We start from the raw sequence: 57671 nt of genomic DNA, 5'->3' as shown, positions 1-57671 counted from the left end.
TGAACGCCGGACTGGTCACCGCGCTGCAGAGCGGCGCCCTGGCCGGCGCTGAGGGCCGCCCGGACCACGTCCCGCACCACGTCCTTCAACTCGTCCCGGGTGCGGACCCCGTGAAGGAGCTGATCCGCCGCATACCCGAACTGGCCGAACTGGCAGGCCCCGACGATCCGGACGCCGTACGACAAGCGGTCACGGCCTGGACCCGCCGCGAGTCCAAGGCCGTCAAATCCAAGGCCGTCAAATCCGAGGCAGTCAAATCCGAGGCAGTCAAATCCGAGGCCGTCGATGTTTCACGTGAAACATGGCGACCCTCAGAGCACGATCCAGCCGCCCGTCCGGTCCTCATCGTCGACCAGTTCGAGGAGACCTTCACCCTCTGCGCCGACGAGGCGGACCGGCGTATCTTCGTCCAGTTCCTGCACGCGGCCAGCACCCCCGCCGCCGGCGAACGGGCCCCCGCCCTGGTCGTCCTCGGTATCCGTGCCGACTTCTACGAGCAGTGCCTCGGCTACCCGGAGCTGGCCGACGCGCTCCAGCATCGGCACATGGTGCTCGGCCCGCTGACCACCGCCGAGCTGCGTGAGGCGGTGACCGCTCCCGCCAAGGCCGTGGGCCTGGAGCTGGAACCCGGTCTCGCCGAGCTGATCGTCCGGGAGGTGAGCGCGGACGGCCCGCGGGGCGCCCATGACGCCGGTGTGCTCCCGCTCCTCTCCCACGCCCTGCTCGCCACCTGGCAGCGCCGCAAGGCGGGCCGGCTGACGCTGGCCGGCTACCGGGCCGCCGGCGGCATCCAGGGCGCCGTCGCCGCGACCGCGGAACGCGCCTGGTCCAGCCTGGACCCGGCCGCCCGCACCGCCGCCCGGCTGCTCCTGCTCCGCCTGGTGCGGCTCGGCGAGGACACCCAGGCGACCCGCAGACGCGGCACCCGGCGCCAGCTGGCCGCGGAGTCCACCGACCCGAACAAGACGGAGGAGTCACTCGAAGCCCTGGTCCGGGCCCGGCTGGTGACTCTCGACGCCGACACCGTGGAGATCACCCACGAGGCGTTGCTGCACGCCTGGCCCCGGCTGCGCGAGTGGCTCGACGAGGACCGCAACGGCAATCTGCTGCGGCAGCGCCTGGAGGAGGACGGCCGGGCCTGGGAGGAGTCGAGTCACGACTCCTCCCTGCTCTACCGCGGTTCACGGCTCGAACAGGCCCACACCTGGGCGAAGTCGGCCGGCGACACCTACCTGACCCGCAGCGCGGTGGAGTTCCTGGCGGCCTCGGTACGGCTGCGCCGGCGCACGGTGTGGCTCAGCCGGGCCGCCGTGTCGGCGCTGGTCGTGCTCGCGGTACTGGCCGCCGGTTCCGCCGTGATCGCCCGGCAGCAGCGGGACGACGCGGTGTTCGAGCAGGTGGTCGCGGAGGCCGACCGCTTCCAGTACTCGGACCCCTCGCTGTCCGCCCAGCTCGACCTGGTCGCCCACGACCTGCGCCCGGACGACGAGGGCGCCAACAACCGCCTGATATCCATCGTCAACGCCCCGCTGGCCACCCCGCTGCTCGGCCACACCGGCGCCGTCTACCTCACCACCTTCAGCCCCGACGGCAAGGTCCTGGCCACCGCCGCCTACGACCGCACGGTCCGGCTGTGGGACGTGAGCGACCCGACCCGGCCGAAGGCCCTCGGCAAGCCCCTGCTCGGCCACACGAGCTGGGTCTCCAGCGCGGTCTTCAGCCCGGACGGCAAGACCCTGGCCAGCGCCGGGGACGACGGCACCGTACGGCTGTGGGACGTCTCCGACCCGAAGCACCCCACCTCCCTGGGTTCCCCGCTGGCCGGCCGCGACGGCACCGTCTACCTGGTCGCCTTCAGCCCGGACGGCCGTACCCTGGCCACCGCCGACGAGGACCACACCGTCCGCCTGTGGGACGTGCACGACCCTCGTCACCCCGCCTCACTGGGCACCCTCACCGGCCACACCGAGGCCGTACGCTCCATCGCGTTCAGCCCCGACGGCCGCACCCTGGCGGCCGGCAGCGACGACAACGCGATCCTCCTGTACGACGTCTCCGACCCGCGGCGCCCCGAGCGCGTCGGCACCCCGCTGACCGGGCACACCGCGACCGTGCACTCGGTGGCCTTCAGCCCGGACGGCCGCACCCTCGCCAGCGGCAGCAAGGACGACACCGTACGGCTGTGGGACGTCTCGGACCGGACACACCCCAAGGCCCTCGGTGCGCCGCTCACCGGCCATACCGGGCCCGTCTGGTCGGTGGCCTTCAGCCCCGACGGTTCCATGCTCGCCGCGGGCAGCGCGGACTCCACGGCCAGCCTGTGGAACGTGGACAACCCGGCCTTCCCCTCCCAGGTGGGCGAGCCGCTCGCGGGCAGCAGCGGTGAGATGTACGCCGTCGGCTGGAGCCCCGACGGGCGGACCCTCGCCACCGGCAGCGGTGACGGCAAGGTGCGGCTGTGGTCGATCCCGGGTTCGGACATGATCGGCGCGGCGGGGGCGTTCAGCCCGGACGGACGCGTCCTGGCCACCGGCGGCGGGGACAGCAGGATGCGGCTGTTCGACATCACGAACCCGGCCCGGCCCACCGCGCTCGGCGAACCGTTCACGACCGGGTCGCGGGACCTGCGCTCGATGGTGTTCACCCGGGACGGCCGCACCCTGATCATCCTGACCAGCGAGGACAACCTCAGCTGGGTGCAGCTGTGGAACGTCTCCGACCCCGCGCACCCCGCCCAGTACGGTGCGCCGGTCCGGTTGAACACCCGGTACGCGGGCTCCGAGGCGCTGGCGCTGAGCCCCGACGGGCGCACCGTGGCCGCCGACTACGACGACCGCACGGTCCAGCTCCTGGACATCAGCGACCCGGCGCACCCCAAGCGCCTCGGCGAGCTCCTCAAGGGCCACACCGGTTACGTCAACGCGCTCGTCTTCAGCCCCGACGGCAGGACCCTGGCCAGCGGCAGCGCGGACGGCACCGTCCGCCTCTGGAACGTCTCCGACCGGACCCGTGCCAGGCTCCTGGGCAGCCCCCTCAAGGGCCACCTGGGCCCCGTCAACACCCTCGCCTACAGCCCGGACGGGCGCACCCTGGCCAGCGGCAGCGACGACGACACGGTCCGCCTCTGGAACGTCTCCGACCCCGGCCGCGCGACCCGCCTCGGCTCGGCCCTCACCGGCCACACCGAGGCGGTCGTCTCCCTGACCTTCAGCCGGGACGGCAGGACCCTGGCCAGCGGCGGCAACGACAACACGGTCCGCCTCTGGAACGTGTCGTCCCCGTCCTCGGCCCACCCCATCGGGCAGTCCATGAGTCCCAACGCCAAGACGGGCAACTTCCTCTCCTTCAGCCCGCGGAGCAACATGCTGGGCGTCTCCAGCGGCGCCGACACGGTCCGGCTGTGGAGCCTGGACGTCGACCAGGCGGTCACCCGTATCTGCGCGGTCACCCGCGACGTCCTGACGCCCGCCAAGTGGCGCGAGTACCTCCCCCGCCTCACCTACGACCCACCCTGCGACACCTGACCACCTTTGAGTGATCCCGATCACAACTGCTCATGACGGCCGAGAAGTTGACTCCCACCGCACAGGCCGCCTTGTTAGGCTGGTCGCAGCCCGGTCGCTGGTGCATCCCCCGTCGCCAGCGATCGGGCCTTTTCATGCCCTGACCGGCTCCGGAAACGCCGAAGGCCCCCGATCCATCCGGACCGGGGGCCTTCGTGCTGGTGGGGCTAACAGGATTTGAACCTGTGGCCTCATCCTTATCAGGGATGCGCTCTAACCAACTGAGCTATAGCCCCGCCGCGCTCTGCGGTGTGTGTCCCGCGCGCTGACTCCTGAAGATTAGCGCACGACCGGGGCAGTCCCAAAATCGGTTGTCGGGGGAGCGTCAGGAGAGGTTTGAACTCCGGTTACTCGTCCTCGGCCAAGGTCAGCTCGATGCCGCCGACGAAGCCCGCGGAGAGGTTGTAGATGAACGCGCCGAGGGTCGCCAGCGCCGTCGCGAGGACGACGTCGATGACCGCGATGATCGCCGTGAACGTCAGGACGTGCGGGAGGGAGAGGAACGACTGGAGGTCGAAGCCGTTCGACTCGTTCGAGCCGGTCGCCTCCGAGATCGTGCCGCCGACCGTCGAGAACACGCCCATCGCGTCCAGGACCATCCACAGCACCGCCGCCGCCACGATCGAGCAGATGCCCAGCGCGATGGAGAGCAGGAAGCTGACCTTCATCACCGACCAGGGGTCGGCCTTGGCGACCCGCAGCCGGGCCTTGCGGGTGCGCGGGGCGGTGCGCGTACCGGCGCCGGGGCGCGGCCGTCGTACGGCCCCCGCGGGCGCCTGTGCGGGCTGTGCGGGCTGCGCCGCCGGGTAGGCCTGCGGCGGGTGGTAGGGACCGGCGGGCTGCTCGGTACGCCGCTCCCCGGGCAGCGGGGACGTGCCCTGCTGCTGCGGCTGGGCGGGCGCCGGCCGGTCGCCCGGCGCGGCCTGCCCTCGGGTGTCGGTCACGGATCCCCCCTGCGATCCCTGGGCGTCCGGCGCGGGCGCCTTGGCGGGCGCCTTGATCGCCTTGAGCTGGGTCGTGTGCGTGTCCGCCTGCTGCGGCGCACCGCCCCCGTCGGACGCGGCGGAGCCACGGCCGCCGCCGTCCGCCTCCGTACCCGTCGAGGTACCGGCCGATCCGGCGCCCGTGGCTCCGCTCACGATGACTCTCTCCTCGTGCCTACTCGGCCGAGGGCGCCTCACCCTCGTCCGTACCGCTGGTCTCGACACCCTCGGCGGTCTCGTCCACGGCGTCCTCGCCGTCGACTTCCTCCGCCTCGCTGCCGGCCTCGGCGTTACGTGCGATGCCGACGACGGCATCGCGCTTGCCCAGGTTGATCAGTTGGACGCCCATGGTGTCACGGCCCGTCTCCCTGACCCCGCTGACTCGCGTGCGAATCACACCGCCGGACAGGGTGATGGCGAGGATCTCGTCGTTCTCCTCGACGATCAGCGCGCCGACCAGCGAACCACGGTCCTCCACGATCTTGGCGGCCTTGATGCCGAGGCCGCCGCGGCCCTGGACGCGGTACTCGTCGACACGGGTCCGCTTCGCGTACCCCCCGTCGGTGGCAGTGAACACGAACGTACCGGGTCGAACAACATTCATCGACAGAAGTTCATCGTCCGCGCGGAAACTCATGCCCTTGACACCCGAGGTGGCCCGGCCCATGGGGCGCAGCGTGTCGTCGGAGGCGGTGAACCGGATCGACTGTGCCTTCTTGCTGATCAGAAGCAGATCATCGTCCGCCGAAACCAGCTCCGCACCGATCAGTTCGTCGTCGGAACCGTCCTCGCGCTCCCGCAGGTTGATCGCGATGACGCCGCCGGAGCGGGGCGAATCGTAATCCTTCAGAGGCGTCTTCTTGACCAGACCGGCCTTGGTGGCCAGCACCAGGTAGTCCGCCGCGTCGTAGTCCCGGATCGCGAGGATCTCGGCGATCGCCTCGTCCGGCTGGAAGGCCAGCAGGTTCGCCACGTGCTGACCGCGCGCGTCCCGGCCGGCGTCCGGCAGCTCGTACGCCTTCGCCCGGTACACCCGGCCCTTGTTCGTGAAGAACAGCAGCCAGTGGTGCGTGGTCGAGACGAAGAAGTGGTCGACGATGTCGTCTTCCTTGAGCTTCGTACCGCGCACGCCCTTGCCGCCGCGCTTCTGCGCCCGGTAGTCGACGGTCTTGGTCCGCTTGACGTAGCCGCCGCGCGAGACGGTGACGACGATGTCCTCCTCGGCGATCAGGTCCTCGATGGACATGTCACCGTCGTAGGGCACCAGCATGGTCTTGCGGTCGTCGCCGAACTTCTCCACGATCGCGGCGAGCTCGGCGCTGACGATGCCGCGCTGCCGGACCGGCGAGGCGAGGATCTCGTTGTACTCGGTGATCTTCGCCTGGAGTTCGTCGTGCTCCTGGATGATCTTCTGGCGCTCCAGGGCGGCCAGTCGCCGCAGCTGCATCTCGAGGATGGCGTTGGCCTGGATCTCGTCGATCTCCAGGAGGTCCATCAGGCCCGTGCGCGCGATCTCGACCGTGTCACTGGCCCGGATCAGCGCGATGACCTCGTCGATCGCGTCCAGCGCCTTCAGCAGGCCGCGCAGGATGTGCGCCCGCTCCTCGGCCTTGCGCAGCCGGAAGCGCGTCCGGCGGACGATGACCTCGATCTGGTGCGTCACCCAGTGCCGGATGAACGCGTCGAGCGAGAGGGTGCGCGGGACGCCGTCGACCAGGGCCAGCATGTTGGCGCCGAAGTTCGACTGCAGGTCCGTGTGCTTGTAGAGGTTGTTCAGGACGACCTTGGCGACCGCGTCCCGCTTCAACACGATGACCAGCCGCTGGCCGGTGCGCGAGGAGGTCTCGTCGCGGACGTCGGCGATGCCGCCGACCTTGCCGTCCTTCACCAGGTCGGCGATCTTCTGCGCGAGGTTGTCGGGGTTGGTCTGGTACGGCAGCTCCGTGACCACCAGGCACTGGCGGTTCTGGATCTCCTCGACCTCGACGACCGCGCGCATGGTGATCGAGCCGCGCCCCGTGCGGTAGGCCTCCTCGATGCCCTTGCGGCCGACGACCAGGGCGCCGGTCGGGAAGTCGGGGCCCTTGATGCGCTCGATCAGCGCGTCCAGGAGCTCCTCGTGCGAGGCGTCCGGGTTCTCCAGGTACCACTGGGCACCGGAGGCCACCTCGCGCAGGTTGTGCGGCGGGATGTTGGTCGCCATGCCGACCGCGATACCGGCGGAGCCGTTGATCAGCAGGTTCGGGAAGCGGGCCGGCAGGACGGTCGGCTCCTGGGAGCGGCCGTCGTAGTTGTCCGTGAAGTCGACGGTCTCCTCGTCGATGTCGCGGACCATCTCCATCGACAGCGGCGCCAGCTTGCACTCGGTGTACCGCATGGCGGCCGCCGGGTCATTGCCCGGGGAGCCGAAGTTGCCGTTGGAGTCCACCAGCGGCATCCGCATCGACCACGGCTGGGCGAGGCGCACCAGGGCGTCGTAGATGGAGGAGTCGCCGTGCGGGTGGTAGTTGCCCATGACGTCGCCGACGACACGGGCGCACTTGTAGAAGCCGCGCTCGGGGCGGTAGCCGCCGTCGTACATCGCGTACAGGACGCGGCGGTGCACGGGCTTGAGGCCGTCGCGGACGTCGGGCAGCGCACGGGACACGATGACGGACATCGCGTAGTCGAGGTACGAGCGCTGCATCTCCGTCTCGAGCCCGACGGGCTCGACGCGCATCACGAGTTCGCCGCCCTGTTCAGGGGTGGCGGGAGTGTTCTCGTCGGTCATGGCTGGTCAAGATCCTTCCTGGTGCGGTCAGCTGAGACCGACTCAGATGTCGAGGAAGCGGACGTCCTTGGCGTTGCGCTGGATGAACGCGCGACGGGCCTCGACGTCCTCGCCCATCAGGACCGAGAACAGGTCGTCGGCCTGGGCCGCGTCGTCCAGGGTGACCTGGCCGAGGACCCGGTGCTCCTGGTCCATCGTGGTGATGCGCAGTTCCTCGGCGTTCATCTCGCCGAGACCCTTGAAGCGCTGGATCGAGTCCTCGCGGACCCGCTTGCCGCGCTGGCGCCCCATCTCGATGAGCGCGTCGCGCTCGCGGTCCGAGTACGCGTACTCCGTGTCGTCCCGGCCCCACTTGATCTTGTAGAGCGGCGGGCGGGAGAGGTACACGTGCCCGGCCTCGACCAGCGGCCGCATGAAGCGGAACAGGAAGGTCAGCAGCAGGGTGGAGATGTGCTGGCCGTCGACGTCGGCGTCCGCCATCAGGATGATCTTGTGATAGCGGAGCTTCTCGATGTCGAAGTCCTCGTGCACACCCGTGCCGAAGGCGGAGATCAGCGCCTGGATCTCCTGGTTCTGCAGGATCTTGTCGATCCGCGCCTTCTCGACGTTGAGGATCTTGCCGCGGATCGGGAGGATCGCCTGGTACTGCGGGTTGCGGCCGGACTTGGCCGAGCCGCCGGCGGAGTCACCCTCGACGATGAAGATCTCGCACTTGGTGGGGTCGTTCGACTGGCAGTCGGAGAGCTTGCCCGGCAGGGACGCCGACTCAAGGAGACCCTTGCGCCGGGTCAGATCCCGGGCCTTGCGGGCCGCCACGCGCGCGGTGGCCGCCTGGATGCCCTTGCGGATGATGTCCGCGGCCTCGACCGGGTTGCGGTCCAGCCAGTCGTTCAGGTGCTCGTAGACCGCCTTCTGCACGAAGGTCTTGGCCTCCGTGTTGCCCAGCTTGGTCTTCGTCTGGCCCTCGAACTGCGGCTCGCTCAGCTTGACCGAGATGATCGCGGTCAGACCCTCGCGGATGTCGTCACCGGTGAGGTTGTCGTCCTTCTCGCGGAGCAGCTTCTTGTCGCGCGCGTACTTGTTGATCAGCGAGGTGAGCGCCGCGCGGAAGCCCTCCTCGTGGGTGCCGCCCTCGTGCGTGTGGATGATGTTGGCGAACGAGTACACACCCTCGCTGTAGCCGCTGTTCCACTGCATGGCGACCTCGAGGGACAGGCTCTTGTCCTTGTCCTCGGCCTCCAGGTCGATCACCGTCGGGTGCACCACGTCGCCCTTGCGGGAGTTGAGGTACTTCACGAAGTCGACGATGCCGCCCTCGTAGTGGTACGTGACGGTCTTGACCTCGGCCTTCTCGTCGGCGCCGGCCTCGTCCGCCCCGGCCACCGCCTTCGCCGACTCGCGCTCGTCGGTGAGCTTGATCGTCAGGCCCTTGTTGAGGAACGCCATCTCCTGGAAGCGCCGCGACAGCGTCTCGAAGGAGTACTCGGTGGTCTCGAAGATGTCCGGGTCCGCCCAGAACGTGACCGAGGTACCGGTCTCGTCGGTCTCCTCGTGCTTGGCCAGCGGAGCCGTCGGAACGCCCAGCTTGTAGTCCTGCGTCCAGCGGGCGCCGTCGGTCCTCACCTCGACCGAGACCCGGGACGACAGCGCGTTCACGACGGAGACGCCGACACCGTGCAGACCGCCGGAGACCGCGTAGCCCCCGCCGCCGAACTTGCCGCCCGCGTGCAGCACGGTCAGAACGACCTCGACGGCCGGCTTGCCCTCGGAGGGCACGATGCCGACGGGGATGCCACGGCCGTTGTCGACGACACGCACGCCGCCGTCGGCCAGGATCGTCACGTCGATGGTGTCCGCGTGGCCCGCCAGAGCCTCGTCGACGGAGTTGTCCACGACCTCGTACACAAGGTGGTGCAGACCGCGCTCGCCGGTGGAGCCGATGTACATACCGGGTCGCTTGCGGACCGCGTCCAGCCCTTCGAGGACGGTGATGGCGCTGGCGTCGTAAGAGGCGGTGACCTCACCGTTCGCGCCGGCGTCGGTGGACGGGATGTTCTCGTTGGGGTTGCCGGAATCGGCCACGAAGCGCCCTTTCTGGCACAGCACGAGCCAGGCTCGTCGGCGGGTTGCCGGAGCGGCTGCGGCATGTTGCGTTGGTAAGCCTTGATCAGCGTTGCTCAGCTTTTCCCGGGCGGTCCCCACGTTCGGGGCGGGATTGTCTTCCAGTCTACCGGTAGCGCCGACAGTGATGGGGGTTTGCCGGTACCTGAGTCCGCATGTGCCGCCCTGAACCGGCCTCCGCCGACTCCCGATATGTGGATGGGGGCTCCAAGAGGCTCACGGAGGCACTCAGCGCTTCCGGCTGTCAACCCTTGGCTACTCCGGGGTCAGGTCGCGATTCGCAACCGCGTGCGGTGGTACGCAGACCAGCCGGGGCGGCCGTACGACGGCTCCGCACCCGGCTCATGGCGTGACGTAAGTCACCCGTAGGTATCGCCGGGGCCGGTGCTCCCGGGGGCGCGCAACGGGCCGTAGCGCCGGGGCGGACCGCCCGGATTGAGCACCTTGATCATGCGTACGGAGCCGTGCCCCAGGTCCGCGTTCAGGCGGGCGACCAGCGCGGGGGCCAGATGGCGCAGCTGGGTCGCCCAGGCCGTCGAGTCGCACTGCACGACCAGCACGCGCTCGTCCTCGTCGTAGCGCTGCGGCACACAGTGGTTGGCCAGATCCTCGCCGACGATCTCCGGCCAGCGGCCCATCACCCCGCCCACGGCGGCCGGTGTCTCCCAGCCGCGCTCGGTGATCAGCCGGTTGATCGCGGAACCCAGCGCCATGGGATCGCGGCCGTCGGCGCGCGCGCCGGAGCGCAGGCCGCCGCGCCGCGCCTGCTTCTTCTGCTGCGCCGCGTCGCCACGCGCGCGTGCCGCCTCCTTGGCCGCCCTGAGCGCCACGCGCGCGAGGTCGACACCGGAGGGCTCGTCCTTGGGCGCGGGTCCGTCGGTCGTCATGCGCGCTCCACCGTCCCGTCGGCCACCGCGTACCGCGCACCGGCCAGGACGTGCGGTACGTCGTCGTCCACCGCGGCGGTGACCAGCACCTGCTCCCCGGGCGCGACCAGCTCCGCCAGCCGCTCCCGGCGCCGGGCGTCCAGCTCGGCGAACACGTCGTCGAGCACCAGCACCGGCTCGTTCCCCTCGGCGCGCAGCAGGTCGTACGAGGCGAGGCGCAGCGCCAGCGCGTACGACCAGGACTCGCCGTGCGAGGCGTACCCCTTCGCGGGCAGCTGCCCCAGCTTGAGCAGCAGGTCGTCGCGGTGCGGGCCGACCAGTGTCACGCCCCGCTCGATCTCCTGCTTGCGGGCGTCCGCCAGGGCCGCCATCAGCTGGGTGTACAGGTCCTCGCGCGTCTGGGCCTCACCGGGCGCCGACGGCTTGTACTCCAGCGCGACGGGTCCGCCGCCCGGCGCCAGCTGCTCGTACGCCTTGTCCGCGAGGGGCTGGATCGCGGCGACCAGGTCCAGCCGCTGGGCGAGCAGCTCGGCGCCCACGCGCGCGAGGTGCTGGTCCCACACGTCGAGGGTGGACAGGTCCATGGAGCGGCCGCCGTGCCGCCGGGCCAGGGCCGCGGTCTTCAGCAGGGTGTTCCGCTGCTTCAGCACCCGCTCGTAGTCGGACCGCACGCCGGCCATCCGTGGCGACCGCGCGGTGATGAGCTCGTCCAGGAAGCGGCGCCGCTCGCCGGGATCGCCCTTCACCAGGGCGAGGTCCTCGGGCGCGAACAGCACGGTCCGTACGATCCCCAGCACGTCACGCGGTCTGACCTGCGAGGACCTGTTGATGCGGGCGCGGTTGGCCTTGCCGGGGGTGAGCTCGAGCTCGATCAGCTGCTGCCGGTCGCCCTGCCGGACCTGCGCCCGGATGACCGCCCGGTCGGCGCCCATACGGACCAGCGGGGCGTCGGTCGCCACCCGGTGGCTGCCGAGGGTGGCGAGATAGCCGACGGCCTCGACGAGGTTGGTCTTGCCCTGGCCGTTGGGGCCGACGAAGGCGGTGACGCCCGGGTCGAGCGGGACCTCGACCCGGGCGTAGGAGCGGAAGTCGGCCAGCGACAGATGCGTGACGTGCATGGGTGTTTCGCCGACCTCCCCGTGACCTGCTACTTCGTCGTTCTTTTTGCTTTTGCTCTGCTACTTCGCCTCGACGGCGTGGCCGCCGAACTGGTTGCGCAGCGCGGCGATCATCTTCATCTGCGGCGAGTCCTCCTGCCGGGAGGCGAACCGCGCGAACAGCGAGGCGGTGATCGCGGGCAGCGGCACCGCGTTGTCTATCGCGGCCTCCACAGTCCACCGGCCCTCGCCCGAGTCCTGTGCACAACCCTTCAGCCTGTCCAGGTGCTCGTCCCCGTCTAGGGCGTTCACCGCGAGGTCGAGCAGCCAGGAACGGATGACCGTCCCTTCCTGCCAGGAGCGGAAGACCTCGCGCACGTCCGTGACGGAATCGACCTTCTCAAGGAGCTCCCAGCCCTCAGCGTAGGCCTGCATCATCGCGTACTCGATGCCGTTGTGGACCATCTTCGCGAAGTGGCCCGCGCCGACCTTGCCGGCGTGCACCGAACCGAAGTCGCCCTCGGGCTTCAGCGCGTCGAAGACCGGCCGGACCTTCTCGACGTGCTCGGCGTCGCCGCCGTACATCAGCGCGTAGCCGTTCTCCAGGCCCCAGACGCCGCCGGAGACCCCGCAGTCGACGAAGCCGATGCCCTTGGCGGCCAGCTCCTCGGCGTGCCGCTCGTCGTCCGTCCAGCGGGAGTTGCCGCCGTCGACGACCACGTCGCCGGGCTCCAGGAGCTCGGCCAGCTCGTCGATCGTGGACTGGGTCGGCGCCCCGGCCGGGACCATCACCCACACCACGCGCGGCCCGCTGAGCTTGCCCACAAGCTCTTCCAGGCTGTGGACGTCGGCGAGGTCCGGGTTGCGGTCGTATCCGACGACGGTGTGGCCGGCGCGGCGGATCCGCTCGCGCATGTTGCCGCCCATCTTGCCGAGGCCGACGAGACCGAGCTCCATCAGTTGGTTCCTTAGGTTGCGGTGTGGCAGGAGAGGCACGTTCGTGCCCGCGTCCGAGCCTAATCGCGACCCTTTGTGCACAGTTGTGGGCATAGCCGCTCACCTGGGGAAACCCACCGGCCCCCGGCATCGGGCCCCGGTGCCGGATACCCACAGGGGACACCCGGCACCGTGCACAGCTATGGACAGCTGCGGACCGCCGTGGATGGACTCAGCCGCTCAGCCGCACCGGCATGATCAGGTACTTGTACGCCTCGTCCGCCTCGGCATCCACCGCGGGCTTGCCGCTCAGCAGCGCCGGCTTGGTGGACGTCGTGAACGACAGCTGGGCCACCGGCGAGTCGATCGCGCTCAGGCCGTCCAGCAGGAACGTCGGGTTGAAGGCGATCGAGATGTCGTCGCCCTCCAGCTGCGCGTCGACCCTTTCCACAGCCTGTGCGTCGTCGCTGGAACCGGCCTCCAGGATCAGCACGCCCTGCTCGAAGCTGAGCCGCACCGGGGTGTTCCGCTCGGCGACCAGGGCCACACGCTTGACGGCCTCCACGAAGGGGGCGGTCTCGATCACCGCGACGGAGTTGAACTCGGTCGGGAAGAGCGTGCGGTACTTCGGCAGGTCGCCTTCGAGCAGCCGCGTGGTCGTCCGCCGGCCCGCGCCCTCGAAACCGATGAGCCCCTCGCCCGCGCCGGAGCCGGAGAGGGCCAGGATGACGCTGTCGCCGCTCGTGAGGGCCTTGGCGGTGTCCAGGAGCGTCTTGGCGGGCACCAGGGCGACGGCGGAGGCCTCCGGGTTCTCCGGCTTCCACAGGAACTCGCGGACCGCGAAGCGGTAGCGGTCGGTGGAGGCCAGGGTGACCGTGTCGCCCTCGATCTCGATGCGCACACCGGTCAGCACCGGCAGCGTGTCGTCACGCCCGGCGGCGATGGCCACCTGGGACACGGCGGAGGCGAAGACCTCGCCGGGGACCGTGCCCGTCGCGTTCGGCATCTGCGGCAGGGACGGGTACTCCTCCACCGGCAGGGTGTGCAGCGTGAACCGGGACGATCCACAGACCACCGTCGCCCGTACACCGTCTGTGGAAATCTCCACCGGCCGGTTGGGGAGCGCGCGGCAGATGTCGGCGAGCAGCCGGCCGGAGACCAGGACCGTGCCCTCCTCCTCGACCTCGGTCTCGACGCTGACCCGCGCGGAGACCTCGTAGTCGAAGCTGGACAGGCTCAGCTGGCCGTCCTCGGCCTTCAGGAGCAGGCCGGCGAGGACCGGCGCCGGCGGACGGGCCGGGAGGCTGCGTGCCGCCCAGGCGACTGCCTCCGCGAGTACGTCGCGTTCCACCCGGATCTTCACCGTAAGCCCGCCTCCTGCTGTTGCCGGGGCTTCTCGCCCTGCTGCGTCTTCGTCGTCTGTCTCGGTGTCGTCGGCCCCGGGGTGGGGAAGAACACCGGGGACCAGTCTGACGCACCGCACTGACAGCTGGTGCCTCTCGGGGTCAAGTCGTGACGAGGCGCGGTCAGGGGCCGGAGAGCAAGTTGTGCACAGGGCCCTCTTCGAAACGGATTCCCAGCTCTCTCTAGTTGTCAGTAGTAGTAGGGGCTGTGGATACCGTGGATAACCTCGTTTGCCCAGCTCAGGGCGGAGATTTTGTCCACTGCCCCTGTGGGTGGCACCGGTGGACAACTGGGTGTCGCTGTGGAGAACAGAAAGTTCTGCACACGCCATGCACAGCCCGAGGGGAGTTCTCCCCAACACCGTCCCCAGCTTTACCCACCTTTCCCACAGCCCAACCTGGCAGCTTCGTGTGACGCCTTTCACTCGACTCGGTGAGGAGGCGCGTCGCGTTGCCGAACAGTGGACAGCGGTGTGGAGAAGCTGGGGATCGCTGGGGACAACCGCCCCTCAGCCTGTGGGCTACCGGTGGACAACTTCATCCACAGTCTGTGGACCTCTTCTTCGTCCACAGTCTGTGGAGATCCGTCGTCCACGATTCCACAGCCACCTGAGCTGCCCTGACGCGCTTTCAACCCCCAGCCTGTGGACGAAGCTCGGGACAACTTCACAGTCCCCAGGGTGTGGACGCAAGAAAGTCGGCAAATCTGTGGAGGACGGCCGTAACCAGGCAGGTAATCGAACAGCGGGCGACGTTTGCTTGCGACCCCGTTCCCCCCACCGACCGGCACCGGACCCCCTCCGAACCACCCCAGGACGCCGAAAGGGCGCCCCCGGGATCTCTCCCAAGGGCGCCCTGAGCGCCGTAGAACCGTCGGCCGACCCGCCGACCGCTACCCGTTCTTGATCCGGTTCGTCAGCTCCGTCACCTGGTTGTAGATCGACCGCCGCTCCGCCATCAGCGCCCGGATCTTCCGGTCGGCGTGCATCACGGTCGTGTGGTCCCGGTTCCCGAACTGCGCCCCGATCTTCGGCAGCGAGAGGTCCGTCAGCTCCCGGCACAGGTACATGGCGATCTGCCGCGCCGTGACCAGCTGCCGGCCGCGCGAGCTGCCGCACAGGTCCTCGACGGTGAGCCCGAAGTAGTCCGCGGTCGCCGCCATGATCGCCGTGGCGCTGATCTCCGGCGTGGAGTCCTGCCCCCCGGGGATCAGGTCCTTCAGCACGATCTCGGTCAGCCCGAGATCGACCGGCTGCCGGTTGAGCGACGCGAACGCCGTCACCCGGATCAGCGCACCCTCCAGCTCACGGATGTTGCGCGAGATGCGGGAGGCGATGAACTCCAGGACCTCCGGCGGCGCGTTCAGCTGCTCCTGCACGGCCTTCTTGCGGAGGATCGCGATCCGCGTCTCCAGCTCCGGCGGTTGGACGTCGGTGATCAGACCCCACTCGAAACGGTTCCGCAGCCGGTCCTCCAGCGTGACCAGCTGCTTGGGCGGCCGGTCGCTGGAGAGCACGATCTGCTTGTTCGCGTTGTGGAGCGTGTTGAAGGTGTGGAAGAACTCCTCCTGCGTCGACTCCTTGTCCGCGAGGAACTGGATGTCGTCGACGAGCAGGATGTCCATCTCGCGGTAGCGCTTGCGGAAGCTGTCGCCCTTGCCGTCGCGGATGGAGTTGATGAACTCGTTGGTGAACTCCTCCGAGCTCACGTACCGCACGCGCGTGCCCGGGTAGAGGCTCCGCGCGTAGTGCCCGATCGCGTGCAGCAGGTGCGTCTTGCCGAGGCCCGACTCCCCGTAGATGAAAAGGGGGTTGTAGGCCTTGGCGGGTGCCTCGGCGACGGCGACCGCGGCCGCGTGCGCGAAGCGGTTGGACGCGCCGATGACGAACGTGTCGAAGAGGTACTTCGGGTTCAGGCGGGCGGTCGGCTCAGCGGGGCCGCCGGCCGGCGCGGGCTTCGCGCCGAGTGGCCCGGGCCCGCCGGCGCTCGGCATGGCCTGGTGACCCGGAAGGTCCGGCCGTCCCGGACCGCCCCGGTGCCCCTGGCCCGGTCCGCCCGGGGGCTCGGGCAGCTCACGGCGCCCGGAGTTCCGGTCGTAGTCGGACCTGTCGTACTCCGGTCGCTCGTAGTCGGACCGGTCGTAGTCGGGGCGGGGCGGTTCGTACTCCGCGCGCTGCTGCTCGTACGGCGGCCGGTCCAGGGGCTGCTGCGGGCGGTACTCCTGGGCGTACGAGTCCTGGCCGCCGTAACCGTCCGAGCGGTACGGGTCCTGGGGCGGCGAGGCGTAGGGGTCGCGCTCGGGGAAGCCGAGGCGCGGCTGCTGCCAGCCGTACTCGTCCTGTCCGGGGCGCGGCCAGGCGCCGGGCTCGGGGCGCTGGTACTCGGAGGGGTAGGCGGGGCGGGCGGTGGGGAGCTGGTCGCGGCCGCCCTGGTCCGGCAGCTGGTCGGCGCGGTGCCGGCCGTACCCGCCGTCGTACTGCGACGACGGGAGCTCGGGCTCCTCGTAACGCTGTGTCTTCATGGGGGGCGCCGGCGGGGCCGGGGGCTCGCCGGCGGACTCGTCGACGGTGATCGCGATCCGGATCGGCCGCCCGCACTCACGGCTCAGGGTCTCGCTGACGATCGGTGCGAGACGGCCCTCCAGTACGTTCTTCGCGAATTCGTTCGGTACGGCCAGCAGGGCGGTGTCCGCGACCAGCGCGAGCGGCTGGCAGCGCCGGATCCAGTGTTCGTCCTTCGCCTCCACACCCTGACCGCGGCCCTCACCGAGGAGCTGCTCCAGTACTCGTGGCCACACTGCGGCAAGATCGGCAGGTACGTCAGCCACAGGGCACGCTCTCTCACAGGTCCCACGAACGTGTGGTTCGAGGACGGGTCGGGATGAATATCAGGTCGGGCGGGGATAAAGGAACGAATCGGAGTTCAGCCACGGTAGTCAGCGTGGCGGGTGCGGTTCAAGTTGTTGTCCCCAGCCTGTGGATAGTGTCTCTCCGTCACTGCTGGTTTGACCGAATGGCGTAGCCCCGCGTACCGTAACCAGGTCGAGTTGTCGATGGCTGCTGCCGCCTGCCTCCGATGGGCACAGATCGCTGAAGGTGATCGGGAAGCGGTGCACTCGGGCGTGATGCGAGCTACTCGTGGGCGCACGGTGACAGCCAGGACGGCACCCGCCACACCCGATTTGATTTCTGGAGCCCCCGAGTGAGCAAGCGCACCTTCCAGCCGAACAACCGTCGTCGCGCGAAGACCCACGGCTTCCGCCTGCGGATGCGCACCCGTGCCGGCCGCGCGATTCTCGCGAACCGTCGTGCCAAGGGTCGCGCCAGCCTGTCCGCCTGATCCCGATCAGGTCATGACGTCGTGCTGCCTACCGAGCATCGGCTGAGGCGGCGCGAGGACTTCGCGACCGCGGTACGACGGGGTCGTCGGGCTGGCCGCCCGTCCCTCGTCGTCCATCTTCGTAGCGGTGCCACGGACCCGCACGCGCCTGGGGAGAGCGCTCCCCCGACGCGTGCGGGTTTCGTCGTGAGCAAGGCCGTGGGTGGTGCCGTTGTGCGCAACACAGTGAAGCGCAGACTGCGTCATCTGATGCGTGAGCGAGTCGCCCTGTTTCCCCCCGGTAGCCTGGTAGTCGTACGAGCGCTGCCCGGAGCGGGCGACGCCGACCATGCACAGCTGGCCCGAGACCTGGATGCCGCCATCGAGCGGCTGCTGGGAGGGGGCGCGCGATGAAGTACCCGCTGCTGGCTCTGATCAAGCTGTACCAGTGGACGATCAGTCCGCTGCTGGGGCCCGTGTGCAAGTACTACCCGTCGTGCTCCCACTACGGCTACACGGCCATCGACCGGCACGGTGCGATCAAGGGCACGGCACTCACGGCCTGGCGCATCCTGCGGTGCAATCCGTGGTCGCTCGGCGGTGTGGACCATGTCCCGCCGCGCAAGCGCCCGCGGTGGCACGAAATGCTGCGTGACGCCTGGCGTGCACGCAGGGGCGGGTCCTCCGCCGCCGAACCGGCCACCGAGGAGAAGCCTCCTTCCGAGCTTCCTTCGAGCCCGGCCGCAGAGACTTCGTCCCATGCCCAAGGAGCATGATTAGTGGACACGATTGCCAGCTTGTTCAGCTTCATCACGACACCCGTCTCATGGGTCATCGTCCAGTTCCACTCGGTGTACGGGAAGATCTTCGGTCCCGACACGGGCTGGGCCTGGGGCTTGTCCATCGTGTCCCTGGTGATCCTGATCCGCATCTGCCTGATCCCGCTCTTCGTGAAGCAGATCAAGGCGACCCGGGCCATGCAGACGCTGCAGCCCGAGATGAAGAAGATCCAGGAGCGCTACAAGAACGACAAGCAGCGCCAGTCCGAAGAGATGATGAAGCTGTACAAGGAGTCGGGCACCAACCCGCTCTCCTCGTGCCTTCCCATCCTGGCGCAGTCACCGTTCTTCTTCGCCCTGTACCACGTGCTCAACGGCATCGCGACGGGCTCGACGATCGGCGTCATCAACGAGTCGCTGCTCGCCAGTGCCCGTAAGGCCCACATCTTCGGGGCACCGCTCGCCGCGAAGTTCACGGACGGCTCCGCGAAGGTCGAGGCGCTCGGTGCCTCCCTCACGGACGTCCGGGTCGTCACCGCGATCATGATCGTCCTGATGTCGGCGTCGCAGTTCTACACGCAGCGCCAGCTGATGACGAAGAACGTCGACACCACGGTGAAGACGCCGTTCATGCAGCAGCAGAAGATGCTGATGTACGTCTTCCCGGTCATGTTCGCCGTCTTCGGTATCAACTTCCCGGTCGGTGTCCTCGTCTACTGGCTGACCACCAACGTGTGGACCATGGGCCAGCAGATGTACGTCATCCGCAACAACCCGACCCCGGGTTCCAAGGCCCAGGCCGCGTACCTGGAGCGCCTCACCAAGCACGTCACGCACCACGGCAAGACCCGTCGGCGCAGCGAGAAGACCATCGTCAAGGCGATCGTCGCCAAGGGCCGGGACCGCAACGAGTTCGAGCGCACGTTCATCAACGGGCTGACCAAGGCGGGTCTCGTGGCCCAGGCCGACGGCACCGTGGTGAAGGGCGAGGCCCAGGCCGTCGCGCAGACCGAGGACGGCGTCACGGCCACCGGTGCCGCCAAGCGTCAGCAGCCCAAGCGCCAGAGCAAGGCCCAGCGGCAGTCCGGAAGCACGAAGGCGCCCGGCGAGTCCACATCGGCTTCTTCGGACTCGTCGGCTTCGGCTGATTCGTCGGACGCGACGACCTCGCTGGAGAAGTCCGACGAGCCGCAGGACGCCAAGCCGACTGCCCAGCAGGCCCCGAAGGGCGGCTCCAACGGCCGCAGCAGGGCCCAGTCCGGTCAGCGCAAGGGCGGTCCGCAGCGCCCCAAGTCCCCGTCCAAGAAGTAAGAAGGAGCCCATCCCGTGACGGAAGGCACCACCTCCGCCGCTGCCGAGGGTGCAGACACCCTGACCCGCCTGGAGCAGGAGGGCGAGATCGCGGCGGACTACCTTGAGGGTCTGCTGGACATCGCCGACCTCGACGGCGACATCGACATGGATGTGGAGGCCGATCGCGCCTCCGTGTCGATCATCAGCGACTCGGGCGGCCGCGACCTGCAGAAGCTTGTCGGCCGTGACGGCGAGGTGCTGGAGGCGCTCCAGGAGCTGACCCGCCTGGCCGTGCACCGGGAGACCGGTGACCGCAGCCGGCTGATGCTCGACATCGCGGGTTACCGCGCCAAGAAGCGTGCCGAGCTCTCCGAGCTGGGCGCCAAGGCCGCCGCCGAGGTGAAGAGCACCGGCGAGCCCGTGAAGCTCAAGCCGATGACCCCGTTCGAGCGCAAGGTCGTGCACGACGCGGTCAAGTCCGCCGGTCTGCGCAGCGAGTCGGAGGGCGAGGAGCCGGAGCGGTTCGTCGTCGTACTGCCTGCCTGAGCGGTCCCCCTGTTGTACCGGCCCCGTCTGTTGAGCAGGCGGGGCCGAACTTTGTCAGCCTGGTAGTTCTGGTGGCCGGTGCGCGGAGCGCCGGCGCTGTACGGAAGGACGGTTCCCCGTGACGGAGGCTGCGGAGCTCCCCCCGGCGCCCGAGCAGGCGCGGGAAGTGTTCGGTGAGCGCTTCGCCGATGCGGTCCGCTACGCGGAGCTGCTCGCCGAGGCAGGCGTGCAGCGTGGTCTGATCGGCCCACGGGAAGTCCCCCGCCTGTGGGAGCGCCACCTGCTGAACTGCGCCGTGCTCTCGGAGGCCGTCCCCGAGGGGGTGACGGTGTGCGACGTGGGTTCCGGAGCCGGGCTGCCGGGCATTCCGCTGGCGCTGGTCCGGGAGGACCTCAACATCACCCTGCTGGAGCCACTTCTCCGGCGCACCAACTTCCTGACCGAGGTCGTCGAGCTGCTCGGCCTGGACCATGTGACCGTGGTGCGGGGCCGTGCCGAGGAGGTCATGGGCAAGCTGCCTCCGGTGCATGTGGTGACGGCTCGTGCCGTGGCCCCGCTGGACCGGCTGGCCGCCTGGGGCATCCCGCTGTTGCGTCCCTACGGTGAGATGCTCGCCCTCAAGGGCGACACGGCGGAGGAGGAGCTCAAGGCCGCGTCCACCGCGCTGACCAAGCTCGGTGCGGTGTCCACGTCGATCCTGCATGTGGGTGAGGGCGTGGTGGATCCGCTGTCGACCGTCGTCCGTGTGGAGGTCGGGGAGAGCCCCGGCGGCGTGCGCTTCGCGGCCAAGCGGGCGAAGGCGGCTCGTACGGGGAGGACACGTAGGCGCCGCTGATCCGTCCTGACGACCAGACGTACTCCACACAAGCTGCCAAACCTACGCATGACGGAGTGTCGCGGCTTTTCGGTCCTGCTCGCTGTGCATCGTGTTTCACGTGAAACGTCGCTCACTGCTACACGGCATCATCGGCCGGGGCCGCGCCGCGGCCGAACCTCGCGACCGAAAGCCCCTCGGTTCTCTCAGAGAGGGGGCGTCTGGTGACACTCCGTCCTCCCTGCGGGGCGCGGAGTTGTCCACAGAGGTGGATTTCTCCACAGAACACCAGGCCTCACTGGTTCACGACCCCGAAGGCATGGGAGGCTCTGTTCATTGCGAGCCTGAAGTCGAGGAGAGTGAATCCTTGCGGTCCGACGCCAACATCGCGGGACCGATGACCGATCCGGTCCCCGGTCCCCGTACCGAGTCGATGGGGGCGGATGTTTCACGTGAAACACCGCCTCCGATGGACGACACTCCCATCGGTCGTGCTGCCCAACTCGCTGTGGAGGCTCTGGGCCGCGCCGGCGAAGGTCTGCCACGTCCGGAGCAGACCAGAGTCATGGTGGTTGCCAATCAGAAGGGCGGTGTCGGCAAGACGACCACGACGGTCAACCTTGCCGCGTCCCTGGCCCTGCACGGCGGCCGCGTTCTGGTGATCGACCTCGACCCACAGGGCAATGCGTCCACTGCGCTGGGTATCGACCATCACGCTGAAGTTCCGTCCATCTACGACGTGTTGGTCGAGAGCAAGCCGCTGGCCGAGGTCGTCCAGCCGGTGGTGGACGTCGAAGGCCTCTTCTGTGCCCCCGCCACGATCGATCTCGCCGGTGCGGAGATCGAGCTGGTGTCCCTGGTGGCGCGGGAGAGCCGGCTGCAGCGGGCGATCCAGGCGTACGAGCAGCCGCTGGACTACATCCTCATCGACTGCCCGCCCTCGCTCGGCCTGCTGACGGTCAACGCGCTGGTCGCGGGTGCCGAGGTGCTCATCCCGATCCAGTGCGAGTACTACGCGCTGGAGGGCCTCGGCCAGCTGCTGCGCAACGTCGACCTGGTGCGGGGGCACCTCAACCCCGACCTGCATGTGTCGACCATCCTGCTCACCATGTACGACGGCCGGACGCGTCTCGCTTCCCAGGTCGCGGACGAGGTGCGCAGCCACTTCGGCGACGAGGTGCTGCGGACGAGCATTCCCCGCTCGGTCCGCATCTCGGAGGCGCCGAGTTACGGGCAGACGGTACTGACCTACGATCCTGGATCGAGCGGTGCCCTCTCCTACCTTGAGGCGGCCCGAGAAATCGCGCTGAGGGGCGTCGGTGTCAGTTACGACCCGACGCAGGCCCACATCGGCGCTCAGACCAACCCGAACATGGTGGAGGGGATCCAGTGAGCGAGCGACGGAGGGGGCTGGGTCGTGGGCTTGGTGCACTGATCCCAGCTGCCCCGACCGAGATGAACCCGGCCCAGACGGGCGTGGGGGGAACGGTAGCGCCGTCCCCCGCCGCGGTTCCGGTGCTGACGACCGACCGTGGGGTCGCCGCGGCGAAGGTGACGACTCTGCCGGCTGTTTCATATGAAGCCGAGGAGCCGTCGGTGTTCGGAGTCGGAGGAGGCGTGGAGACGCCCGCACCTCCGATGGGCGCGCACTTCGCGGAGATCCCTCTCGACGACATCGTGCCGAACCCGCGTCAGCCGCGTGAGGTCTTCGACGAGGACGCGCTCCAGGAGCTGGTCACCTCCATCCAGGAGGTCGGTCTTCTCCAGCCCGTCGTCGTACGGCAATTGGGTCCCTCCCGCTACGAGCTCATCATGGGCGAGCGGCGCTGGCGGGCCTGCCGTGAGGCCGGCCTGGAGGCGATCCCGGCGATCGTCCGGGCGACGGACGACGAGAAGCTCCTTCTGGACGCCTTGCTGGAGAACCTGCACCGCGCCCAGTTGAACCCGCTGGAAGAGGCTGCCGCCTACGACCAGCTGCTGAAGGACTTCAACTGCACGCACGACCAGCTGGCCGACCGCATCGGGCGCTCCCGCCCGCAGGTCTCCAACACCCTGCGGCTGTTGAAGCTCTCTCCGGCGGTCCAGCGCCGGGTCGCCGCGGGAGTCCTGTCGGCCGGGCACGCCCGGGCGCTGCTCTCCGTCGACGACTCGGAGGAGCAGGACCGGCTGGCCCACCGGATCGTTGCCGAGGGACTGTCGGTGCGGGCTGTCGAGGAGATCGTGACCCTCATGGGCTCGCGTCCCCAGACGACGACGCGGGCCAAGGGGCCGCGGGCGGGCGCTCGGGTCTCCCCGGCGCTGAGCGACCTCGCGACCCGGCTCTCGGACCGCTTCGAGACACGGGTGAAGGTCGACCTGGGGCAGAAGAAGGGCAAGATCACCGTCGAGTTCGCCTCGATGGAAGACCTTGAGCGGATCCTCGGCACGCTCGCCCCGGGCGAGGGGCCGGTTCTGCACCAGGGGCTCCACGACGGCGACTCCTCGGCCGCCGCGGAGTCCGAGGAGTTCGAGGGCTGACCGCCCGGGACCGGACGTTTCCCGTCCGGTCGGTGCCTTGTCGCTCAGGGAGCGGACCGTGTCCGGTGTGTATCGGAACGCGGTCCGCTCTTTGCTTTCAGGCGGTATCGGTGGAATCGCTGTGTGGATACGATGCGAACGGTATGGCGCATCCACCTGACAGCTGGCAGCACCTCTGAGAGAGGCGGGGGCCATGCGATCGATGAGCCGCACCGGACTGGTGAGCGCAGGTCTGGGACTGGGCGCGACCGTCGGATTCTTCGGCAGTCTGCTCAGGGAACGCAGCGCTCTGACAGCCGCTCGCGACGCCGCGGGCGAAGGAAGCGAGGAACAGCCTTCATGGGGCGTCGGCTCGTACCGCTCACGCTGGACAACCTTCAGGACCTTCCCCAGCGCTGTCGCTCGTGTGTCTTCTGGGAACTGGATCCCGTCAGCGGCGAAGCAGCGGTGAGAGCGGGTACATCCGCGCTGGAGAAGGAATCCTGGATCTCCGCTGTCCTGCTCGACTGGGGATCGTGCGGCCGGGTGGTCTATGTCGACGACGTACCGGTGGGCTTTGTGCTCTACGCTCCGCCCGCCTACGTTCCGCGTTCCACGGCGTTCCCCACGAGCCCGGTGTCATCGGACGCCGTGCAGCTCATGACCGCCTTCATCATGCCCGGCTATCAGGGGCAGGGACTCGGACGCGTGATGGTGCAGACGGTCGCCAAGGATCTGCTGCGACGGGGTTTCAAGGCCATCGAGGCGTTCGGCGACGTCCGCTACAAGGAGCCGGCCTGTCTGCTGCCTGCCGAGCATCTGTTGGCCGTGGGCTTCAAGACGGTCCGGCAGCATCCCTTGCACCCCAGGCTGCGGCTGGAGCTACGGACGACGCTCTCCTGGAAGGAAGACGTGGAGCTGGCGCTCGACCGGCTTCTGGGGGCCGTACAGAAGGAACCAGCGCTTCGGCCGCTGTGAGTGCCGCAATGCGAATGGGCCAACCCGTGGGGGTTGGCCCATTCGTGTTTCACGTGAAACATCACTCGGCGATGAAGTCCTCGAGGTCGCGGACGAGCGCGGCCTTCGGCTTGGCGCCGACGATGGTCTTGGCGACCTCGCCACCCTGGTAGACGTTCAGGGTCGGGATCGACATGACGCCGTACTTGGCCGCCGTGTTCGGGTTCTCGTCGATGTTCAGCTTGACGATCTCGATCTTCTCGCCGTGCTCGGCGGCGATCGCCTCAAGCGACGGGGCGATCTGGCGGCACGGGCCGCACCACTCGGCCCAGAAGTCGACCAGGACGGGCTTGTCGCTCTTGAGGACGACCTCTTCGAAGTCGGCGTCGGTCACATGCTTCAGAGTGCCGGCCACGGCGGGCTCCTTTACTTGATCGTGCGGTGGGGCGGAAGGGGGTAGGTCAGACGGAGGTCGTCTCGGGCTCGGCCTTCTCCTCGTCCGCGAGGGCGGAGAGGAAACGCTCGGCGTCGAGAGCAGCGGAGCAGCCGGTGCCGGCTGCGGTGATCGCCTGGCGGTAGGTGTGGTCGACCACGTCACCGGCGGCGAAGACACCGGTCACGTTGGTGTGCGTCGAGGGGGAAGCCACCTTGAGGTAGCCCTCCTCGTCGAGATCCAGCTGGCCCTTGAAGAGCTCGGTGCGCGGGTCATGGCCGATCGCGATGAACAGGCCGGTCACCGGCAGGTCCGAGAGCTCGCCGGTCTTGACGTTGCGCAGCTTGAGGCCGGCCAGCTTCTGCGCACCCTGGACTTCGGCGATCTCGCTGTCCCAAGCGAACTTGATCTTCGGGTCGGCGAAGGCGCGCTCCTGCATCGCCTTGGAGGCGCGCAGGGTGTCGCGGCGGTGGACGATCGTCACGGACTTGGCGAACCGGGAGAGGAAGGTCGCCTCCTCCATCGCGGTGTCGCCGCCACCGATCACGGCGATGTCCTGGTCCTTGAAGAAGAACCCGTCACAGGTGGCACACCAGGAGACGCCACGTCCGGAGAGGGCGTCCTCGTTCGGAAGACCGAGCTTGCGGTGCTGCGAGCCGGTGGTGACGATGACGGCCTTCGCCTTGTGGACCGTGCCGGCGGTGTCGGTGACGGTCTTGATCTCACCGGTCAGGTCGACGGAGACGACGTCGTCCGGAACCAGCTCGGCACCGAAGCGCTCGGCCTGGGCGCGCATGTTGTCCATGAGGTCGGGGCCCATGATGCCGTCCCGGAAACCCGGGAAGTTCTCCACCTCGGTGGTGTTCATCAGGGCGCCGCCCGCAGTGACGGCCCCCTCGAACACCAGAGGCTTCAGCGACGCGCGCGCGGTGTAGAGCGCCGCCGTGTAGCCGGCGGGCCCGGAGCCGATGATGATCACGTTACGGACGTCGCTCACGGGTTGATTCCTCGTCTCTGGTCTACGTCATTCGACCGGTGGGAGTTTCCCTCGGAACCTCTCACCCCACCCAACGGATCCTACGGGGCGCGCATTCCCGGTGTGTCCGGGCACACGGGGATCCCACACCGTACGGATTTCCACGCTGGGACAAGAGATGCGTCTCCGTCCCTGAGCCGTGCCGGAGGACGCTCAGGGACGGGCCAGGGACTCCGACAGCAGGACCTTGCCGGGAGCAGCGGAAGCCTTGCCGTCACAGGCGGCGTCGACGATGAAGGCCGTCACCCGGGAGGCGTCGGAGGAGTCGGGGAGGACGACCAGGAAGGCGTCCTTCCCCTCGTATGTCCCCTCCTTCGCGCCGATGACATCGCCGGTCTGGCTGATGCCCCTGCGGACACACGTCGGTACCGACGCCGAGGGCGAGATCCGGGTGGTGAACGGGGTTTCCGTGGAGCCCGCTTCCGAGGGCTGCGACTCGACACCGAAGGGCTTCTGAGAACCTCGCTGTACGTTCTTCTTCGTGTCGAGGAGATCCTTCACCTGGCTCTGGAGGGTGCTCTTGGAGAAGGTCCCGGCGGAGCTAGTCGGCTTGCCCTGCGCGGTCGTCGGTCCGTCTCCTCCGAGCGACTGGAGGAAGAACGAACCGGCACCCAGGACGGCGGCGGTGAAGACAGTACCCAGGACGACGGTTCGGCGGCGCCGACCACGTCCACGGTCCTTGTGGTCCTTGCGGCCGGGACCGGTCGAGGCGCTCGGCCGCCCGAGGGGACGGTCCTCCGGGACGGAGGCTTGGCGGGGCGATGTTTCACGTGAAACATGCGCCTCGGGCGCCACGGCGTTCAGGAGTGCCTCTGCGGCGAGGGCCGCATCGATCCGGCCCGCGACCTCGGCCGGCATACGCGCCGGGCTCGGCACCGCGCCGAGCAGGCCTCGGATCTCCTCCAGCGAGGCATGGACATCGGTACAGAGTTCGCACGTGTCCAGGTGCTGTCGTACTTCCGCGGTCCGGGCAGGGGGGAGCAGGCCCTCGGTGAGGTCGGAGATCTCCGCGACGTCCGGGTGCCCGGTGGTGTCTGTCGTCGACGTCACGCTCGCCCACCTCCGCCCTTCACTGCCGCTGAATCACTCGGCCCGGTGTCCTGTGGACCCCTGCTCTGAGGCCCCGCTGCGGGTGGGACGGATGTCCCCTCCGCCCGGTTCCGTGCCGGGTCCGGGTCATTTTCGTCACCGGTGTTTTCCGGCCGTAGGTGGGTGAGCAGCGGGAGGAGTCTGGCTCTGCCGCGAGCGCAGCGGCTCTTCACCGTCCCTGTGGGCACATCGAGGATCCGGGCCGCCTCGGCGACCGGGTAGCCCTGCATGTCGACCAGGACCAGGGCGGCCCGCTGATCGTGGGGCAGGGTGCCGAGGGCTTCCAGGAGCTGGCGGTGCAGGTCGTTCCGCTCGGCCGGAGCGGAGGCCGATTCATGCGGCTCCAGCAGTTGCTCCAGCCGCTCTGTGTCATCGACGGGGGCGGTCTTGCGGGAGGCCGCCTTACGGGCACGGTCGAGGCAGGCGTTCACCGTGATCCGGTGCAGCCACGTTGTGACGGCCGACTGGCCCCGGAAGGTGTGGGCGGCCCGGTAGGCGGAGACCAGGGCGTCCTGGACGGCGTCAGCGGCTTCCTCGCGGTCCCCCAGGGTCCGCAGGGCGACCGCCCAGAGCCGGTCCCGGTGTCGCCGCACGATCTCACCGAAGGCATCGGGGTCGCCCTCCACGTGGCGGGCGAGCAGATCCTGGTCGCTCGCTCCGCCGTATCCGGCGCCTTCCGCCATCTGCCCCCTCCGCCTTCGGTGCCGCCGGTGAGACGTCAGCCTGTGAACTTCACTTCGGTGATGGCCTGCTTGTAGCCGGCTCCCGAGTACGCGGCGGGGTCTGCCCCCGACTTCGGCACAGCGGTGATCCACACGAGCACGTACTGGCTCTTCACCTTCTTGCCGACCTTCACCGCGGCGGTGTTCCCGGTGGTCGTCACCTTGCCGATCTGCGTCATCGAGCTCAGCGACGCGGGGGCCAGCGAGTCGGCCGCGTACAGCTCGACCGTCGTGTGATCGCCAGCGTAGCGAAGCCCGATGTTCGCCGTGGCCAGTTCCCTGGCGGAGCCGAGGTCGTACACGATGCCCACACCGGCCTTGTACGGCGCCAGCTCGGGACCCTCGTTGAAGGTCTTCGTCCGCCAGTAGGTCGAGGTGCTGCCGTCGTAGGTCAGCTTGACGTCGCCGGGGTGCTGGGACCCGCCGTCGGTGACGTACTCCTGGGCATCCTGGATCTTTATCGCGGCGGCGGGCGTCGTGGGGCTGGCGCTGTTCTTGTCGCCGTCGTCCGTCGGCTGCGTGGTGGTGTCACCGCCGGACTTGTCGCCCTGTTCCATCAGGGCGTCCGCGAGCTGCCAGCTGCCCAGGCCCAGGGCGGCGATGAGGAGGGCCGAGACGGCCCACTTCAGCGCCTTGCCGGTGCGGCTCTGCAGCGGGGGCGGCGGAGCCTGGAGCGGCTGTGTCACGCCGGGCGGCGTGGGACGGCCGTAGGTGCCCTGCTGGTACGTGGTGCGCTGGTACTCGGGCGGTGCCGTGAACGCCGGCTCCGGCGGACGGATGCGGGGCATCTCGCCGATCGCCTTCACCAGTTCCTCCGGCGTGGTGCAGGCGGACTCGTGGCGGGAGGCGGTCGCGCCGTCGTTGACCAGAGCGCGCATGGTGAGCTCGGAGAGGCCGCGGTGGACACCGGCACGTACCTGGTCCGGGGCGATCAGGCCGACGTCCTTGGGCAGACCGGCCAGCCCGTAGGCGTCGCTCTCGTACGGCCAGCGCTGGGTCAGCGCCGCGTACAGCAGGGCGCCGATCGCCTCGGTGTCGGCGCGCTGCGGGGTGTCGGAACTGATGCCGCGCAGCGCCGCGTTCACCGCGAGGCCGCGGATGCGCCACTGGCCGGTGGAGGTGCGCAGCACGGCGTTCGGGTTGAGGCGCAGATGCGCCAGCCCCTCACGGTGCGCGGCCGCCATGGCGGAGGCGATCTGACTGACCATCTGGTAGGCGTCGTGGGGCTCCAGCGGTCCGGCCGCGAGCAGCGCGGTCAGCTCGGTGGCGTCCGGGAGCCATTCGTGCACGACGTAGACGAGGTCGTTCTCCTCGACCGCGTCCAGCACCTGTACGAACCGGGGATCGCCGAGCAGCGCGGCGGAGCGGGCTGCTGCCAGCACCGCCCGGGTGCGCGCATGGTCGGCGGGCAGGATGTGCACGCCGACGGCACGCCGGAGTTTCTCGTCGACCGCACGCCAACTGCTGAATCCGTCCAGACGGGTGACGCACTCCTCGAGGCGGTAGCGTCTGGCGAGTTTGTGTCCGCTGTGCAGTTCCGGGGGTGCGGTCTTCTTCTCAGCACCCGCGGCTGGGCCGCTTCCCTGTGCCTTGTCGCTGTCCGTGTCCCGCTCCGGGTTCTGGGCCACCCCGTCGGCCGTGGACTGCTCCGCCTTGGCGGTCAGCGGCTTGTCACCGCTGTTGTCTGCCACGTCGACGGCAGCCGTGCTCCGTTCCGCCACCGTCGTTCCCTGCCTCCCCATCCGTTGCACGCTGTCCGTCGCCGAAACCAATTGTGCCCACAGTCCTCCGCTATGCACGACACGCGGCGGCGAACGATGGTTGTGCGCTTACCCCTGCCTCAACGACCCAGGCGCCCGCGCACCATACCCACGAGGGAGTTGAGCTCCTCGATGCGCATGCGGCGCGCGGCCACGTAGAAGACGCCGAGCAGGACCGCCCCGCCGACCAGCAGTGCGGCGAAGGAACCGATCACGCCCTGCCCCAGAGTGTGGCCGATGCCGTAGCAGGCCGCACCACTGAGCAGCGCCGCCGGTACGGAGGCGATGCAGAGCCTGGCATAGGTACGGGTGACCCGGGAACCGTCCAGGTCGCCGCCGAGCCGCTTGCGCAGCCGCCGCCAGGCGACACCCACGCCGATCGCGTAGGCGAGGCCGTAGGAGGCGGCCATGCCGGCCACCGCCCAGCGGGCCGGGAGCAGCATGTAACAGGCGACCGAGGCACCCGCGTTGACCGCGGCGACGATGACCGTGTTGTAGAACGGCGTGCGCGTGTCCTCGTAGGCGTAGAACGCGCGCAGGACGACGTACTGCACCGAGTAGGGGATCAGGCCGAGGGCGAAGGCCATCAGCATGTACCCCATGTTGGTGGCCTCGCTGGTGCCCGAGGAACCGAAGATCAGGGTGCACATCGGGATACCGAGGGCCAGGAACCCGAAGGCGATGGGGACGATCGCGACGGCGGTCGTCCTGAGGCCCTGGGAGATGTCGTCGCGGACGGCACCCGCGTCGTTCTCGGCGGCCGAGCGGGAGATCCGCGGCAGCAGGGCGGCCATCAGGGAGACCGTGATGATGGCCTGCGGCAGGCCCCAGATCAGCTGGGCGTTGGCGTAGGCGGCGAAGCCGGTGCCGTCGACCGGGGAGCTCTTGCCGGCCGAGGTCGACAGCTGGGAGACCACGAGCGCGCCCGCCTGGTTGGCGAGGACGAACAGCACGGTCCACTTGGCGAGCGTGGCGGCCTTGCCGAGGCCGTGGCCCTTCCAGTCGAAGCGCAGCCGCAGCCGGAACCCGGTCTCGCGCAGGTAGGGGATCATCGCCAGGGACTGGACCACGAGGCCGAGCAGCACGCCGAGGCCGAGCAGTCGTTGGCCCTCCGGCGGGATGGTGGTGACCTTCATGCCGGAGTGCGCGGCGGTGCCGTACACCCAGATGAAGAGGCCGAGGGTGACGATGATGACGATGTTGTTGAGGACCGGGGTCCACATCATCGCGCCGAACTTGCCCCGCGCGTTGAGGATCTGGCCCATCACCACGTGGATGCCCATGAAGAAGATCGAGGGCAGGAAGTAGCGGACGAAGGTGATGCCGACCTCGTTGGCCGCCGGGTCGCTGGCGACCGAGTCGGACAGCAGGCGGATGAGGAAGGGCGCGGCCGCGATGGTGGCCGCGGTGAGGAGGCCCAGCGCCACCATGACGAGGGTCAGCAGGCGGTTGGCGAAGGCCTCGCCGCCGTCCTCGTCCTCCTTCATGGCACGCACCAGCTGCGGCACGAAGACCGAGTTGAGGCCGCCGCCGACGGTCAGGATGTAGATCATCGTCGGCAGCTGGTAGGCGACCTGGAAGGTGTCGCCGAGCAGGCCCACACCCAGCGCGGAGACGATCAGCGCGGAGCGGACGAAGCCGGTGAGGCGGGAGACCATCGTGCCCGCCGCCATCACGGCGCTCGACTTGAGCAGGCCTGCGGCCTTCCCGCCCTTCTTCGCGGGTGCGGGCGCGGGTGCCGCAGCCGCCGCGGGCACGGCACCGAGGTTCAGCGTCTGGTCGGCCGCGGGACCGGGAGGAGCCGGGGCGGTCGGCGCAGCCGGTGCCTGGTACTGAGGCACCTGCACCGGCCCTCCCGGGGAGGCTGCCGGACCGGGCACCGAAGGAGGCTCCGAGGGCAGCCGACCGCCGCCCTGCTGTGGATCCCGGTAGCCGCTCTGCTGCTGGTCGCGGAAGAGATGGGCGAAGGCGTCCGGCTCGTGGCGCTCCTCACCGGAGTGCGAGACCAGGTCGTCCACGCCCACGAACTGGGTCGTGCGCGGGTCGTCGCCGTACGGCAGGTACTGGCTCGCGCCGTCCGGCTCCGGCGCCGGGGTCTGGGCCCACACATGCGGGTCGGGGGCGTACGGCGACTGGGCGGGCTGCCCGTACAGCGGCTGCTGCGGGTAGGTGCCCGGAGCCGGCGGGGGGTGAGCGGCACGGTCGTAGAGCGCCTCGGCCACCGGGTCCTGGGCGGAGAGGTCCCGGGCCCGGTACGGGTCCTGGTTGTAGGCGTCCTGGAGGTACATGTCAGCCGCGTGCTGCGGCGGGACCTGGCCGGGCTCCGGCGGCGGCTCGGGGTAGCCCGAACCGGCCGCGCCCTGGCCGCTTTCACCGTCGTACGGCGCGTTCATGGTTACCCCTACCTCATCGTCCCGGGCCCACCGGCCACGACATCGCTCAACGGTCCACTCTCTCACCCGTCTCGGACGGGTCGGCGCTTTCCGGTGCGGTGTCCGGCGTCGGGTCACTCGGCTGCTCCGGGTCGTCTGCCCCGGACCGTGCGGCGGACTCCTCCGGGAGACGATCCCCATGCGCAGCGGGGTTCCCGGGCCCGTCGGCGTCCCCGGTGCCCCCTGAGCTCTCGCCTGCCGAGCCGTCGGGAGTCTCCAGGGTGCCGGGAGTCTCCGGGGCACCACCCGGAGTGTCCGAGGTGTCCTCGCCCGCCTCGTCGGGGCCGTCGCCCTCGTCGGGGCCGTCGTCCTCGTTGGCCCGCCGGGCGGCCGCCCGCTTGCGCTGGGTGTACATCCGGAAGCCGGCGAGCACCAGCAGCAGCACACCGCCGCCGATGACCAGCATCACCGTCGGTGTGACCTCGGTGACCTTCACGTCGAAACTGACGGGCGCGCCGTACTTCTGGCCGTCCTCGGTGTAGAGCTGAGCGGTGACCTCCACCCGGCCGTTGGCGTTGGCCGCGGTGGAGAACTTCACGGACTGGCTGTGGCCGCCGGAGACCTCGACAGGCTGCTCGTAGTAGGGATTGCCGCCGATCTCCAGCCGGGTGGGCATGCTCGAGGTGAGCCGCAGGACGAGGTGGCTGACGCCCTGGACCAGGTTGTTCTGGACCGTGACCGGGATGGTGGCGCTGCGGCCCGAGAGTTTGGTCTCGGACTTGTCGATCAGCTTGACCTGGCTGATGAGGTCGTCGAGCCAGGACTCCACGCTCGTGCGGAAGCTGTCCGCCTCACTGCCGCTGCCCCGCCAGGACGTGGACATCTCCCGGTTTATGGCCCGCCCGAAGGGGGTCACCACCCGGGACTGGTCGGTGAGGATCACCTGGAAGTTGTCGAGCTTGTCCTGGGTGCGGGCGATCTGCTCGAAGGCCGTCCGGGGCAGTTCCTGCTTGCGCAGCGAGGACGGGTACGCGGACGACGAAGGGATCTTCGTGGTCGCGCCGGGGTCGGGTTTGGCCTTGGCAGCCGCCGCGAGATCCTGGGACTCCGACCAGTTGCTGTTCTGCAGTGCGGTGATCGCCGTCGCCATCGCCTGGGCCTGGCTTGCCGACGGCATCCGCTGCGGGGCGACGACGATACTGCGCTGCTTGTCGGTCTGGGTGTTCAGCGCCAGGCTCTGAGCGAGGAACCGCTGCACGGCGAGGGTCGACGAGTCGGCATGCGTCAGATCGCCCCCGAACGCCGTGGACAGCCGTGCGTCGGCGACCACCGCCGTCGTGCCGCCGCCGATCGGACGTGCCGCCGAGGGCGTGTAGGTCAGCCCGCCGGTCTCCTGGAGGCTGTCGCTACGGGCGATCACCTTGTCGGCACCCGCAGAGGTGGCGACCTTGATGATCGAGGGGTCGACGGCGCCGTCCACGGGCCACGCGAAGTCGGTGCTCGGCGTGACGTGGAGCACGGTCTTCACGGTCGTGGCGGCCACGTCGGTGGCGTCCTTGAGGTGGCTCAGCGAGCCGGTCACGCTGGTGCCGTTGTGGGCGAGGGAGGCCAGGTCCGGGTCGGCGAAGGGGAGGGCCACCACTTCCCTGTCCGTCACCGCGTCCTGCAGGTCGTCCAGGAACTGCTTGGCCACCGCCTGATGGGTGCCGGCCGTGGTGGTGCCGTCGGCGCCCTGGATCCGGTAGCTGCGGGTCATGGCGTCCACGGAGGCCAGCAGATCCGGGTCGATCACCCAGGTGACGTCGAGATCCTTGCCGAGCGCGAGCATCTGGACCAGCCGGCCGCCGGGCGAGATCTCCTTGGCGAGGTCGTCGTTCTGGAAGACGGGCGTCTGGAGCTCGCCCGCACCCGTCTTCGCCGTCACATGGACGGTGGAGATCAGCGGCCACAGATACGTCGTCTTCGTCTTCGTGTCGGCCTCGGAGGACTGCCACGGCAGGAACGTCCGCTGGATGCCGAGGACCTGGTCCCACTGCTGAGCCGATGTCTTGCCGGACAGCGAGACGCCGAACTGGTACACGCCGTCCTGCCCGAGGTCGAGCTTGTCGACCGGCACGGAGATGCTGAAGTGCTCGGCGACCCCCGGGCCGAGCGAGTCGAAGTCCTCGGTGTACTTGCCGCCGACCTCTGTGCCGAGGCTCGACTGGAGGTCGTCGGAGTGCTGGGCGGCCGTGTCGATCTCGGAGCGCGTGCCGAGCAGGGAGCCCATTCGCAGGTCCACGTGCGCGTCCGTGACGGCTTGCTTGCCGTTGTTGGTCACCGTGCCCGAGACCGTGAGCGTGTCCCCGTCGCTGGGGGCGCTGGGGCTCAGCGAGTCCAGGGCGACGGACACGGTGTCCGTGCCGGCCGCCTGCGCCGGCGCCGCCGTGGGCAGCTGCATCAGTCCGGCCAGCAGGGGCGCACCCGCAAGTAGTGCCCCGGTGCGCCGCAGCCAGCGGCGGGCAGGTGAGGGCGTCCCCTGGAAGTCTGCCGCCTCGGCCACGCGCTCGTCCGTCCCTCGTCGTCAGTGGTCGTCGGAATGTGCGTCCACGCATGGTAACGAGGTGCGCTGAACGGAAGTGCCGCGGTCTGCTTTACAAGATCGGTAGATGAGATCGGGCCGTCCCCTATATCCAGTATCGTCGCGATACTCAGTTAGGCGACGAGCGCTGTGCTTATTGGGGTATCGAGTGAGATGTCCCACCCTCTCCGCAGGGAAGCTCTACATGGGGTGCTGCCGGAATACGGAGGCGCTTCGGACCGTCTGGGGCACGTAGTCTGTTCTGTTGTGCCGAACGCCAATGAAGACAATCCCTCTGCCCTGAGCCAGGCGCAGCAGCGCGCGGTGAGCGAACTGCTGCGGGTGGCGCCCGTCGCCGACGACCTCGCCCGCCGATTCCAGGAGGCCGGGTTCTCGCTTGCCCTGGTGGGCGGCTCGGTTCGGGACGCGCTGCTGGGCCGGCTCGGCAACGACCTGGACTTCACGACCGACGCCCGCCCCGAGGACGTACTGAAGATCGTCCGGCCGTGGGCGGACGCCGTCTGGGAGGTCGGGATCGCCTTCGGTACCGTCGGCGCACAGAAGGATGCCCGCGTCGGGGACACTGTCAGGCCTTTTCAGATCGAGGTGACCACCTACCGGTCCGAGGCCTACGACCGCACCTCGCGCAAGCCCGAGGTGTCGTACGGCGATTCCATCGAGCAGGACCTCGTCCGCCGTGACTTCACGGTGAACGCGATGGCGGTGGCGCTGCCGGAGAAGGAGTTCATCGACCCGTACGGCGGTCGAGAAGACCTGGCGAAGCGCGTGCTGCGCACCCCGGGGACGCCCGAGGAATCCTTCTCCGACGATCCGCTGCGGATGATGCGTGCCGCCCGTTTCGCGGCGCAGCTCGACTTCGAGGTGGCCCCCGAGGTCGTCGCGGCGATGAAGGACATGGCCGGCCGTCTGGAGATCGTCTCGGCCGAGCGGGTCCGGGACGAGCTGAACAAGCTGATCCTCTCGGCCCACCCGCGCAAGGGGCTGACCCTGCTCGTCGACACCGGCCTCGCCGACCATGTCCTGCCCGAGCTGCCCGCCCTTCGGCTGGAGAGCGACGAGCACCACCGGCACAAGGACGTCTACGACCACACGCTGATCGTCCTGGAACAGGCCATGGCGCTGGAGGAGAACGGTTCCGACCTCACCCTCCGTCTTGCCGCGCTGCTCCACGACATCGGCAAGCCGCGTACCCGCCGCTTCGAGAAGGACGGCCGGGTCTCGTTCCACCACCACGAGGTGGTCGGAGCGAAGATGACCAAGAAGCGCATGACGGCGCTGAAGTACTCCAACGAACTGGTGAAGGACGTCTCGCAGCTGGTCGAACTCCACCTGCGCTTCCATGGCTACGGCACCGGGGAGTGGACGGACTCGGCGGTCCGCCGCTACGTCCGCGACGCGGGCCCGCTGCTCGACCGACTGCACAAGCTGACCCGGTCCGACTGCACGACCCGCAACAAGCGGAAGGCCGCCGCGCTCTCCCGGGCCTACGACGGCCTGGAGCAGCGCATCGCCGAGCTCCAGGAAAAGGAGGAACTTGATGCGATCCGCCCGGACCTCGACGGCAACCAGATCATGGAGATTCTGGGTATCCGCCCTGGTCCGGAGGTCGGCAAGGCCTACAAGCACATGCTGGAGCTGAGGCTGGAGAACGGGCCGATGGAGCACGACGCAGCAGTGGCCGCCCTCAAGGAGTGGTGGGCCGAGCAGGTCTGAGGATGCGCGGCAGGGTCATGTTTCACGTGAAACATGACCCTGCCGGGACGCGACGAGGGGCAATGTTTCACGTGAAACATCGCCCCTCGTCATCACCTCACTGCGGTCGTGCGTGATTCTGCTGCGGCTGTCGGCTGCGTTCGAAGCGGGCCATGGCCACGGCGACCGCCGCGTAGACGAAGGCGACCGTGATGACGAGGGTCGCTGAGCGGCCGTCCGGTGGGAGCATCAGCGCGGCCACAGCCGCGGCCCCGACGAAGGCGACGTTGAAGAGCACGTCGTACACCGAGAAGATCCGGCCGCGGAAACCGTCGTCGACGGACGACTGCACGATGGTGTCCGTGGCGATCTTCGCGCCCTGGGTGATCAGCCCCAGCACGAAGGAAGCGACGAGCATGGGGACGGTCGTGAACGGGAGGCCCAGCGCGGGCTCCAGTACGGCGGCGGACGCGGCGCACACAACGATCCAGCGGCCGGGGCCGAGCCGACCCGCGGTCCACGGCGTCACCACGGCGGCGGCGAAGAAGCCCGCGCCGGAGATCCCCAGGGCCAGCCCCAGCAGCCCGAGTCCGTGGTCCGGGTCCGGGGAGAGGGCGTACCGGCACAGCATCAGCACCAGGACGAGCAGCGCGCCGTAGCAGAAGCGCATCGCCGTCATGCTGACCAGCGCCCAGGCCGCCTCACGGCGCTGCGGTGCAACGAGATGCCGTATCGCCTCCAGAAGATCGCGTGCGGTGGTGATCACGGCCGTTCCCAGGCTCGGCTGTGCGGGATGCCGGTCCGGGCCGAGAAGGTCGGGGGCCATGGGCAGGGAGGCGAGGGCCGAGCACAGGTACAGGACGGCGCCCAGCGACACCACCGCGGCATCGGAATCCGAGGCGACCAGCCGTACCGCGAAGGCGAGGCCGCCGCCGGCGGTCGCGGCAAGGGTGCCGGCGGTCGGGGACAGAGAGTTGGCGAGCACCAGCCGGTCGGTGTCGACCACCCGTGGCAGTGCGGCGGAGAGACCCGAAAGGACGAAGCGGTTGACGGCCGTGACGCACAGGGCGGAGGCGTAGAAGAGCCAGTCGGGAACGTGGCTGACCATGAGGACGGCGGTGGCCGCGGCCAGTAGCGCACGCAGCAGATTGCCGTAGAGGAAGATCTGGCGGCGGCGCCAGCGGTCCAGGAGGACGCCGGCGAAGGGGCCCACGAGGGAGTACGGGAGGAGCAGGACGGCCATGGCCGAGGCGATCGCGGCCGGTGAGGTCTGCTTCTCCGGGGAGAAGACGACATAGGCGGCGAGGGCGACCTGGTAGACACCGTCGGCCCCCTGGGAGAGCAGGCGTATGACGAGTAGACGGCGGAAGTTCCGCAGGCGCAGCAGGACACGCAGGTCGCGGACGACGGACATGGGGCACAGCCTCACATATGGGGCCGTGCACAGGAGAAGGGTCCCCGGATCGGATGACTCGGGGACCCTTCTGAGCCCTGGCAGGAGCGTTTTTTTGCGAGCTTGAGCTGTGGAGCTTCAGCGTCCGGCGGTGTGCCGGGTCAGCGCTCGACGTCGCCGCGGATGAACTTCTCCACGTTCTCGCGGGCCTCGTCGTCGAAGTACTGGACCGGCGGGGACTTCATGAAGTAGCTGGACGCGGAGAGGATCGGGCCGCCGATGCCGCGGTCCTTGGCGATCTTCGCGGCGCGCAGGGCGTCGATGATGACACCCGCGGAGTTCGGGGAGTCCCAGACCTCGAGCTTGTACTCCAGGTTCAGCGGGACGTCGCCGAACGCACGGCCCTCGAGACGGACGTAGGCCCACTTGCGGTCGTCGAGCCAGGCGACGTAGTCGGACGGGCCGATGTGGACGTTCTTCTCGCCGAGGTCCCGGTCGGGGATCTGGGAGGTGACGGCCTGCGTCTTGGAGATCTTCTTGGACTCCAGGCGATCACGCTCGAGCATGTTCTTGAAGTCCATGTTGCCGCCGACGTTCAGCTGCATCGTGCGGTCCAGGACGACGCCCCGGTCCTCGAACAGCTTCGCCATGACGCGGTGCGTGATGGTGGCGCCGACCTGCGACTTGATGTCGTCACCGACGATCGGCACACCGGCCTCGGTGAACTTGTCCGCCCACTCCTTGGTGCCGGCGATGAAGACCGGGAGGGCGTTGACGAAGGCGACCTTGGCGTCGATGGCGCACTGGGCGTAGAACTTCGCCGCGTCCTCGGAACCGACGGGCAGGTAGCAGACCAGGACGTCGACCTGCTTGTCCTTGAGGATCTGGACGACGTCGACCGGCTCGGCCTCGGACTCCTCGATGGTCAGGCGGTAGTACTTGCCGAGACCGTCGAGGGTGTGGCCGCGCTGGACGGTCACGCCCGTGTTGGGCACGTCGCAGATCTTGATGGTGTTGTTCTCGGAGGCGCCGATGGCGTCCGCCAGGTCGAGGCCGACCTTCTTGGCGTCCACGTCGAACGCGGCGACGAACTCGATGTCCTTGACGTGGTACTCGCCGAACTGCACGTGCATCAGGCCGGGGACCTTGGACGCCGGGTCGGCGTCCTTGTAGTACTCGACTCCCTGTACCAGCGACGCGGCGCAGTTGCCCACGCCGACGACGGCTACGCGAACCGAACCCATTCCGGTTGCTCCCTGTGTGTACGAGTGAGGCCCTGAACGGGACTCACGTGGCGGTGTCGTCGGACGCATCCGGCCGGAGAGGTTCCCCGGACCGGGGCAGGGCGCCCGGCGCTCCATTGGTGGTGTTCTGCTGAGCGGACCCCCCGGAGGCGGAACCCTTCAGGTCCCGCCCGGCCCGCTCGCTCTCGATGAGCTCGTTCAGCCAGCGCACTTCGCGCTCCACGGACTCCATTCCGTGGCGCTGGAGCTCAAGCGTGTAGTCGTCGAGGCGCTCCCGAGTCCGTGCCAGCGAGGCGCGCATCTTCTCCAGGCGCTCCTCCAGCCGGCTGCGGCGGCCCTCCAGCACGCGCATCCGCACATCGCGCGAGGTCTGCCCGAAGAAGGCGAACCGCGCCGCGAAGTGCTCGTCCTCGTACGCGTCGGGGCCGGTCTGGGACAGAAGCTCCTCGAAGTGCTCCTTCCCCTCGGCCGTCAACCGGTAGACGATCTTGGCGCGGCGGCCGGCGAGCGGTGCGGCGAGGGCGTCCTCGGCGGTGTTCCCCGGCTCCTCGATCAACCAGCCGTTGGCGACCAGCGTCTTGAGGCAGGGGTAGAGCGTTCCGTAGCTGAAGGCACGGAAGACGCCGAGCGACGTGTTGAGGCGTTTCCGCAGCTCATAGCCGTGCATCGGGGACTCACGGAGCAGGCCGAGGACGGCGAACTCAAGAATGCCGGAACGCCGGCTCATGGTCCCCTCCTCTCGTCCGCGGCTTGCTTATCTCGCTCTGATGTATCGACTCGATACATCCCGACGATAGATCGACCTTCCCCGTGCGACAAGAGGAGCGACGGTGAACGGGATCACATCACCGATTCGTTGGAGGCAAGTTGCCTGATTTGGGGTGAACTTCGGGCCTCGGCGGGTTTTGGTGGTGCGTAGTCTGTGCGGCATGCACACCACCGGGAACCAAGTGACGCCTGGGGGGCGTCCACGTCCCCGGTGCAGTACGGGTGAATGCAGGACCGACCACATCCGTACTTTGGGGGGACCGGAAACCAGCCGCCGTTCCAGGCGCGCACGGGTGCGCCTGCCCGAGGAGTAATCGTTCGATGAGCGAGCACCGCCGCAAACCGCCGCCGCCGCAGGGAGGCGGACGTGCCGCGGCCCGACGCGGCCAGTCCGGACCGTCCTCCGGCCGCCGTGCGGCACCGCGAGGCGCCACCGGGTCTCTTTCCGACTCCTATGGGTCCAGTTCCTATGGGTCGGACTCGGGCTCGGGAGGTGAGGAGCGTCCGTACGGCAGCCGTGCCGAGGCACGCCGCGCGGCGCAGAGAAGCACGGGAAACAGTCGCCGCAGACCGGCCGACAACGGGAGCCGTGGTCCGGGTGGTCCTGCCGGGCCTGGGCGCGGCAGAGGCCGGGCGTCGACGGCGCCCGGCAAGAAGCGCCTGATCGACTACCCCCGGGCGAACAGGTTCGGCTGGCGCCGCTGGGTGCCTTCCTGGAGACTCGTCTCCGGCCTGTGCATCACCTTCTTCGGCAGCCTGGTCGCATTGGTCGGCGTCAGCTATGCCATGGTGGGCGTGCCGAGCGAGAACACGGCGGCCCAGTCCCAGAACAACGTCTACTACTGGTCCGACGGCAAGCAGATGGTCGCGACGGGCACCGGCGTCAACCGGCAGAACGTCAACATCGCCCAGATCCCCGAGGCCATGCAGAACGCGGTGATCTCGGCGGAGAACAAGAGCTTCTACACGGACCCGGGCGTCGACTTCAAGGGCATCGCCCGCGCTCTCGTCAACATGGCCCAGGGCGGTGAGACCCAGGGTGGTTCGACGATCACCCAGCAGTTCGTCAAGAACACCTACCTCAGCCAGGACCAGACGCTCACCCGGAAGTTCAAGGAGATGTTCATCTCCATCAAGGTGGGCACCAAGTTCAGCAAGTCCCAGATCCTCCAGGGCTACCTGAACACCTCCTACTTCGGCCGTGGCGCGTACGGCATCCAGGCCGCCGCCCAGACCTACTACGGCGTGGACGCCAAGGACCTCAAGCCGAGTCAGTGCGCGGTCCTGGCGGCCCTGCTCAAGGGCGCGACGTACTACGACCCCGCGGGTAACCCGGACATCGACCCCTCGGCATCTCAAAAGGCCAATTACCAGCGCTCGCACGACCGCTGGGCCTGGATCCTCGAGGAGATGCACAAGGACCAGCACCTCACCGACGCCGAGTACCAGACGGCCATCAAGAAGTACCCGATGCCCCAGGGTCGCAAGGCGATCAAGGGCATGACCGGCCAGATCAGCTACCTCGCCGACACGGCCAAGAAGTACGTCCTCGCGCACTCCAACATCACGGAGACGCAGTTCGACCAGGGCGGCTTCCAGATCTACACGACCTTCCAGAAGGACAAGGTCAACGCGCTGACCGCGGCCGTGGAGAAGGTCCAGAAGGCGCGCCTGGACCCGAAGAACCGCGAGAAGGACAAGTACGTCCAGTTCGGTGCCGCCTCGGTGGTGCCCAACGACGGCGCGATCGTCGCCCTGTACGGCGGTGCCGGCTACGAGAACAACCACTTCACCAACAACGCCGACACCTCCGGTGTCCCTGTCGGTTCGACGTGGAAGCCCTTCGTCCTGGCCGCCGCCATGCAGTACGGCACGTACAAGACCTCTCCCGAAGGGGTCTCGCCGCTGAGCAAGTACAACGGCAACGACCACCTCAAGGTCATGAACGAGGACGGCACCGCCGTCCTCAACAAGGACGGCTCGACGTTCTTCCAGAACAACGAGAGCAACTATCGCTGGGGATACATCAGCCTGCGCAAGGCGATGGAGCAGTCGATCAACACGCCGTTCGTGCAGCTCGGCTGGGACGTCGGCATGTCTCACGTGAGGGACGTGGCCAGCCGGTCCGGCATCCTGGACAGCAGCTTCGCGACCCTCAACCCGTCCTTCGCCCTCGGTACGTCGACTCCGAGCGCGATCCGCATGGCCGACGCCTACGCGACTTTCGCCGCCTCCGGCAAGCACGCGGACCCGTATTCGGTGACCGAGGTCAAGCAGGACGGAACTGACCTGCAGGGCTTCAGCAAGCCGAAGGTGACCAGCGCGATGCCCGAGAACATCGCGAACAACGTCACGGACACCCTGGAGAACGTGATCCAGAACGGTACGGGTACCAACGCCAAGGCCCTGGGCCGTACGGCGGCGGGCAAGACCGGTACCACCGACAGCAACAAGTCGGCCTGGTTCGTCGGCTACACCCAGCAGCTGGCCACGTCGGTGGCGATGTTCCGCGAGAATCCGAAGGACGCCGAGCTGCTCTCCATGAACGGCACCGCCGGCGTGGAGTCCATCCACGGTGGTGACATCCCGACCTCGGTGTGGACCGAGTACATGGAGTCCGCGCTGAAGGGCAAGAACGACCCGGGCTTCCCGGAGGCCACCAAGGTGGGTGAGATCGCCGACGAGTCGGGGGCTCCCTCGCCGACGCCGACCGTCAGCATCACGCCGAGCGAGACGCCGACCGAGACGCCGACCATCACGCCCAGCGAGACGGCCACCTCCCCGTCGCCCACGGCGACGGAGACCTGCCAGTTCACCTTCAACTGCTCCACCGACGGCGGTGACACCGGCAGCACGTCCGGTACGACGTCCTCGCCGACGGCTACGGAGACGACCGGCGACAGCAGCACCAGAGGCAATGCCAACGGTGGAGGAAATCTCTTCGGCGGGTCGACCGGCTAGCCGCGGTCTGACCGGTTGGTGACTGTTTCGCCCGCCGAAGTCTGTTTCACGTGAAACATGGGCCGTCGCACCGGACGAGGTGCGGCGGCCCTCGGCGTATTCCTAGAGAGGTACGGCAGGATGTGCCCCATGCCCAGTGCAGAGACGACGCCCGCGGGCGTGCGCGAGCCGGAGCCGGTGCGGCCGACCAGGGAAGACGAGGTCGCCGCCGCCGGGAGTGAGCTGATCGGTGGCCCCATCGGGCGGCGTGCCCTGCTCGGGGCGTCCTGGTGGACGCCTCTGCGGGTGGTCGTCATCGTGGCGGTCGGGATGTTCGCCCTCGGCATGGTCCAGAAGGTGCCCTGCTACGACAGTGGCTGGTTCTTCGGCGCGAGCTCCCAGTACACCCACGCCTGCTACTCGGACATTCCGCACCTCTACCAGGGGCGCGGTTTCGCCGACGGTCTGGTGCCGTACTTCGACAAGCTCCCGGGCGACATGGACTACCTCGAATACCCGGTGCTGACCGGTGTGTTCATGGAGGTGGCCGCGTGGCTCACGCCGGGCAGCGGCAGCATCATGCTCCAGGAGCAGGTGTACTGGTTCGTCAATGCCGGGATGCTGATGCTGTGCGCCGCCGTCATCGCGGTGTGCGTGGTCCGCACGCACCGCCGGCGTCCCTGGGACGGCCTGCTGGTCGCCCTGGCGCCCGCCTTCGCCCTGACCGCCACCATCAACTGGGACCTCCTGGCGGTCGCTCTGACGGCCGCGGCGATGCTCATGTGGTCCCGGAGCCGTCCCCTTGCGTTCGGCGTCCTCCTGGGGCTTGCCACGGCCGCCAAGCTGTATCCCGTGTTCCTGCTGGGGCCGCTGTTCCTGCTGTGCTGGCGTGCGGGCAAGTGGCGGGAGTTCTTCATCGCCACGGGCGGTGCAGTGGCCGCCTGGCTCGTCGTGAACCTGCCGGTGATGATCTTCGCCTTCGACGGCTGGTCGAAGTTCTACACGTTCAGCCAGGAGCGGGGCGTCGACTTCGGTTCCTTCTGGCTGATCTGGGCGCAGAACACGACCACCCCGCCCAGCACCGACTTCGTGAACACCGCGGCCACGGTCCTGGTGCTGCTCTGCTTCCTGGGCATCGCTGTCCTGACCCTCACCGCACCGCGCCGGCCACGCTTCGCCCAGCTGGCCTTCCTCGTCGTGGCGGCCTTCATCCTCACCAACAAGGTCTACTCCCCGCAGTACGTGCTGTGGCTGGTGCCGCTGGCCGTGCTCGCCCGGCCCAAGTGGCGGGACTTCCTGATCTGGCAGGCGTGCGAGGTGGCGTACTTCCTGGGGATCTGGATGTACCTCGCGTACACGACCAGCGGAGACGCCCACAAGGGTCTGCCGACCGACGGCTACCACTGGGCCATCGCCGTGCATCTGCTGGGCACGCTCTACCTGTGCGCCATGGTCGTGCGCGACATCCTGATGCCCGAGCGGGACGTGGTGCGCCGCACCGGGGAGGACGATCCCTCGGGAGGGGTGCTGGACGGTGCGGAGGACGTCTTCGTACTGGGCGCGGCAGCCCATCCCCCGCGCCACGCCGTCCACTTCGAGGGGCCGCAGGTGGAATGGGGAAGCCGATCCTCCGAGGACGGTTCGCTCTGAGCGAACAGCCCAGGTCCTGGACGTGAAAGGGGCCGCACACGGACTCCGTGTGCGGCCCCTTTCACTGTCCTGCGGCCGGTCAGCGGTCCACGAGACGGTCGAACTGGGTGGTGGTGTGCCGCAGGTGGGCCACCAGCTCCTCACCGACCTTCGGCTCCGGGGCGTCCGAGGGCACGAAGAGAATCGACACCTGCATGTGCGGCGGCTCCGCGAACCAGCGCTGCTTGCCACCCCAGACGAACGGAGCGAGGTTCCGGTTCACCGTGGCCAGGCCGGCCCGTGCGACGCCCTTGGCGCGCGGCATGACGCCGTGCAGGGCCTTCGGGGCCTCCAGGCCCACCCCGTGCGACGTACCGCCCGCCACGACCACCAGAAAGCCGTCCGAGGCCGCCTTCTGCTGCCGGTAGCCGAACCGGTCGCCTTTGGCGACGCGGGTGACGTCCAGGACCGCCCCGCGGTACTCGGTCGCGTCATGGTCCCCCAGCCACAGCCGGGTGCCGATCCGGGCCCGGAACCGGGTCTGCGGGAACTGCTGCTGCAGCCGGGCGAGTTCGTCGGCCTTGAGGTGGCTGACGAACATCGTGTGCAGCGGCAGCCGGGCCGCGCGCAGCCGGTCCATCCAGCCGATGACCTCCTCGACGGCGTCCGAGCCGTCGGTGCGGTCCAGCGGCAGGTGGATGGCGAAGCCCTCCAGCCGGACGTTCTCTATGGCCGAGTGCAGTTGCGGCAGGTCCTGCTCGCTGATGCCGTGCCGCTTCATCGTGGACATCACCTCGATGACCACGCGGGCGCCCACCAGGCCGTACACGCCGTCGATGGACGACACCGAGCGGATGACGCGGTCGGGCAGCGGCACCGGCTCCTCGCCGCGCCGGTACGGCGTCAGCACCAGCAGGTCGCCGCCGAACCAGTCCTTGATGCGCGCGGCCTCGTACGTCGTGCCGACGGCGAGGATGTCCGAGCCGAGTCGCGTGGCCTCTTCCGCCAGCCGCTCGTGCCCGAAGCCGTAGCCGTTGCCCTTGCAGACCGGGACCAGGCCCGGGAACTGCTCCTGCACGCGCTTGTGGTGCGCACGCCAGCGCGCGGTGTCGACGTAGAGCGTGAGCGCCATGGCCGGACCTGGGACCTTTCTGGGTGGCTGGGGTGTGCCAGAGGAGTGCGGTGTGTCAGGGCTATAGAAGCACGGAGCGTGACCTCAGCGGCGCGACATGTAGATGTCGAGAGCCTTGTGGAGCAGCTTGTTCAGCGGGAAGTCCCACTCGCCGAGGTACTCGGCGGCCTCACCGCCGGTGCCCACCTTGAACTGGATCAGGCCGAAGAGGTGGTCCGTCTCGTCCAGCGAGTCGGAGATGCCGCGCAGGTCGTAGGCGGTGGCGCCGAGCGCGTAGGCGTCGCGCAGCATCCGCCACTGCATGGCGTTCGAGGGGCGCACCTCGCGGCCGATGTTGTCGGAGGCGCCGTAGGAGTACCAGACGTGGCCGCCGACGATCAGCATGGTCGCCGCGGAGAGGTTCACCCCGTTGTGCCGGGCGAAGTACAGCCGCATCCGGTTGGGGTCCTCGGTGTTGAGGGCCGTCCACATGCGCTGGAAGTACGACAGCGGGCGCGGCCGGAAGTGGTCGCGCACGGCCGTGATCTCGTACAGCCGCTGCCACTCCGCCAGGTCCTGGTAACCGCCCTGGACCACCTCGACGCCGGCCTTCTCGGCCTTCTTGATGTTGCGGCGCCACAGCTGGTTGAAGTTCTTGTGGACCTCTTCCAGGGAACGGTTGGCCAGCGGCACCTGGAAGACATAGCGGGGCTGCACGTCGCCGAAGCCGGCACCGCCGTCCTCGCCCTGCTGCCAGCCCATCCGGCGCAGCTTGTCGGCCACTTCGAAGGCGCGCGGCTCGATGAAGTCGGGCTCGATGTCGCGCAGCCGCTTCACGTCCGGGTTCTGGATGCCCTGCTTGATGGAGTTGGCCTCCCAGCGCCGGATGATCACCGGCGGGCCCATCTTCACCGAGAACGCACCCTGCTGCTTGAGGTGGGCCAGCATCGGCTGGATCCACTCGTCGAGATTCGGCGCGTACCAGTTGATGACCGGGCCCTCGGGAAGGTAGGCCAGGTAGCGCTTGATCTTGGGCAGCTGGCGGTACAGCACCAGGCCGGCACCGACCATCTCGCCGGTGCGGTCGTCGAACCAGCCGAGGTTCTCCGAACGCCATTCCGCCTTGACATCGGCCCAGGCCGGGACCTGCATGTGGCTGGCAGCCGGCAGGCTCTGGATGTACGCCAGATGCTGTTCGCGGCTGATGGTCCGCAGGGTCAGGCTCATGTCGGGGCGCTCCTCGGGCTGGTGTGTCCCCATGGGTACAGGGGCTCCGGCTCTCGCGCCGAAGCCTACTGCGCCTTGCCCATGGCCTGACTGGGCGTACGCCACCTACGCCCCGGCTCCTGTCCGGCCGGGGCGTTCCACGGTGTTGTGGGGGTGCCGGACTCAGCCGAACAGGCCGCCGTTCGCCATGCCGATGAAGAAGCCGACGCCTGCGGCACCGAGACCCAGGATCAGACCGAAGCGCTCGCGCGTGGTGATCGAGATCCACTGCCCGTAGAGACCGGTGAGGAGGCCGATCAGACCGGTCCAGGAGCTGAGCAGGTGCAGGCTGTGGAAGAACGACGTGATGAAGGCGATCAGCCCGAGCACCAGCGTCACTGCCATCAGTGCGTCCTGGAGCGGATGGGTCTTGCCGTCGGTGGCGAACAGGGAGCCGGCGGTGTTGGGTCGCAATGCCTGTGCCATAGGGCACCTCCTGCGGAAGTGGCGCATCGTAGCGCCGTACACACCCGATGTGTACAGATTGAGGGCCACGGCGGCCGGATTTCAACCGGAAGCGGGTGTGCGGGTAGTCTGTACCGTCTGCAGCGGTGTCTGCCCAGACCCTGGCGGGATCCCAGCGGGAGCCCCCGAATGTCAGTGGCGGCCGATACCGTTGCGCACGCATCACAACCCTCCTGCCACGGAACGACCGTGGCCGCTGAGTCCAAAGGAGGTGGGTTCCACATGCGTCACTACGAGGTGATGGTCATCCTCGACCCCGATCTGGAGGAGCGCGCTGTCGCCCCCCTGATCGAGAACTTCCTCTCCGTCGTCCGTGAGGGCAGCGGAAAGGTCGAGAAGGTCGACACCTGGGGCCGTCGTCGTCTCTCGTACGAGATCAAGAAGAAGCCCGAGGGCATCTACTCGGTCATCGACCTGCAGGCCGAGCCTGCGGTCGTCAAGGAGCTCGACCGCCAGATGAACCTGAACGAGTCGGTCCTCCGGACCAAGGTCCTCCGCCCCGAGACCCACTGAGCTATCAGCTCAGCTGATCTCGGGATTTCGAGTAGCAGCACAAGCAGCCAGCAGCAAACCCGCCGAGAGGTTCCCCCATGGCAGGCGAGACCGTCATCACGGTCGTCGGCAATCTTGTCGATGACCCCGAGCTGCGCTTCACCCCCTCCGGTGCGGCGGTCGCGAAGTTCCGTGTCGCGTCCACTCCCCGCACCTTCGACCGTCAGACGAACGAGTGGAAGGACGGCGAGAGCCTGTTCCTGACCTGCTCGGTCTGGCGTCAGGCGGCGGAGAACGTCGCGGAGTCGCTCCAGCGAGGCATGCGCGTCATCGTGCAGGGCCGGCTGAAGCAGCGGTCCTACGAGGACCGTGAGGGTGTCAAGCGCACGGTCTACGAGCTGGACGTCGAGGAAGTCGGCGCCAGCCTGCGGAGCGCCACGGCCAAGGTCACCAAGACCGCCGGTGGCGGCGGCCGCGGTGGCCAGGGTGGTTACGGCGGCGGTGGCGGCCAGGGTGGCGGCAGCTGGGGCGGTGGCTCCGGCGGCGGCAACCAGGGCGGCGCCCCCAACGACGACCCCTGGGCTTCCGGCGCTCCCGCCGGTGGCGGCAACAACCAGGGCGGCGGCGGCTGGGGCGGCGGCTCCGGCTCCGGCGGCGGTGGCGGCTACTCGGACGAGCCCCCCTTCTAGGGGCCAAGGGCTCGCATCCCCACTTCTTGATCACACAGGAGAAACACCATGGCGAAGCCGCCTGTGCGCAAGCCTAAGAAGAAGGTCTGCGCTTTCTGCAAGGACAAGGTCACGTACGTGGACTACAAGGACACGAACATGCTGCGGAAGTTCATTTCCGACCGCGGCAAGATCCGTGCCCGTCGCGTGACCGGCAACTGCACGCAGCACCAGCGTGACGTCGCCACGGCCGTCAAGAACAGCCGTGAGATGGCGCTGCTGCCCTACACCTCCACCGCGCGCTAAGGGAAGGGTGACCGACTAATGAAGATCATCCTCACCCACGAGGTCTCTGGCCTCGGCGCCGCCGGCGACGTCGTCGACGTCAAGGACGGCTACGCCCGCAACTACCTGATCCCGCGGAAGTTCGCGATCCGCTGGACCAAGGGTGGCGAGAAGGACGTCGAGCAGATCCGTCGTGCTCGCAAGATCCACGAGATCCAGACCATCGAGCAGGCCAACCAGGTGAAGGCCCAGCTCGAGGGCGTCAAGGTCCGTCTGGCCGTCCGTGCCGGCGACGCCGGTCGCCTCTTCGGTTCCGTCACCCAGGCCGACATCGCTTCGGCGATCAAGGCTGCCGGTGGCCCCGAGGTCGACAAGCGTCGCATCGAGGTCGCTTCGGCGATCAAGACCCTGGGCGCCCACGAGACGTCCGTGCGTCTGCACCCCGAGGTTGCCGCCAAGGTCAACATCGAGGTCGTCGCGGCCTGACGCTGCGCTCGGCTTGAGCAGTAGCTGGAAGGGGCTGCACCTGTAAAGGTGCAGCCCCTTTGGCTTGGCTGTTGACGATGTGACGCGGTGGGTGTTTCACGTGAAACGTGACAGCCCGCGCTGTTTCACGTGAAACCGTCGGCAGGGCGAAACCGTCGGCAGGGCGCATCGGTCAGCGCGTTGCACCGGTCACGATCCACCGGCCGGAGCGAGCGCGCAGCCACAGGGTGAGCATCCGCACGGTCATCATCAGCGTCATGGCTCCCCAGAGCGCTGTGAGCCCGCCACCGTGGGCGGGGACGACCAGTGCCACCGGCGTGAAGACCGCAAGAGTCAGGACCATGGCCCCGGCGAGATACGGCCCGTCTCCTGCGCCCATCAGTACGCCGTCGAGTACAAAGACCACGCCGGAGATCGGCTGGGAGAGCGCCACGATGAGCAGCGCGGGCAGTGCGGTGTTCTTCACGGCGGAGTCGCCGGTGAACAAGGGGAGAAAGAGCGGCCGACTGGCGATCACCAGCAAGCCCAGGACCACTCCGGTGGCGATGCCCCACTGAACCATCCGTCGGCAGGCTTCGCGGGCGCCGACAGGGTCTTCCGCTCCGAGATAGCGGCCGATGACTGCCTGCCCGGCTATCGCTATCGCGTCCAGGGCGAAGGCCAGCAGGCTCCACAGGGACAGCACGATCTGGTGGGCGGCGATGTCGGCATCGCCCAGCCGGGCCGCCACGGCGGTGGCGATCATGAGGATGGCGCGCAGTGAGAGCGTCCGGACGAGCAGGGGTACGCCGGCCTGAGCCGAGGCCCGTATCCCGGCGGCGTCGGGTCGCAGCGAAGCACCATGCCTGCGTGCGCCGCGTACGACGACGGTCAGATAGACCGCTGCCATTCCGCACTGGGCGAGGACCGTGCCCCAGGCGGATCCGGCGATCCCCAGTCCGGCGCCGTAGACGAGCGCCGCATTGAGCCCGGCGTTGGCGATGAATCCTGCGACGGCGACGTACAGCGGCGTCCGGGTGTTCTGGAGGCCGCGCAGGACGCCCGTGGCGGCGAGCACGACCAGCATGGCCGGGATCCCGAGGGAGGAGATCCTCAGATAGGTGGTCGCGTAGGGGGCCGCGGTGGCCGAGGCGCCGAAGACGTCCACGATGCCGGGGGCGAGAGGCAGGACGACGGCGATGACGGCGGCTCCCAGCAGCAGTGCCAGCCAGATGCCGTCCATGCCTTGACGGACGGCCGCCTGGATGTCCCCGGCGCCGACCCGGCGGGCGACAGCGGCCGTGGTGGCGTAGGCGAGGAAGACGAAGACGCTGACGGCGGTGGTGAGAAGGGCTGAGGCGATCCCGAGACCGGCGAGCTGTGCGGTACCGAGATGGCCGACGATCGCGCTGTCGGCCATGACGAAAAGCGGCTCGGCGACGAGTGCGCCGAAGGCCGGGACGGCCAGTGCGACGATCTCTCGGTCGTGCCGCCGCCGGGTGGCCTCGGAGGTCGGGGGAGCCAGTGACATGAGCGCTAATCTAATCGTCCACAGGTAAGAGATGCAATTGACGAGTGACCCTTACCTGGTGTTGCGCGGTCCGCACTGTCGCGCGCTGTTCGAAGCGATCTTGATCCGACCGGGAAAGTTTTTCTTCTACACAGCCGGTGGATGGGAAAGGTGCAGGTCAGGGCCTATTGTGGAGAGGGATCGAGGGCTTGTTCACAGGGCTGTCCACCGCGTCGTGCACAGGTTTTGGGGGGTTCTCCACAGCATACGGGCGGTCGTCCACATGGCCTGTGGATAACCAGATTGGCTGACGGTGCCCGCGGGCCTACCGTGGTCCGGCACCCGCTCCTTGTCACGGCCTCGGAAACCTCACAAAACCGACGCGTCCAGAACCGGAATGGGGCGTCCCAGTTGTCAGTGCCGTGCCGTAAAAAAGAGGGCATGGCGAGGTCCGCGGTGCGGACGGGAGGAGGTGGCTCGGTGAGCATTTCCGAGCCCTTGGACGATCCGTGGGCCGACGCCGGTCCCGGTGATCGTCTGCCCGCCTCCCGCCGACGGAGCGAGGGCGGCCGCGGCCGGGACGACCGGCACGACCGGGGCCGGGACAGCGGAGACTGGGAGGGCGGGGGCGCCACCTTCGAGCGGGTTCCTCCGCAGGACCTGGACGCCGAGCAGTCCGTGCTCGGCGGCATGCTGCTCTCCAAGGACGCCATCGCCGACGTCGTCGAGATCCTCAAGGGCCACGACTTCTACAAGCCCGCACACGAGACGATCTACCAGGCGATCCTCGACGTCTACGCGAAGGGCGAGCCCGCCGACCCCATCACCATCGCCGCGGAGCTCACCAAACGCGGCGAGATCAACAAGGTCGGCGGCGCCTCCTATCTGCACACCCTCGTCCAGACGGTGCCGACGGCGGCGAACGCCGAGTACTACGCGGAGATCGTCCACGAGCGGGCGGTGCTGCGCCGGCTGGTCGAGGCGGGTACGCGGATCACGCAGATGGGATACGCGGCCGACGGCGACATCGACGAGATCGTCAACAGCGCCCAGGCCGAGATCTACGCCGTCACCGAGCAGCGGACCAGCGAGGACTACCTGCCGCTCGGCGACATCATGGAGGGCGCCCTCGACGAGATCGAGGCGATCGGGTCCCGTACCGGCGAGATGACCGGCGTCCCCACCGGCTTCACCGACCTGGACTCGCTCACCAACGGCCTGCACCCGGGGCAGATGATCGTCATCGCCGCCCGTCCCGCCATGGGCAAGTCCACCCTCGCCCTGGACTTCGCCCGTGCCGCGTCCATCAAGAACAACCTGCCCAGCGTCATCTTCTCCCTCGAAATGGGCCGCAACGAGATCGCGATGCGTCTGCTGTCCGCGGAGGCCCGGGTCGCCCTGCACCACATGCGGTCCGGCACGATGACCGACGAGGACTGGACCCGGCTGGCCCGCCGGATGCCGGACGTCTCGGCCGCGCCGCTCTACATCGACGACTCCCCGAACCTGTCGATGATGGAGATCCGCGCCAAGTGCCGCCGGCTCAAGCAGCGCAACGACATCAAGCTCGTGATCATCGACTATCTCCAGCTGATGCAGTCCGGCGGCAAGCGTTCCGAGAGCCGCCAGCAGGAGGTGTCGGACATGTCGCGAAACCTCAAGCTGCTGGCGAAGGAGCTGGAGGTCCCCGTGATCGCGCTCTCGCAGCTCAACCGTGGTCCCGAGCAGCGCACGGACAAGAAGCCGATGGTGTCCGACCTGCGTGAGTCCGGCTCCATCGAGCAGGACGCCGACATGGTCATCCTGCTGCACCGTGAGGACGCCTACGAGAAGGAGTCGCCGCGCGCGGGCGAGGCGGACATCATCGTCGGCAAGCACCGAAACGGTCCGACGGCGACGATCACGGTGGCCTTCCAGGGCCACTACTCCCGCTTCGTGGACATGGCACAGACCTGATCCACGCCGGGAGGCGGCGCTGACCCGGCCCGTAACGCCGAAATGAACTCGACGCCGGTCCACTCACCAGGTGGACTGAGCGCATGACGACATTCCAGGAAGAGCTGCTCTCCGCCACCCGGCGGGCGCTCCTGCATCGGATCGCGGTGGCCCAGTCCGAAGGCCGGGCGCCGTCGCTGGTGGCGGCGGTCGTGCGAGGCGGGCGGACCGTCTGGCACGGAGCGCGGACCTCGGTGGACGGGCATGGACCGGACGAGAACGTGCAGTACCGGATCGGCTCGATCACCAAGACGTTCACGGCCGTTCTGGTGCTCCGGCTGCGTGACGAAGGGCTGCTCGACCTCGGTGACCCGTTGGAGAAACACCTGCCGGGCACCGGGGCGGGGGAAGCGACCATCGCCGAACTCCTCGCGCACACCGGTGGTCTGGCGGCCGAGTCGCCGGCTCCCTGGTGGGAGCGCACCCCGGGCTCACTGCGGCCGGAGCTGAGCGATGTCCTCGGTGAGCAGCCCCTGCTGCATCCCGTCGGCCGCCGTCACCACTACTCCAACCCCGGCTACACCCTGCTCGGCGCACTGGTCGAGGAGCTCCGTGGTGCCCCCTGGGAGGAGGTGCTGCGGCGGGAGGTGCTCGAACCTCTGGGCCTCGACCGCACGAGCGCTCAGCCGCAGGCGCCGCACGCCGGTGGCTGGGCGGTGCATCCCTGGGCCGACGCCCTGCTTCCGGAGCCGCTGGAGGACCTCGGCCGGATGGCACCGGCCGGGCAGCTCTGGTCGACCACCGGCGACCTGGCCCGCTTCGCCGTGTTCCTGGCGGCCGGGGACGACCGGGTGCTGAGTACCGAGTCGGTACGGGAGATGCGCACCCCGGCGGCCCCCGCCGAGCCCGCCGACGTCCTGGACGGCGCCACCTACGGCCTCGGCCTGCAGATCCAGCGCCGCGACGGCAGGCTGCTCGTCGGGCACTCCGGCTCGCTGCCCGGCTTCCTGGCCAACCTCACCATCAGCGTGGACGACGATGTGGCGGCCGTCGTGCTGGCGAACTGCACCTCCGGCCCACTGCTGTCCGCCACCGGCGCCGACCTCGTCCGTATCGTCGCGGAGGCCGAGCCACGCATCCCCGAACCATGGCGTCCTCTGCCCCAAGTCGATCCCTCTGTCCTGGAGTTGGCGGGCCAGTGGTACTGGGGCACACATCCCTTCGTGCTGCGCATGACGGCCGACGGGCTGGTCTCGCTGGGACCACTGACCGGTGCCGGCCGCCGGGCCCGATTCCGCTCCAACGGTGACGGCACCTGGACCGGCCTGGAGGGCTACTACGCCGGAGAACTGCTGCGGCCCGTACGGCGTCCGGACGGCACCGCGAGCCACCTGGACCTTGGATCGTTCGTGTTCACACGTCAGCCGTACGACGAGACGGCTCCCGTCCCCGGCGGGGTGGACCCCGAGGGATGGCGGGGGATCGGTTAGCGGGCGAGAAGTCGGGGCGGTGTTTCACGTGAAACACCGCCCCTGTGCGATTACTCCGTTCGGCCACAAGCCGCTGAGGTTCAGATTTCGAGCTTGAAGCCCACGTGCGAGGCGGTGAAGCCGAGCCGCTCGTAGAAGCGATGGGCGTCGATCCGTGAGGTGTCCGACGTCAGTTGGACCAACTGGCAGCCCTGGCGGCGGGATTCGTCGATCGCCCACTCGATGAACCGGGTGCCCAGGCCGCTGCCGCGCTCGTCGGCGTGGATACGCACGCCTTCGATGATCGACCGGGTGGCGCCGCGCCTCGACAAGCCGGGGATGACCGTGAGCTGGAGTGTGCCGACGATGCGGCCTTCGCGGACGGCGACCACCAGCTGCTGGTTGGGATCGGCGCTGAGTCGCTCCAGAGCGCTCAGATAGGGCGCCAGGTCGTCCGGTGATTCCCGCTGGGCGCCCAGCGGGTCATCGGCGAGCATGCCGACGATGGCCGGGATGTCGTCGGCGACCGCGGTGCGTATGTCAAGGTCTCCCATGCTCGCAGCCTATGCGGGCGCGTGCAGCGACTCCACGGCCCGGACCAGAGGAGCCAGCTCCGGGTTCCTGGCCGCCTCGTCGAGGGCTTCGCGCAGCGCCGTGTCGTTGGTGGGGCGAGCCTCCTCCAGGAGAAGCAGGCCGGCCTCGGTGACGTTCGTGTAGATGCCACGCCGGTCGGTCGGGCAGAGATAGCGCTCGAGGAGGCCACGGTCCTCCAGGCGGGTGACCAGTCGGGTGGTGGCGCTCTGACTGAGGACGACCGCGTCGGCGACCTGCTTCATCTGCAGATGGCCCCCTTCGCCGTCGTGCTGCCTGCTGAGGACGTCGAGCAGGGAGTACTCGCGCACGCTCAGGTCGTGTCTGGCCTGCAGGGCGCGCTCGATGTGTGCCTCGATCCTCCCGTGCAGCAGGGAGAGGGCGCACCAGCCCTGGGCGAGGGCGGTGAGTGCGGGGTCCGTCGCTGTCATTGGCGTTCTTCCTCCGTCCCGGAGCGGCTGAACCCAGGATAGAGCAAGTGTGCAATAACCATCGCTTGCGTATAGTCCGCGTCTGCAATTATTGTGGACGCACGCAAAGCGCATCTGCAATCGTCTGGGAAGGTCGTACCTCCATGCCTCTCGCGCTTCTGGCCCTCGCGATCGGGGCCTTCGGAATCGGAACGACCGAATTCGGGATCATGGGCCTGCTGCCCGAGGTCGCGGGTGACTTCGGGGTCTCCATCCCGACCGCCGGCCTGCTCGTCACCGGTTACGCACTCGGTGTGGTGATCGGCGCACCGCTGATGACCGTGCTGGGCACGAGGGTTCCCCGCAAGCGGATGCTGATGCTGCTGATGGGCTTCTTCATCGCCGGCAACCTGCTGACCGCCGTGGCCCCCGTCTTCGCCGTCATACTGATCGGCCGGGTGGTCGCCTCCCTCGCCCACGGTGCCTTCTTCGGCATCGGCTCGGTCGTGGCGGCCGACCTGGTCGCACCGAGCAAGAAGGCAGGGGCCATCGCGATGATGTTCACCGGCCTCACCGTCGCCAACGTCGTCGGCGTCCCGCTCGGCACCCTCGTGGGGCAGCACGCCGGCTGGCGCGTCACCTTCGGCATCGTCGCCGCCCTCGGAGTCGTCGGCCTGGCCGGCATCGCCAAGCTGGTCCCCGAACTGCCCGGCCCGCAGGGCGTGCACCTGCGGCACGAACTGGCCGCCTTCAAGAACACCCAGGTCCTGCTCGCCATGGCGATGACCGTCCTGGGCTTCGGCGGGGTCTTCGCGGCCATCACCTACATCGCGCCGATGATGACCCACGTCACCGGCTTCGCCGACGGCTCCGTCACCTGGCTGCTGGTCCTCTTCGGCCTCGGCATGGTCGCCGGCAACCTCGTCGGGGGCAGGTTCGCCGACCGCGCCCTGATGCCCATGCTGTACGTGTCCCTGGGCGCCCTGGCCGTCGTCCTCGCCCTCTTCACGCTCACCGCGCACAGCAAGATCGCGGCCGCGGTGACCGTCGCCCTGATCGGCGCCCTGGGCTTCGCCACCGTCCCGCCGCTCCAGAAGCGCGTCCTCGACCAGGCGCACGGCGCCCCCACCCTGGCCTCGGCCGTGAACATCGGCGCCTTCAACCTCGGCAACGCCCTGGCGGCCTGGCTCGGCGGCATCGTGATCGCCGGCGGCTTCGGCTACACCTCCCCCAACTGGGTCGGCGCCGCCCTCGCCGCGGCCGCCCTCGTCCTCGCCTTCCTGTCGGCCGCGCTGGAGCGCCGTGACAGCGCCCCGAGCGCGGTGGTCGCCAGTGGCACGCCCGCCGGACAGACGGCGTCGGTCCACCACTGACCGCCCGCAATCTCACCGCACCTCAGCACCATCCAAGGAGAACCATGAGCACCACCACCCTCGCCCCGCTCACCATCCAGGACGCCGAGTTCCTGATCGCCGAGGCCGGCCGTGCCGCCGAGGCGGCAGGGGTCACCGTCAGCGTCACCGTCCTGGACGCCGGGGGCCATCTGCTGGCCTTCCGACGGGACGACCGTGCCGTGCTCATCTCGGGTGAGACCAGCACCCGCAAGGCCTACACGGCGCTCCAGCTGAACACCCCCACCGCCGACCTCGTCGACGCCGTCCAGCCCGGCGGCCTCTTCCACACGCTGCCCACCGCGCTCGACCGGCCGCTGCTGTTCATCGCGGGCGGTGTCCCCGTCCAGCGGGACGGCCGGCTCATCGGGGCGATCGGTGTCGGCGGTGGTGCGCCCGACCAGGACCACGGGTTCGCCTCCGCCGCCGTACAGGCACTCGCCTGACAGCAGCCCCGCTCGACGTGAACGCCGGCTCCCTCAGGCAGCCGGCGTTCGCCGTGTCGAGGGCCTCTCAGCCCGCCGCGACCGTCAGTGGTGCGAACCGGCGTGTCCAGTCCCCCGGCAACTCCGTGATGCCGTAGGTCATGACGGAGTTCATGGCGACGGAGGCCAGCCCTCGCGCCTTCGCCCAGGCCAGCAGTTCCTCGTGCCGGACGTCGATGTCGGTACGGAGCGGTCGATCGGTGTGGGCGGCGAGCGAGGCGATCAGGGACTTCGCCGTCTCGGTGTCACGGGCGATCAGCGGCCCGACGACATGCGTGTCCATGTTGGGCCAGGCGGCCGCGTACCCGGCGATCCGCCCATCGTCCACGGCGACGTGCAGCAGGTCCGAGAACGCGGGCAGCCGGGTGATGAGAAGGGTGCGGTCGACGCCGAACACCTCCTCGTCCAGCCGGAGGATGGAACCGAGGTCCTCCGCGGTGGCCGGCCGGGTCGCCATCCGGGGCTCGGCTCCGCCCCGCGTGAAGGGCCCGGACAGCATCTCCGAACGTCCCGTGACCTTGAACCCCAGCTCCTCGTAGAGCGGACGGCCGTACGGCGTCGCGTACAGGGTCAGGGGAGTCGTCCCCATCGCCGAGACGATGTGCCGCATCAGGCGGCGCCCGATGCCCTGGCGGGCGTGCCGTTCGGCGACCAGCACCATGCCGACCGCGCCCAGATGCGGGCGTTCCCTCGGGCCGTACTCCGTGGTGACGCAGGCGGCGACCAGGCCTCCGCCGGGGTCGTCGATGCCGTATCCCCTCCCGGCGGTGAGGAGCAGGCGCCACTTGTGTTCCTCACGGGGCCACCCCCGGTCCTCGGACAAATCGGCGCAGGCGCTGAGATCGCGTGGCGTCAGTCGGCGAATGGGCAGAGGGGCGTCGGAAGGAGTTGACACGCAGGTCAGGCTTGCCGACCGAGCCCCCTGGCGTCCACCTGTTTCAGGGCACACGCACATGCTTTTGGCCATGTCGTAGCCCCAGGCACACCCCCTGGACAGACCCGAGACGTTTCACGTGAAACATCGCTTTATGGCAGCCGTCCGTAGCCGCCCCGAGGGGCGGTGACTGCTTGCCGTTAGCCTCGGGGGCATGGCGCGACTTCATCTCTTCGATCTCGACGGCACATTGCTGCACGGGACTTCCGCGCCCGTCGAGATTTCCCGTCAACTCGGTCTGGAAGCAGAGACCATGGAGCTGGACCGGGCGATTTCAGCGGGACGGATAGATCCGCCGGAGTATGCGACGCGGGTGTACACCCTTTGGGCCGAGCTGACTGACGCGCAGGTGACGGCAGCATTCGACGGCGCGCCGTGGCTCGCCCGTATCCGGGACGTCTGGGCCGAGATCAGGGGATCGGGGGACTACTGTGCGGTGGTCTCGCTGTCGCCCTCGTTCTTCGTGGAGCGTCTGCTGGACTGGGGAGCCCATGCGGCCTTCGGATCGCGCTTCCCGGCGGTGCCGTTCGTCGAGCCCGTGGATCCGGCGGGAGTGCTCACCGCCGCCGCCA

Annotated in this window: 47 protein-coding genes and 1 tRNA gene (2 of these 48 running past the window's edge); 22 read left to right on the top strand and 26 right to left on the bottom strand. The window is 68.8% G+C overall.

All coding sequences use genetic code 11. From position 1 onward, the window contains the following. Positions 1–3524, top strand: partial view of an AAA family ATPase gene (locus ACFWPQ_RS33690; protein WP_384043131.1) — the 3' portion only. It extends 595 nt beyond the left edge of the window; only the last 3524 of its 4119 coding nucleotides appear in the window; its start codon lies off the left edge, out of view; the stop codon is at positions 3522–3524. Between the two features lie 198 nt (positions 3525–3722). Here the strand turns inward: ACFWPQ_RS33690 and ACFWPQ_RS33685 are convergent. From ACFWPQ_RS33685 to dnaA, 9 genes are all read right to left on the bottom strand, one after another. After that, a tRNA-Ile gene (locus ACFWPQ_RS33685) sits at positions 3723–3799 on the bottom strand. A 111-nt stretch (positions 3800–3910) separates the two neighbouring features. Next, on the bottom strand, positions 3911–4702 hold the full coding sequence (locus ACFWPQ_RS33680) for a DUF3566 domain-containing protein (RefSeq protein ID WP_384043128.1): 792 nt from the start codon (positions 4700–4702) through the stop codon (positions 3911–3913). Between the two features lie 19 nt (positions 4703–4721). Continuing rightward, the gene (gyrA, locus tag ACFWPQ_RS33675) at positions 4722–7316 is read right to left on the bottom strand and encodes a DNA gyrase subunit A (protein WP_384043126.1); all 2595 of its coding nucleotides are present in this window, start codon (positions 7314–7316) and stop codon (positions 4722–4724) included. A 42-nt stretch (positions 7317–7358) separates the two neighbouring features. After that, entirely contained in the window at positions 7359–9422 is a 2064-nt protein-coding gene (gyrB, locus tag ACFWPQ_RS33670; RefSeq protein ID WP_384043123.1) for a DNA topoisomerase (ATP-hydrolyzing) subunit B, read from the bottom strand. A gap of 374 nt (positions 9423–9796) precedes the next feature. Continuing rightward, entirely contained in the window at positions 9797–10324 is a 528-nt protein-coding gene (locus ACFWPQ_RS33665; protein ID WP_384043120.1) for a DUF721 domain-containing protein, read from the bottom strand. Further along, on the bottom strand, positions 10321–11442 hold the full coding sequence (recF, locus tag ACFWPQ_RS33660; protein WP_384043119.1) for a DNA replication/repair protein RecF: 1122 nt from the start codon (positions 11440–11442) through the stop codon (positions 10321–10323). The genes ACFWPQ_RS33665 and recF overlap by 4 nt, the downstream gene beginning before the upstream one ends. A 60-nt stretch (positions 11443–11502) precedes the next feature. After that, positions 11503–12378 (bottom strand): phosphogluconate dehydrogenase (NAD(+)-dependent, decarboxylating), encoded by an 876-nt coding sequence (gene gnd, locus ACFWPQ_RS33655; RefSeq protein WP_384043116.1) that lies wholly within the window; start codon positions 12376–12378, stop codon positions 11503–11505. 211 nt (positions 12379–12589) lie between these two features. Continuing rightward, positions 12590–13720, bottom strand: a complete 1131-nt coding sequence (dnaN, locus tag ACFWPQ_RS33650) for a DNA polymerase III subunit beta (protein ID WP_189262851.1) — start codon at positions 13718–13720, stop codon at positions 12590–12592. Between the two features lie 932 nt (positions 13721–14652). Further along, positions 14653–16587, bottom strand: a complete 1935-nt coding sequence (gene dnaA / locus ACFWPQ_RS33645; RefSeq protein WP_384043112.1) for a chromosomal replication initiator protein DnaA — start codon at positions 16585–16587, stop codon at positions 14653–14655. 374 nt (positions 16588–16961) lie between these two features. On the opposite strand from dnaA, the gene rpmH reads away from it, so the two are divergent. From rpmH to ACFWPQ_RS33600, 9 genes are all read left to right on the top strand, one after another. Next, the gene (rpmH, locus tag ACFWPQ_RS33640; RefSeq protein WP_015659252.1) at positions 16962–17099 is read left to right on the top strand and encodes a 50S ribosomal protein L34; all 138 of its coding nucleotides are present in this window, start codon (positions 16962–16964) and stop codon (positions 17097–17099) included. 21 nt (positions 17100–17120) lie between these two features. Further along, positions 17121–17492 carry a ribonuclease P protein component gene (gene rnpA / locus ACFWPQ_RS33635; RefSeq protein ID WP_089100455.1) on the top strand — a complete coding sequence of 124 codons (372 nt, stop codon included), beginning with the start codon at positions 17121–17123 and terminating at the stop codon, positions 17490–17492. After that, entirely contained in the window at positions 17489–17854 is a 366-nt protein-coding gene (yidD, locus tag ACFWPQ_RS33630; RefSeq protein WP_361285269.1) for a membrane protein insertion efficiency factor YidD, read from the top strand. Before rnpA ends, yidD begins: the two co-directional genes overlap by 4 nt. 3 nt (positions 17855–17857) lie before the next feature. Continuing rightward, positions 17858–19168, top strand: a complete 1311-nt coding sequence (gene yidC, locus ACFWPQ_RS33625; protein WP_384043109.1) for a membrane protein insertase YidC — start codon at positions 17858–17860, stop codon at positions 19166–19168. A gap of 15 nt (positions 19169–19183) precedes the next feature. After that, positions 19184–19696, top strand: coding sequence for a protein jag (locus ACFWPQ_RS33620; RefSeq protein ID WP_384043106.1), 513 nt, complete (start codon positions 19184–19186; stop codon positions 19694–19696). Positions 19697–19814: 118 nt separating this feature from the next. Beyond that, complete coding sequence (gene rsmG / locus ACFWPQ_RS33615) at positions 19815–20531, top strand: 16S rRNA (guanine(527)-N(7))-methyltransferase RsmG (RefSeq protein ID WP_384043103.1); 717 nt, start codon at positions 19815–19817, stop codon at positions 20529–20531. A gap of 298 nt (positions 20532–20829) precedes the next feature. Next, the gene (locus ACFWPQ_RS33610; RefSeq protein WP_384043149.1) at positions 20830–21903 is read left to right on the top strand and encodes a ParA family protein; all 1074 of its coding nucleotides are present in this window, start codon (positions 20830–20832) and stop codon (positions 21901–21903) included. Continuing rightward, positions 21900–23027 carry a ParB/RepB/Spo0J family partition protein gene (locus tag ACFWPQ_RS33605; RefSeq protein WP_384043100.1) on the top strand — a complete coding sequence of 376 codons (1128 nt, stop codon included), beginning with the start codon at positions 21900–21902 and terminating at the stop codon, positions 23025–23027. The genes ACFWPQ_RS33610 and ACFWPQ_RS33605 overlap by 4 nt, the downstream gene beginning before the upstream one ends. Positions 23028–23366: 339 nt before the next feature. Continuing rightward, positions 23367–23984 carry a GNAT family N-acetyltransferase gene (locus tag ACFWPQ_RS33600; RefSeq protein ID WP_384043097.1) on the top strand — a complete coding sequence of 206 codons (618 nt, stop codon included), beginning with the start codon at positions 23367–23369 and terminating at the stop codon, positions 23982–23984. A 61-nt stretch (positions 23985–24045) separates the two neighbouring features. Here ACFWPQ_RS33600 and trxA read toward each other — a convergent pair whose 3' ends face one another. The 7 genes from trxA to ACFWPQ_RS33565 all read right to left on the bottom strand — a co-directional run bounded on the left by trxA (position 24046) and on the right by ACFWPQ_RS33565 (position 33917). Beyond that, a complete protein-coding gene (trxA, locus tag ACFWPQ_RS33595) occupies positions 24046–24378 on the bottom strand; it encodes a thioredoxin (protein WP_089100462.1) in 333 nt (110 codons plus the stop codon). Positions 24379–24424: 46 nt separating this feature from the next. Next, on the bottom strand, positions 24425–25393 hold the full coding sequence (trxB, locus tag ACFWPQ_RS33590; protein ID WP_384043094.1) for a thioredoxin-disulfide reductase: 969 nt from the start codon (positions 25391–25393) through the stop codon (positions 24425–24427). 192 nt (positions 25394–25585) lie between these two features. Then, the gene (locus ACFWPQ_RS33585) at positions 25586–26482 is read right to left on the bottom strand and encodes an anti-sigma factor family protein (RefSeq protein WP_384043091.1); all 897 of its coding nucleotides are present in this window, start codon (positions 26480–26482) and stop codon (positions 25586–25588) included. Continuing rightward, the gene (gene sigM, locus ACFWPQ_RS33580) at positions 26479–27204 is read right to left on the bottom strand and encodes an RNA polymerase sigma factor SigM (protein ID WP_384043089.1); all 726 of its coding nucleotides are present in this window, start codon (positions 27202–27204) and stop codon (positions 26479–26481) included. Before sigM ends, ACFWPQ_RS33585 begins: the two co-directional genes overlap by 4 nt. Before the next feature lie 35 nt (positions 27205–27239). Then, a complete protein-coding gene (locus ACFWPQ_RS33575; protein WP_384043086.1) occupies positions 27240–28964 on the bottom strand; it encodes a protein kinase family protein in 1725 nt (574 codons plus the stop codon). A gap of 119 nt (positions 28965–29083) precedes the next feature. Further along, complete coding sequence (murJ, locus tag ACFWPQ_RS33570; protein WP_384043084.1) at positions 29084–31396, bottom strand: murein biosynthesis integral membrane protein MurJ; 2313 nt, start codon at positions 31394–31396, stop codon at positions 29084–29086. 46 nt (positions 31397–31442) lie between these two features. Continuing rightward, the gene (locus ACFWPQ_RS33565; RefSeq protein ID WP_384043081.1) at positions 31443–33917 is read right to left on the bottom strand and encodes a DUF6049 family protein; all 2475 of its coding nucleotides are present in this window, start codon (positions 33915–33917) and stop codon (positions 31443–31445) included. Between the two features lie 285 nt (positions 33918–34202). On the opposite strand from ACFWPQ_RS33565, the gene ACFWPQ_RS33560 reads away from it, so the two are divergent. Continuing rightward, positions 34203–35669: a CCA tRNA nucleotidyltransferase gene (locus ACFWPQ_RS33560; protein ID WP_384043078.1), complete on the top strand. Its 1467-nt coding sequence runs from the start codon at positions 34203–34205 to the stop codon at positions 35667–35669. A gap of 97 nt (positions 35670–35766) precedes the next feature. On the opposite strand, the gene ACFWPQ_RS33555 is transcribed toward ACFWPQ_RS33560, so the two are convergent. The 3 genes from ACFWPQ_RS33555 to ACFWPQ_RS33545 all read right to left on the bottom strand — a co-directional run bounded on the left by ACFWPQ_RS33555 (position 35767) and on the right by ACFWPQ_RS33545 (position 39012). Beyond that, the gene (locus ACFWPQ_RS33555; RefSeq protein WP_384043075.1) at positions 35767–37062 is read right to left on the bottom strand and encodes an MFS transporter; all 1296 of its coding nucleotides are present in this window, start codon (positions 37060–37062) and stop codon (positions 35767–35769) included. Positions 37063–37202: 140 nt separating this feature from the next. Then, on the bottom strand, positions 37203–38285 hold the full coding sequence (locus ACFWPQ_RS33550) for an inositol-3-phosphate synthase (protein ID WP_361285230.1): 1083 nt from the start codon (positions 38283–38285) through the stop codon (positions 37203–37205). 43 nt (positions 38286–38328) lie between these two features. After that, positions 38329–39012 carry a PadR family transcriptional regulator gene (locus ACFWPQ_RS33545; RefSeq protein WP_384043072.1) on the bottom strand — a complete coding sequence of 228 codons (684 nt, stop codon included), beginning with the start codon at positions 39010–39012 and terminating at the stop codon, positions 38329–38331. Between the two features lie 746 nt (positions 39013–39758). Here ACFWPQ_RS33545 and ACFWPQ_RS33540 point away from each other — a divergent pair. Together ACFWPQ_RS33540 and ACFWPQ_RS33535 are read left to right on the top strand one after the other, a co-directional pair. Beyond that, positions 39759–42014, top strand: coding sequence for a transglycosylase domain-containing protein (locus ACFWPQ_RS33540; RefSeq protein ID WP_384043069.1), 2256 nt, complete (start codon positions 39759–39761; stop codon positions 42012–42014). A 129-nt stretch (positions 42015–42143) separates the two neighbouring features. Further along, entirely contained in the window at positions 42144–43643 is a 1500-nt protein-coding gene (locus tag ACFWPQ_RS33535; protein WP_384043066.1) for a glycosyltransferase family 87 protein, read from the top strand. A gap of 79 nt (positions 43644–43722) precedes the next feature. Here ACFWPQ_RS33535 and ACFWPQ_RS33530 read toward each other — a convergent pair whose 3' ends face one another. The 3 genes from ACFWPQ_RS33530 to ACFWPQ_RS33520 form a co-directional block, all read right to left on the bottom strand. After that, complete coding sequence (locus tag ACFWPQ_RS33530) at positions 43723–44754, bottom strand: alanine racemase (protein ID WP_089100475.1); 1032 nt, start codon at positions 44752–44754, stop codon at positions 43723–43725. Between the two features lie 84 nt (positions 44755–44838). Further along, entirely contained in the window at positions 44839–45960 is a 1122-nt protein-coding gene (femX, locus tag ACFWPQ_RS33525) for a peptidoglycan bridge formation glycyltransferase FemX (RefSeq protein ID WP_361285217.1), read from the bottom strand. Positions 45961–46122: 162 nt separating this feature from the next. Then, positions 46123–46425, bottom strand: a complete 303-nt coding sequence (locus ACFWPQ_RS33520; protein WP_384043063.1) for a hypothetical protein — start codon at positions 46423–46425, stop codon at positions 46123–46125. Positions 46426–46686: 261 nt separating this feature from the next. Between ACFWPQ_RS33520 and rpsF the strand changes: the two genes are divergently transcribed. The 4 genes from rpsF (at position 46687) to rplI (ending at position 48395) form a co-directional block, all read left to right on the top strand. Continuing rightward, entirely contained in the window at positions 46687–46977 is a 291-nt protein-coding gene (gene rpsF, locus ACFWPQ_RS33515; protein ID WP_261703747.1) for a 30S ribosomal protein S6, read from the top strand. 77 nt (positions 46978–47054) lie between these two features. After that, positions 47055–47645 (top strand): single-stranded DNA-binding protein, encoded by a 591-nt coding sequence (locus ACFWPQ_RS33510; RefSeq protein WP_384043061.1) that lies wholly within the window; start codon positions 47055–47057, stop codon positions 47643–47645. Positions 47646–47693: 48 nt separating this feature from the next. Further along, positions 47694–47930, top strand: coding sequence for a 30S ribosomal protein S18 (gene rpsR / locus ACFWPQ_RS33505; RefSeq protein WP_003949403.1), 237 nt, complete (start codon positions 47694–47696; stop codon positions 47928–47930). An 18-nt stretch (positions 47931–47948) separates the two neighbouring features. Next, positions 47949–48395 (top strand): 50S ribosomal protein L9, encoded by a 447-nt coding sequence (gene rplI, locus ACFWPQ_RS33500; RefSeq protein WP_046727591.1) that lies wholly within the window; start codon positions 47949–47951, stop codon positions 48393–48395. A 172-nt stretch (positions 48396–48567) separates the two neighbouring features. On the opposite strand, the gene ACFWPQ_RS33495 is transcribed toward rplI, so the two are convergent. Beyond that, positions 48568–49905 carry an MATE family efflux transporter gene (locus tag ACFWPQ_RS33495; protein ID WP_384043058.1) on the bottom strand — a complete coding sequence of 446 codons (1338 nt, stop codon included), beginning with the start codon at positions 49903–49905 and terminating at the stop codon, positions 48568–48570. Between the two features lie 459 nt (positions 49906–50364). On the opposite strand from ACFWPQ_RS33495, the gene dnaB reads away from it, so the two are divergent. Further along, positions 50365–51840 carry a replicative DNA helicase gene (gene dnaB / locus ACFWPQ_RS33490; RefSeq protein ID WP_361285203.1) on the top strand — a complete coding sequence of 492 codons (1476 nt, stop codon included), beginning with the start codon at positions 50365–50367 and terminating at the stop codon, positions 51838–51840. A gap of 83 nt (positions 51841–51923) precedes the next feature. Next, on the top strand, positions 51924–53309 hold the full coding sequence (locus ACFWPQ_RS33485) for a serine hydrolase domain-containing protein (RefSeq protein WP_384043054.1): 1386 nt from the start codon (positions 51924–51926) through the stop codon (positions 53307–53309). Between the two features lie 80 nt (positions 53310–53389). Here the strand turns inward: ACFWPQ_RS33485 and ACFWPQ_RS33480 are convergent, their stop codons facing one another. Continuing rightward, complete coding sequence (locus ACFWPQ_RS33480) at positions 53390–53842, bottom strand: GNAT family N-acetyltransferase (RefSeq protein WP_384043051.1); 453 nt, start codon at positions 53840–53842, stop codon at positions 53390–53392. A gap of 9 nt (positions 53843–53851) precedes the next feature. Beyond that, complete coding sequence (locus tag ACFWPQ_RS33475; RefSeq protein ID WP_384043048.1) at positions 53852–54310, bottom strand: MarR family winged helix-turn-helix transcriptional regulator; 459 nt, start codon at positions 54308–54310, stop codon at positions 53852–53854. Between the two features lie 143 nt (positions 54311–54453). Here ACFWPQ_RS33475 and ACFWPQ_RS33470 point away from each other — a divergent pair, with 143 nt between their 5' ends. Both ACFWPQ_RS33470 and ACFWPQ_RS33465 read left to right on the top strand, forming a co-directional pair. Further along, a complete protein-coding gene (locus ACFWPQ_RS33470; RefSeq protein WP_384043045.1) occupies positions 54454–55662 on the top strand; it encodes an MFS transporter in 1209 nt (402 codons plus the stop codon). A 44-nt stretch (positions 55663–55706) separates the two neighbouring features. Beyond that, positions 55707–56126, top strand: a complete 420-nt coding sequence (locus tag ACFWPQ_RS33465) for a heme-binding protein (RefSeq protein WP_384043043.1) — start codon at positions 55707–55709, stop codon at positions 56124–56126. Between the two features lie 67 nt (positions 56127–56193). Here the strand turns inward: ACFWPQ_RS33465 and ACFWPQ_RS33460 are convergent, their stop codons facing one another. Further along, the gene (locus ACFWPQ_RS33460) at positions 56194–57060 is read right to left on the bottom strand and encodes a GNAT family N-acetyltransferase (RefSeq protein ID WP_384043040.1); all 867 of its coding nucleotides are present in this window, start codon (positions 57058–57060) and stop codon (positions 56194–56196) included. A gap of 193 nt (positions 57061–57253) precedes the next feature. On the opposite strand from ACFWPQ_RS33460, the gene ACFWPQ_RS33455 reads away from it, so the two are divergent. Continuing rightward, on the top strand, positions 57254–57671 hold the 5' portion of the coding sequence (locus ACFWPQ_RS33455; RefSeq protein WP_361285183.1) for an HAD-IB family phosphatase. 215 nt of this gene lie beyond the right edge of the window; the window shows 418 of its 633 coding nt (coding positions 1–418); its start codon is at positions 57254–57256; its stop codon lies beyond the right edge, outside the window.

The organism is Streptomyces sp. NPDC058464, from assembly GCF_042721035.1.
Taxonomy (GTDB): domain Bacteria; phylum Actinomycetota; class Actinomycetes; order Streptomycetales; family Streptomycetaceae; genus Streptomyces.
This window is presented reverse-complemented; position numbering and strand designations above follow the sequence as displayed.

What these genes read in the sequence shown, in the direction of transcription:
- sigM (WP_384043089.1), bottom strand. Translation starts at nt 27,204, where the DNA reads ATGGCGGAAGGCGCCGGATACGGCGGAGCGAGCGACCAGGATCTGCTC.
- ACFWPQ_RS33510 (WP_384043061.1), top strand. Translation starts at nt 47,055, where the DNA reads ATGGCAGGCGAGACCGTCATCACGGTCGTCGGCAATCTTGTCGATGAC.
- ACFWPQ_RS33465 (WP_384043043.1), top strand. Translation starts at nt 55,707, where the DNA reads ATGAGCACCACCACCCTCGCCCCGCTCACCATCCAGGACGCCGAGTTC.
- ACFWPQ_RS33475 (WP_384043048.1), bottom strand. Translation starts at nt 54,310, where the DNA reads ATGACAGCGACGGACCCCGCACTCACCGCCCTCGCCCAGGGCTGGTGC.
- ACFWPQ_RS33600 (WP_384043097.1), top strand. Translation starts at nt 23,367, where the DNA reads ATGGGGCGTCGGCTCGTACCGCTCACGCTGGACAACCTTCAGGACCTT.
- ACFWPQ_RS33610 (WP_384043149.1), top strand. Translation starts at nt 20,830, where the DNA reads ATGGGAGGCTCTGTTCATTGCGAGCCTGAAGTCGAGGAGAGTGAATCC.
- rpsF (WP_261703747.1), top strand. Translation starts at nt 46,687, where the DNA reads ATGCGTCACTACGAGGTGATGGTCATCCTCGACCCCGATCTGGAGGAG.
- femX (WP_361285217.1), bottom strand. Translation starts at nt 45,960, where the DNA reads ATGAGCCTGACCCTGCGGACCATCAGCCGCGAACAGCATCTGGCGTAC.
- rpsR (WP_003949403.1), top strand. Translation starts at nt 47,694, where the DNA reads ATGGCGAAGCCGCCTGTGCGCAAGCCTAAGAAGAAGGTCTGCGCTTTC.
- ACFWPQ_RS33535 (WP_384043066.1), top strand. Translation starts at nt 42,144, where the DNA reads ATGCCCAGTGCAGAGACGACGCCCGCGGGCGTGCGCGAGCCGGAGCCG.
- ACFWPQ_RS33530 (WP_089100475.1), bottom strand. Translation starts at nt 44,754, where the DNA reads ATGGCGCTCACGCTCTACGTCGACACCGCGCGCTGGCGTGCGCACCAC.
- ACFWPQ_RS33480 (WP_384043051.1), bottom strand. Translation starts at nt 53,842, where the DNA reads ATGGGAGACCTTGACATACGCACCGCGGTCGCCGACGACATCCCGGCC.
- ACFWPQ_RS33545 (WP_384043072.1), bottom strand. Translation starts at nt 39,012, where the DNA reads ATGAGCCGGCGTTCCGGCATTCTTGAGTTCGCCGTCCTCGGCCTGCTC.
- ACFWPQ_RS33470 (WP_384043045.1), top strand. Translation starts at nt 54,454, where the DNA reads ATGCCTCTCGCGCTTCTGGCCCTCGCGATCGGGGCCTTCGGAATCGGA.
- murJ (WP_384043084.1), bottom strand. Translation starts at nt 31,396, where the DNA reads ATGAACGCGCCGTACGACGGTGAAAGCGGCCAGGGCGCGGCCGGTTCG.
- ACFWPQ_RS33485 (WP_384043054.1), top strand. Translation starts at nt 51,924, where the DNA reads ATGACGACATTCCAGGAAGAGCTGCTCTCCGCCACCCGGCGGGCGCTC.
- recF (WP_384043119.1), bottom strand. Translation starts at nt 11,442, where the DNA reads ATGCACGTCACGCATCTGTCGCTGGCCGACTTCCGCTCCTACGCCCGG.
- ACFWPQ_RS33495 (WP_384043058.1), bottom strand. Translation starts at nt 49,905, where the DNA reads ATGTCACTGGCTCCCCCGACCTCCGAGGCCACCCGGCGGCGGCACGAC.
- gyrA (WP_384043126.1), bottom strand. Translation starts at nt 7,316, where the DNA reads ATGACCGACGAGAACACTCCCGCCACCCCTGAACAGGGCGGCGAACTC.
- yidD (WP_361285269.1), top strand. Translation starts at nt 17,489, where the DNA reads ATGAAGTACCCGCTGCTGGCTCTGATCAAGCTGTACCAGTGGACGATC.
- ACFWPQ_RS33520 (WP_384043063.1), bottom strand. Translation starts at nt 46,425, where the DNA reads ATGGCACAGGCATTGCGACCCAACACCGCCGGCTCCCTGTTCGCCACC.
- ACFWPQ_RS33550 (WP_361285230.1), bottom strand. Translation starts at nt 38,285, where the DNA reads ATGGGTTCGGTTCGCGTAGCCGTCGTCGGCGTGGGCAACTGCGCCGCG.
- ACFWPQ_RS33555 (WP_384043075.1), bottom strand. Translation starts at nt 37,062, where the DNA reads ATGTCCGTCGTCCGCGACCTGCGTGTCCTGCTGCGCCTGCGGAACTTC.
- rplI (WP_046727591.1), top strand. Translation starts at nt 47,949, where the DNA reads ATGAAGATCATCCTCACCCACGAGGTCTCTGGCCTCGGCGCCGCCGGC.
- gnd (WP_384043116.1), bottom strand. Translation starts at nt 12,378, where the DNA reads ATGGAGCTCGGTCTCGTCGGCCTCGGCAAGATGGGCGGCAACATGCGC.
- ACFWPQ_RS33665 (WP_384043120.1), bottom strand. Translation starts at nt 10,324, where the DNA reads ATGACGACCGACGGACCCGCGCCCAAGGACGAGCCCTCCGGTGTCGAC.